General features: G+C 67.2%; 43 protein-coding genes and 1 pseudogene. 23 read left to right on the forward strand and 21 right to left on the reverse strand.

Annotation, left to right across the window (positions count from 1 at the left end; genetic code table 11):
* The 10 genes from ABZ319_RS26285 to ABZ319_RS26330 form a co-directional block, all read left to right on the forward strand.
* On the forward strand, positions 1-677 hold a 677-nt coding region (locus ABZ319_RS26285; protein WP_354989156.1), incomplete at its 5' end, for a beta-ketoacyl reductase.
* Entirely contained in the window at positions 674-1,693 is a 1,020-nt protein-coding gene (locus ABZ319_RS26290) for an Ldh family oxidoreductase (RefSeq protein WP_354989157.1), read from the forward strand. The genes ABZ319_RS26285 and ABZ319_RS26290, both read left to right, overlap by 4 nt.
* Positions 1,690-2,829 carry an LLM class flavin-dependent oxidoreductase gene (locus ABZ319_RS26295; RefSeq protein ID WP_354989158.1) on the forward strand — a complete coding sequence of 380 codons (1,140 nt, stop codon included), beginning with the start codon at positions 1,690-1,692 and terminating at the stop codon, positions 2,827-2,829. The genes ABZ319_RS26290 and ABZ319_RS26295 overlap by 4 nt, the downstream gene beginning before the upstream one ends.
* Before the next feature lie 25 nt (positions 2,830-2,854).
* Positions 2,855-4,474: a Rieske 2Fe-2S domain-containing protein gene (locus ABZ319_RS26300; RefSeq protein ID WP_354989159.1), complete on the forward strand. Its 1,620-nt coding sequence runs from the start codon at positions 2,855-2,857 to the stop codon at positions 4,472-4,474.
* Between the two features lie 15 nt (positions 4,475-4,489).
* Complete coding sequence (locus ABZ319_RS26305; protein WP_354989160.1) at positions 4,490-5,266, forward strand: class I SAM-dependent methyltransferase; 777 nt, start codon at positions 4,490-4,492, stop codon at positions 5,264-5,266.
* Between the two features lie 104 nt (positions 5,267-5,370).
* Positions 5,371-6,783, forward strand: coding sequence for a glycosyltransferase family 39 protein (locus ABZ319_RS26310; RefSeq protein ID WP_354989161.1), 1,413 nt, complete (start codon positions 5,371-5,373; stop codon positions 6,781-6,783).
* A gap of 14 nt (positions 6,784-6,797) precedes the next feature.
* Positions 6,798-7,826, forward strand: coding sequence for a glycosyltransferase family 2 protein (locus tag ABZ319_RS26315; RefSeq protein ID WP_354989162.1), 1,029 nt, complete (start codon positions 6,798-6,800; stop codon positions 7,824-7,826).
* A complete protein-coding gene (locus tag ABZ319_RS26320) occupies positions 7,813-9,141 on the forward strand; it encodes a UDP binding domain-containing protein (protein ID WP_354989163.1) in 1,329 nt (442 codons plus the stop codon). The genes ABZ319_RS26315 and ABZ319_RS26320 overlap by 14 nt, the downstream gene beginning before the upstream one ends.
* 56 nt (positions 9,142-9,197) lie before the next feature.
* Complete coding sequence (locus ABZ319_RS26325; RefSeq protein WP_354989164.1) at positions 9,198-10,214, forward strand: LLM class flavin-dependent oxidoreductase; 1,017 nt, start codon at positions 9,198-9,200, stop codon at positions 10,212-10,214.
* Between the two features lie 156 nt (positions 10,215-10,370).
* A complete protein-coding gene (locus tag ABZ319_RS26330; protein WP_354989165.1) occupies positions 10,371-12,470 on the forward strand; it encodes an MMPL family transporter in 2,100 nt (699 codons plus the stop codon).
* Here the strand turns inward: ABZ319_RS26330 and ABZ319_RS26335 are convergent.
* Complete coding sequence (locus ABZ319_RS26335) at positions 12,467-13,288, reverse strand: PIG-L family deacetylase (protein ID WP_354989166.1); 822 nt, start codon at positions 13,286-13,288, stop codon at positions 12,467-12,469. The genes ABZ319_RS26330 and ABZ319_RS26335 overlap by 4 nt on opposite strands.
* Before the next feature lie 102 nt (positions 13,289-13,390).
* Between ABZ319_RS26335 and ABZ319_RS26340 the strand changes: the two genes are divergently transcribed.
* The 3 genes from ABZ319_RS26340 to ABZ319_RS26350 all read left to right on the forward strand — a co-directional run bounded on the left by ABZ319_RS26340 (position 13,391) and on the right by ABZ319_RS26350 (position 15,465).
* Positions 13,391-14,302 carry a Ku protein gene (locus tag ABZ319_RS26340; protein ID WP_354989167.1) on the forward strand — a complete coding sequence of 304 codons (912 nt, stop codon included), beginning with the start codon at positions 13,391-13,393 and terminating at the stop codon, positions 14,300-14,302.
* Between the two features lie 47 nt (positions 14,303-14,349).
* Positions 14,350-14,925, forward strand: coding sequence for a GNAT family N-acetyltransferase (locus ABZ319_RS26345; RefSeq protein ID WP_354989168.1), 576 nt, complete (start codon positions 14,350-14,352; stop codon positions 14,923-14,925).
* 63 nt (positions 14,926-14,988) lie between these two features.
* Positions 14,989-15,465 carry a hypothetical protein gene (locus ABZ319_RS26350; protein WP_354989169.1) on the forward strand — a complete coding sequence of 159 codons (477 nt, stop codon included), beginning with the start codon at positions 14,989-14,991 and terminating at the stop codon, positions 15,463-15,465.
* Between the two features lie 105 nt (positions 15,466-15,570).
* Here ABZ319_RS26350 and ABZ319_RS26355 read toward each other — a convergent pair whose 3' ends face one another.
* The gene (locus ABZ319_RS26355; protein ID WP_354989170.1) at positions 15,571-16,026 is read right to left on the reverse strand and encodes a DUF4189 domain-containing protein; all 456 of its coding nucleotides are present in this window, start codon (positions 16,024-16,026) and stop codon (positions 15,571-15,573) included.
* Between the two features lie 157 nt (positions 16,027-16,183).
* Positions 16,184-16,846, reverse strand: coding sequence for a transcriptional repressor LexA (lexA, locus tag ABZ319_RS26360; protein WP_354989171.1), 663 nt, complete (start codon positions 16,844-16,846; stop codon positions 16,184-16,186).
* Between the two features lie 89 nt (positions 16,847-16,935).
* Between lexA and ABZ319_RS26365 the strand changes: the two genes are divergently transcribed.
* Positions 16,936-17,562, forward strand: coding sequence for a hypothetical protein (locus ABZ319_RS26365; protein WP_354989172.1), 627 nt, complete (start codon positions 16,936-16,938; stop codon positions 17,560-17,562).
* A gap of 27 nt (positions 17,563-17,589) precedes the next feature.
* Here ABZ319_RS26365 and ABZ319_RS26370 read toward each other — a convergent pair whose 3' ends face one another.
* From ABZ319_RS26370 to ABZ319_RS26380, 3 genes are all read right to left on the reverse strand, one after another.
* On the reverse strand, positions 17,590-18,165 hold the full coding sequence (locus ABZ319_RS26370) for a hypothetical protein (RefSeq protein WP_354989173.1): 576 nt from the start codon (positions 18,163-18,165) through the stop codon (positions 17,590-17,592).
* A 78-nt stretch (positions 18,166-18,243) separates the two neighbouring features.
* On the reverse strand, positions 18,244-20,001 hold the full coding sequence (locus ABZ319_RS26375) for an FAD-dependent oxidoreductase (protein ID WP_354989174.1): 1,758 nt from the start codon (positions 19,999-20,001) through the stop codon (positions 18,244-18,246).
* A gap of 349 nt (positions 20,002-20,350) precedes the next feature.
* Positions 20,351-21,721, reverse strand: coding sequence for an NAD(P)/FAD-dependent oxidoreductase (locus tag ABZ319_RS26380; RefSeq protein ID WP_354989175.1), 1,371 nt, complete (start codon positions 21,719-21,721; stop codon positions 20,351-20,353).
* A gap of 180 nt (positions 21,722-21,901) precedes the next feature.
* On the opposite strand from ABZ319_RS26380, the gene ABZ319_RS26385 reads away from it, so the two are divergent.
* Positions 21,902-22,540, forward strand: coding sequence for a TetR/AcrR family transcriptional regulator (locus ABZ319_RS26385; protein WP_354989176.1), 639 nt, complete (start codon positions 21,902-21,904; stop codon positions 22,538-22,540).
* A 195-nt stretch (positions 22,541-22,735) separates the two neighbouring features.
* The gene (locus ABZ319_RS26390) at positions 22,736-23,098 is read left to right on the forward strand and encodes a hypothetical protein (protein WP_354989177.1); all 363 of its coding nucleotides are present in this window, start codon (positions 22,736-22,738) and stop codon (positions 23,096-23,098) included.
* Positions 23,099-23,185: 87 nt separating this feature from the next.
* Here ABZ319_RS26390 and ABZ319_RS26395 read toward each other — a convergent pair whose 3' ends face one another.
* From ABZ319_RS26395 to ABZ319_RS26425, 7 genes are all read right to left on the reverse strand, one after another.
* Positions 23,186-23,620: a metal-sulfur cluster assembly factor gene (locus ABZ319_RS26395; RefSeq protein ID WP_354989178.1), complete on the reverse strand. Its 435-nt coding sequence runs from the start codon at positions 23,618-23,620 to the stop codon at positions 23,186-23,188.
* Positions 23,613-24,101 (reverse strand): Fe-S cluster assembly sulfur transfer protein SufU, encoded by a 489-nt coding sequence (sufU, locus tag ABZ319_RS26400; RefSeq protein ID WP_354989179.1) that lies wholly within the window; start codon positions 24,099-24,101, stop codon positions 23,613-23,615. The genes ABZ319_RS26395 and sufU overlap by 8 nt, the downstream gene beginning before the upstream one ends.
* 3 nt (positions 24,102-24,104) lie before the next feature.
* Entirely contained in the window at positions 24,105-25,358 is a 1,254-nt protein-coding gene (locus ABZ319_RS26405) for a cysteine desulfurase (protein ID WP_354989180.1), read from the reverse strand.
* 2 nt (positions 25,359-25,360) lie between these two features.
* Positions 25,361-26,134, reverse strand: a complete 774-nt coding sequence (gene sufC, locus ABZ319_RS26410) for a Fe-S cluster assembly ATPase SufC (RefSeq protein WP_354989181.1) — start codon at positions 26,132-26,134, stop codon at positions 25,361-25,363.
* Positions 26,135-26,185: 51 nt separating this feature from the next.
* Positions 26,186-27,364, reverse strand: coding sequence for a Fe-S cluster assembly protein SufD (gene sufD / locus ABZ319_RS26415; RefSeq protein WP_354989182.1), 1,179 nt, complete (start codon positions 27,362-27,364; stop codon positions 26,186-26,188).
* Positions 27,364-28,800: a Fe-S cluster assembly protein SufB gene (gene sufB, locus ABZ319_RS26420; RefSeq protein WP_354989183.1), complete on the reverse strand. Its 1,437-nt coding sequence runs from the start codon at positions 28,798-28,800 to the stop codon at positions 27,364-27,366. The genes sufD and sufB overlap by 1 nt, the downstream gene beginning before the upstream one ends.
* A gap of 79 nt (positions 28,801-28,879) precedes the next feature.
* Positions 28,880-29,653: a metalloregulator ArsR/SmtB family transcription factor gene (locus ABZ319_RS26425; protein WP_354989184.1), complete on the reverse strand. Its 774-nt coding sequence runs from the start codon at positions 29,651-29,653 to the stop codon at positions 28,880-28,882.
* 249 nt (positions 29,654-29,902) lie between these two features.
* Between ABZ319_RS26425 and ABZ319_RS26430 the strand changes: the two are divergent.
* From ABZ319_RS26430 to ABZ319_RS26440, 3 genes and pseudogenes are all read left to right on the forward strand, one after another.
* Positions 29,903-30,031: pseudogene (locus tag ABZ319_RS26430) on the forward strand (FAD-binding protein); the annotation flags it as partial.
* Positions 30,032-30,364: 333 nt separating this feature from the next.
* On the forward strand, positions 30,365-31,045 hold the full coding sequence (locus tag ABZ319_RS26435) for a GMC oxidoreductase (protein WP_354989198.1): 681 nt from the start codon (positions 30,365-30,367) through the stop codon (positions 31,043-31,045).
* Positions 31,046-31,093: 48 nt separating this feature from the next.
* Entirely contained in the window at positions 31,094-31,768 is a 675-nt protein-coding gene (locus tag ABZ319_RS26440) for a GAP family protein (RefSeq protein WP_354989185.1), read from the forward strand.
* Positions 31,769-31,855: 87 nt separating this feature from the next.
* On the opposite strand, the gene ABZ319_RS26445 is transcribed toward ABZ319_RS26440, so the two are convergent.
* The 3 genes from ABZ319_RS26445 to ABZ319_RS26455 form a co-directional block, all read right to left on the reverse strand.
* On the reverse strand, positions 31,856-33,598 hold the full coding sequence (locus ABZ319_RS26445; protein WP_354989186.1) for a pyruvate dehydrogenase: 1,743 nt from the start codon (positions 33,596-33,598) through the stop codon (positions 31,856-31,858).
* A gap of 142 nt (positions 33,599-33,740) precedes the next feature.
* On the reverse strand, positions 33,741-34,334 hold the full coding sequence (locus tag ABZ319_RS26450) for a TetR/AcrR family transcriptional regulator (protein WP_354989187.1): 594 nt from the start codon (positions 34,332-34,334) through the stop codon (positions 33,741-33,743).
* Positions 34,335-34,475: 141 nt separating this feature from the next.
* A complete protein-coding gene (locus ABZ319_RS26455) occupies positions 34,476-35,033 on the reverse strand; it encodes a Uma2 family endonuclease (protein ID WP_354989188.1) in 558 nt (185 codons plus the stop codon).
* A gap of 189 nt (positions 35,034-35,222) precedes the next feature.
* Here ABZ319_RS26455 and mptB point away from each other — a divergent pair, with 189 nt between their 5' ends.
* The 4 genes from mptB (at position 35,223) to ABZ319_RS26475 (ending at position 39,667) form a co-directional block, all read left to right on the forward strand.
* On the forward strand, positions 35,223-36,905 hold the full coding sequence (gene mptB / locus ABZ319_RS26460) for a polyprenol phosphomannose-dependent alpha 1,6 mannosyltransferase MptB (protein ID WP_354989189.1): 1,683 nt from the start codon (positions 35,223-35,225) through the stop codon (positions 36,903-36,905).
* Complete coding sequence (locus tag ABZ319_RS26465) at positions 36,902-37,834, forward strand: ABC transporter ATP-binding protein (RefSeq protein WP_354989190.1); 933 nt, start codon at positions 36,902-36,904, stop codon at positions 37,832-37,834. Before mptB ends, ABZ319_RS26465 begins: the two co-directional genes overlap by 4 nt.
* Positions 37,831-38,613: an ABC transporter permease gene (locus ABZ319_RS26470; protein WP_354989191.1), complete on the forward strand. Its 783-nt coding sequence runs from the start codon at positions 37,831-37,833 to the stop codon at positions 38,611-38,613. The genes ABZ319_RS26465 and ABZ319_RS26470 overlap by 4 nt, the downstream gene beginning before the upstream one ends.
* A gap of 76 nt (positions 38,614-38,689) precedes the next feature.
* Complete coding sequence (locus ABZ319_RS26475; RefSeq protein ID WP_354989192.1) at positions 38,690-39,667, forward strand: heme A synthase; 978 nt, start codon at positions 38,690-38,692, stop codon at positions 39,665-39,667.
* A 44-nt stretch (positions 39,668-39,711) separates the two neighbouring features.
* Here the strand turns inward: ABZ319_RS26475 and ABZ319_RS26480 are convergent, their stop codons facing one another.
* The 5 genes from ABZ319_RS26480 to ABZ319_RS26500 all read right to left on the reverse strand — a co-directional run.
* The gene (locus tag ABZ319_RS26480) at positions 39,712-40,623 is read right to left on the reverse strand and encodes a VOC family protein (RefSeq protein WP_354989193.1); all 912 of its coding nucleotides are present in this window, start codon (positions 40,621-40,623) and stop codon (positions 39,712-39,714) included.
* 114 nt (positions 40,624-40,737) lie between these two features.
* A complete protein-coding gene (locus tag ABZ319_RS26485) occupies positions 40,738-41,613 on the reverse strand; it encodes a class I SAM-dependent methyltransferase (protein ID WP_354989194.1) in 876 nt (291 codons plus the stop codon).
* A 46-nt stretch (positions 41,614-41,659) separates the two neighbouring features.
* Positions 41,660-42,442: a glucosamine-6-phosphate deaminase gene (nagB, locus tag ABZ319_RS26490; RefSeq protein WP_354989195.1), complete on the reverse strand. Its 783-nt coding sequence runs from the start codon at positions 42,440-42,442 to the stop codon at positions 41,660-41,662.
* Entirely contained in the window at positions 42,430-43,596 is a 1,167-nt protein-coding gene (locus ABZ319_RS26495) for an amidohydrolase family protein (RefSeq protein WP_354989196.1), read from the reverse strand. Before ABZ319_RS26495 ends, nagB begins: the two co-directional genes overlap by 13 nt.
* Positions 43,593-44,522: putative PEP-binding protein (locus tag ABZ319_RS26500; RefSeq protein ID WP_354989197.1), on the reverse strand; the 930-nt coding region annotated here is incomplete at its 5' end. The genes ABZ319_RS26500 and ABZ319_RS26495, both read right to left, overlap by 4 nt.

A 44,522-nucleotide genomic window follows, 5' to 3' on the forward strand; every position in this document is an offset into this window, starting at 1 on the left:
TCGCCACCCACCGCCGCACCCAAGGCCTCCCCGCACAATCCATGGCCTGGGGCCTCTGGAACCTCACCAGCGGCATGGCAACCCACCTCACCGACAACACTCGACGACGGCTCGCCTCGATAGGCGTCAGTGAACTCGGTCGCTCCGACGGCCTCACCGTCTTCGATCGCGCGATACAGACCCAGGCACCCACCCCGATACTCATGGCCTTCAGCGCACCGCCCCGCGACATCGCCGTGCCGCCGTTGCTTCGTGAGGTGTTCGCCGGGCGAAAACACCTCCCGCAACGCAAGGCGGCCAAGAGTACTCACGTACCGAACTCGCTGAACGAAATGAGCCCCGAAGAGTTGCAGGCCGCGGTGACGAAAATCGTCAGCACCCAAATGGCCGTGGCGTTAGGATACGCAAACGGGACCGAGATAGATCAAGACGCCGCATTCCAAGACCTCGGTTTCGATTCATTGGCAGCGATGGAATTCCGAAACGGACTCGCCGAAGCAGTAGGAATACGACTGTCACCTGCGCTGGCATTTCAGTATCCGACGGCCCGGCAGCTGGCGATCCATATCGCGGGGGAGATGTCACCGCCACGGCGCGGCCAGGCCGCCGAACCCCGCGAAGACCGGGGCAGACAGCACGGATCCTTCTCGTCACTCGATTTAGGAAATTCAAGATGATCCAGATCGAAATAACAACTCTCGAGCAGATGATGACGGAAGTATGCCGGAATTGCGCGCTTCCATCCGATGTCACCAAAGAGGTCGTCGCCCACTTCATCCGGGGCGAACTCCTCGGCAAGACGACACACGGCCTGGCGAAATTCTGCTTCGAGTCGCAGTTCTTCGAAGCGCGCGAGAACGCCCCGGAGGTGATTCGGGCCGACCAGGCCATCGCCATCGTCGACGCACATCGTGAAGTCGGCCCGGTGAGTGCGGCGTTCGCGTCCGACCTGTCCTGCGAACTCGCCGGCAAGTACGGCGTCGGCCTGGTCGGCATGATCAACACCCAGCGGTACGGTGTCCTGAGCGAATGGGCCGAGCGGGCAGCGGATCGCGGCTTCATCTCCCTGATCATGAACACCTCGAAGGCCGAGTGCACGGTCGACGGCGTTGCCGGCGGACTAACCGGAGTCAATACGATCGGTTTCGGTGCGCCCACACTCGGCGACTGCTTCTCCTTCGATATGGGCACCACGGTCAAGCCGCTCGGGCTGCTCTGGGAAGCGCGCAGGGGTGCCGACGACTTGCCCGGCGATGCTTTCGTCGACCGCAACGGAACGATGACCGATGATCCACATTCTGCTGAATCAGCGTTGATATTCGGCGGCTACAAGGGCTTCTGCATCTCACTGCTCGTTCAATATCTGATCGGCGCGCCGTTCGGATTCCCGATGGGCAGATCAGTGACCGGAACCTGGGATACGGGATACGTTTTCCTAACCATCGCACCGATCGCGGGATCACAAGCAGCTCGAACAGCGAATACCGAATTCATGAACGCAGTATCGGAAACTCTAGCTGCATCGGAGAGTTCCGTACGGGTGCCCGGCGAACACAGTCGAAGGAAATTGCGCGCTGCACTGGACAGCGGCTATACGGGCATCAACGACAATGTATGGAAGTCATTTGTGGAACTCCATACCGCGGCAATGGCCGAGCCCGATCCGACCAACGCTCCCGGGGGGAACGGATGAGATTTCACTGGTTTCTGCCCACCGCGGTCGACGGCCGGACCATCGCAACCGGCACGAAGGGAACACTGTTCGACGGGAACGGCGGAACCGAGGCCACGATCGGCACTCCACCGCGCAAGCCGTCGATCGGCTACATGTCGTCGATTGCCATGGCTGCCGAGCAAGCCGGCTTCGATGCCCTGCTCACACCGGTCGGAATACGATCGGAGGACGCGTGGGTGGTCAGTTCGGCGATCGCGCACACCACCGACCGCATCCGGTTTCTGGTCGCACTGCGACCCGGAATGATGTCTCCGACATTGTGCGCCGCCATGGCGGCCACGTTCGAGCGGGCCTTCCCCGGCAGACTTGGACTCAACATCGTTCTCGGCGGCGATCCCGCCGAGCAGCGTATGTACGGTGACTTTCTGCAGAAGTCCGAACGCCTGCGGCGAGCCGACGAGTTCCTGGCCGTCTACAACGGCCTGATGCGCGGGGAATCCGTCACGTACGGCGGTGAACACATCGCAGTCGAGCAGGCGTGCATCGGGCCGGGTGTGCGGAATCGGCCGGAAGTCTTCTTCGGCGGCAGCTCGGACGGATCGATCGATACCGCGGCCCGGCGCGCCGATGTCTATCTCTCCTGGGGAGATACCGAAGCCGATATCGCGGATCGAGCCCACCGATTCCGGCGCGCAGCAGCAGCTCACGGCCGTTGCGCGCGGGTCGGAACACGATTCCATGTCATTGCCCGCGACACCGAGGACGCGGCATGGGCCGAAGCCGCCCATCTGATGTCCGGCCTCGCGCGAGACGATCTCGACCGCACCATCGAGGTACTGAGCCGGAGCGAATCAGCCGGTCAGAGTCGAATGCTCAGCCTTCACGAGCGGTACCGCAGCACCGGTGATCCACAAGATCTCGAAGTCAGTCCTGGAATCTGGGCCGGTATCGGCCTGATGCGCGGTGGTGCCGGCGCGTCTCTGGTCGGCAGTTTCGCCACGGTGCGCGCCAAGATCGCCGAACTCGGGGCGATGGGCATCGACGATTTCATTCTTTCCGGATTCCCGCACCTCGAGGAGGCCTGGCGAGTGGGCGAAGAGATTGTCACCCCGTTGGCCGAGCTCGAGAGATTCGGCACCGTTCCGCACGTGTAGCGCTTACCACGTACTGGAGTTGCACATGAAAATCACCGTATTGGGTCACGCCGGATTGCTTGTGGAAACCTCGGCCGGTCGGATACTCTGCGATCCATGGTTCAACCCGGCATTCTACGGGTCATGGGTTCCATTTCCGGATAATACGAAAATCGATCAGAGCGCGCTTTGCGACGCCGAATATCTCTATATTTCGCATTTGCACCACGACCATTTCGACAGCACCTGGCTGCGGACACGGATGTCCAAGGACACGACCGTTCTGCTGCCGGACTATCCGATTCCGGATCTCCGCCACGCGCTGGAAGGGCTGGGGTTCCATCGGCTCATACAAACGCGCAACAACGAGATCACCGAACTGGATGCCGATGTACGAGTCTTGATCAACACCATCACCGAACCCGCACGCAGTCCGGTCGGCGACTCGGGATTAGTCGTTTCGGATCGCGGTGTGCAGATATACAACCAGAACGACTCCAGACCGGTGGAACGAATTCCTCTTGATACACTCGGACCGCTCCATGGCCATTTCGTTCAGTTCACCGGCGCGAATTGGTATCCCATGGTCTACGACTTTCCCGAACGAATGAAAGCGACACTAGGACGTCGCAAACGTAAGAACGGCATGGCGCGAGCCATGACCTATATCAATCAATACGCGGCGGATCACATATTTCCGTTCGCCGGCCCCGCCTGCTTTCTCGACGATGACGTCCTGTATCTGAATGACTTCGATGACGACGAGTCGAACGCTTTTCCGGATCAGTTCGCATTCCTGGAATTCCTCCGCACGAACGGTGTAGAAAACGGTCATCCCATACTGCCCGGCACCGTCATCGAACTCTCGGCGGACGGCGCGTTGTCGATACATGACCGGGATCCCGAGGAACTGGCCCGCGTAATGGGCGACAAGCGAAGTTACATTCTCGATTACAAGTCGCGGGTGCAGCCGAGGATCGATGAGATCAAGACCGCGTGGCCCACCGGCGGCTACGATCTGCTGCCGTCGATGAAGGCGTGGATCGAACCGATCATGGCGCGCGCCGACAATATTGCAGCCGGCATCAACGGAAGAATTCTACTGGAAGTTGAACGAGCGGGATCAACCGAACAGATCGTCCTCGACTTCCACGACCGTGCCGTCGTCGAATTCAATGGTCAGCATTGGCAGCACAGCTTTCGCATACCCTGGGAAATCATCGCCGATGCGGTGCGCCGCCGGGACGAGGACTGGGAGAACGGCCTATTTCTGTCCTGCCGATTCGAAGCGTCACGGAAGGGCCCGTTCAACGAGCACGTACCGGCGTTCTTCCAATGCCTGTCCCACCGCCGGATCGAGTTCATCGAGAGCGGCATCGAAGAAGCCGCCGATACGGACGACCTGATCCGGATCGATGACCGTGTCGTGCAACGCTATTGCCCCCATATGAAGGCCGACCTACTGAAGTTCGGCACCGTCGACGACGGCATTCTCACCTGCCAGATGCACGGGTGGGAGTTCGAGATAGACACCGGCAGATGCGTACTCGGTGGCGATGATCGGCGGATCGCGACGCGGCCCGCGGGGACGAGCGGAATCGAGCACGACCGGGATGCGACGTTGCCCAGGATCGTCGCGGCACACGAAGTCGACAGCACGAGTTAGCGTGAGGCACATACCGTGAACGAGTACGAACTCAAAGAGGTCGTCCGCCTCGAAGACGGACATTGGTGGTACGTCGAACGCCGCAAGTTGCTCTCGCAGATGCTGCGGGGGCTGCCGCCGGGAGTCGCGCTGGACGTGGGCGCCGCGGGCGGCGGCAACACACGGGTACTGGTACGGAACGGGTGGTCGGCGGTGTGCGTCGAGTACACCCTGTCCGCCGCCCGCATGGCCGCGGACAGAGGATTGGCCGTACTCCAGGCCGATGCGCGGTCACTTCCGGTCGCGGATACTTCCGTTGCTCTCGTCGTGGCCTTCGACGTGCTCGAGCACATCGTGGAGGACGGCTCGGCGGTCGACGAGATCTATCGCGCACTGCAGCCGGGCGGCAGTCTGCTGGTCACCGTGCCGGCCGATCCGACCCTGTGGTCGGACCACGACTGCGCTGTCGGGCACGTTCGCAGGTACCGCAGGGACGAGCTCCTGTCGCTGCTGACCGACGCGGGATTCGAAGTCCTGTACTGCAAATCGTGGATGGTATTGCTGAGCCCGCTCGTCCGAGTCAAGCGGAGACGATCCACCGGCAGCGACCTGGGCGAAGTGCACGCGGTGGTGAATCGGCTGCTGCGATGGGTTGTCGCGGTCGAGCGCCTGCTTCCCCTGGGCGGGCTGCCGGGTGTCAGCCTGCGCGCCCATGCCCGTCGGCCGCTCGACGCCGATACGAGCCCGCGGTATGCGAGCCCACCGGCGCCCGGGACCGTGACCGTGACCGCACGACTCGTAGGCGGCCGATAACGATGAGTTGGTCCGCACCGACGGTCGCAGGCACGAGCACTCGAAGCGACGACCCCCTGTTCTCCAGACTCGTTCATGTTCTGGTCGTCTCATATGTCGCCCTGATGTGCCTCACGCAGGGTGGCTACGACGTCACCGGTGACGAGTACTTCTATCTGGTGGCCGGTAGTTACCCCAGTTGGGGGTATGCCGACCAGCCATGGCTGGTCGCGACACTCGCCCACGCGGCCGACATCATCGATCCCGGCAACCTCGCACTTCTGCGGTTCCCCATGGTGATAGCCGTGGCGGTGGGGATTTACATGTGCGCCCTACTGAGCCGGGAGTTCGGCGGTGGCCCGCGGGTCCAACTGCTCGCGGCGTGCGCCTTCGCCATCAGCCCCTACGCACTCTCGCACTCCAGGGCCTTGACCACGGACGCCGTCGATATGGCGATGTGGAGCACCGTGATCTGGCTCCTCGTCCGCTGGGTCAAGGAGGACTCCGACCGGTTGTGGATTGCCATTGCGGGTGCGACAGTGCTTGCGCTGCAGGGCAAGTACCTGATTCCCACTTTCTGGGGACTCACCGTCATCGCGATCGCGGTCGCTGGACCGCGCCGGTTCTTCACCCGGCCGATCGTGTATGCCGCGGGTGCGATCTCGATCGTCTCCATGATTCCCAGCCTGCTGTGGCAGGCCCGCAACGGGTGGCCGCAACTGATCGAAGGCCCCGCGATCTGGTCCGACATTTCGGAATTCGGCGGCAGATTGATATTCGTACCGTCCGTCATCGGCTCGCTCGGCCTGGTCGGGACGGTGCTCTTCGGTGCGGGGCTGTGGTTCCTGCTTCGCAAGGCGTCCGGCTACCGCTTCCTGGGTGTGGTGGTGGTCCTGCTGCTCGCCCTGGTGTGGGTCGCCATGCTCCGCCGCAACTACCTCGGAGGCGTTTTTCCCCTCGCCCTCGCCGCCGGCGCGGTCGGACTCGGCGAGATCGGCTGGTGTCAGGGTCGCATCTGGCGGGTGCAGTGGGCAGCGATCATCGCATCCATCGTGGTCCTGATGCCGGCCTTCGTTCCGGTCGGCCCGCAGTGGATGGGGGGTGCCACCCGCTACCTGATCCCGAGTCATCGGCACGACTGGAATCTGCTGGCCGAGGCGGTCGGCAGGACCGTGAACGAGGTTCCCGACACCGAGCGGGAACGAACAATCGTGATCGCGGGCGACTACTGGCGATCCAGTGTGCTCGAGCGACTCGGACCGGCCTATTCCCTGCCCCCTGTTTACGGAACGATGCAGGGCGCATGGTATTTGCGACGACCTCCGGACGGCACGCGAACCATTGTGTACGTCGACACTCCCCCTCCGATACTGATCGCCAATTGCGGAAGCCTCCGACATGCCCGGACGGTGATAGATGACAATATCTCACCGCTGGCAAACGAACAGCGGGAGACGAGAATATCGATCTGTTCCGGCCTGAACATTCCCATCGACACTCTGTGGGACAACATGAAAAACACAACCCTACCCAATTAACCGGGGGTCTCCACGTGCCAGGAAATACCGAGACCGTTTCCGAAGCTGCTTCCCCGGATTTATCGGTCGTCGTTCCGATCTACAACGAAGAGCTCATTCTTCCGCAATTTCTGAAGCGGCTGCGAGCGGCGCTGGACGGACTCGCCCAGCGATACGAGGTCATCGCGGTCGATGACGGCTCCTCCGATTCGACGGCGGGCATCCTGCTGCTGTGCGCACGGTCCTGGGGAGAACTGCGAATCGTCCGGCTGCGGGCGAACGCGGGACATCAAGCCGCGCTGTCGGCCGGCCTGTCGTGCGCCGAGGGGCGATGGACGGTGTCCTTGGACGCCGACCTGCAAGACCCGCCGGAACTGATCCCCGAGATGCTGGCGATCGCACTCGACGAGGATGTCGAAGTCGTCTACGGGGTGCGTGGGGATCGATCCAGCGACACCTACTTCAAACGCCAGACAGCACGGATCTTCTACCGGCTGCTCCGCCGGTTGTCGCACATCGATCTGCCCCTGGACGCGGGCGACTATCGGTTGATGTCACGACTGACGGTGGACGCGGTGCTGTCGACATCCGAGCACGGCCGCGTGCTGCGGATCGTCGTCCCTGCGCTCGGATTTCCTTCCGCCGAAGTTAGTTACCGGCGCGGTGCGCGGGATGCGGGTGCATCGAAATACACACTGTCGCGGATGTGGCATCTCGCCATGGACTCGGCCATCGTGTATTCACTTGTTCCCCTTCGAGTGGCGACCTGGTGCGGCGCCCTGGGTTTCGCCGCGGCACTGCTGCTGTCCGTATTCGCGGCCATCAGTCATGCGGTCGGTAATACGGTCTCCGGCTGGGCCTCGACCATCGCGGTTATATGCGCCTTCGGGGGCGTTCAGTTGATGTGCATCGGAATACTCGGGGAGTATGTCGGCCGTCTGTTGAAAATCCAGCAATCGGTTCCGGCCTCGGTCATCGCCTACGACTCGGGGAAGTCGCACACCACAGGATGGCAGGTTCTGCCTATCGGCAGGGACGGGATGGTTAGTTATGAAGATCAGTGACACTCTGCTCGATGGTTCCAGTTTTCTCGGGGTCTGGGGGCTCGGCCACATCGGATTCTCCACCGCACGATATTTCGCCGAGGCGGGCGTGCCGGTGCGAGGGTACGACCCGAATTCGAACTGCGTAGCCGAGCGGCGCGCTGCCGATCTGCCGGGAACCAGATTCGCCACGAGTTCGGCGATACTGCTCCGCCCGGAGGTCCCCGTCCACATGATCGCCGTTCCGACCGAGCGGGACGGCGAGCCCTATCTCGGCGCGCTGGAGGACGTGACCAGGAAGATCGCCGGGGCCGCCGCCGCGGGATGCTGGCGGGGGGAGGCCCCGCTGATGATCATCGAGTCGACACTGACGCCGGGGACCATCGACACGTTCATCGTCCCGATCATCAGCAGTTACGGGCTTCGCGCCGGCAGCGACATCCTCATCGCGGTCGCACCGCGACGAGACTGGTTCCTGGGTCCGGGATTCCAATTCGCAACCCTGGACCGCATTTACGGCGGCTACGGCCCGCGATCGAGCGAACTGGCCGGAGCCGTCCTGTCGCTGGTGAACCGCACACTGCACCATGCGCCCTCGCATCGCGAGGCGGAACTCGTGAAGTGCGTGGAGAACGCCTACCGGCACCTGGACATCACCTTCGCCAACCAGCTGACACTCGCCTATCCCGGCATCGACATCGTGGAGGTGCTTCGGCTGGCCGGTACGAAATGGAACATTCACACCTTCCACCCCAGTTTCGGCACCGGCGGCTACTGCATCCCCCTGTCCAGCCGCTATCTCATTCAGGGCGCCGAGCGACCCGAGTCGCTGTCGTTGCTGAGCGCGACCATCGACACCGACGATCTGATGCGCACCCTGGTCGCGGACGCGGTCGCGGAGACCGGGCCCGTCGTCGTTCTCGGTCTGGCCTGCCGCGGGGCGGTGAAGGTGGACGTCCACAGCCCGACGAAGGGAATCGCGGACAGACTGCGCCGACTCGGCGTCCGGTTCACGGTTTTCGATCCGCTGTATTCCCCGTGGGAGGTCGAAAGGATTTTGGGCGAAGGAACATCCGAGCCGAACATTCTCGAAAGCCTTCGACGAGCACGCAGTGTCCTTGTCGTCACTGATCATCAGGAGTTCGTCGACCACCCGGCATACGTGCTCGCGATGAACGCGGATCGCACCGAACGGTTGACGATCATCGATAACCACGGGACGCTGGCCGCGGTCGACTGGGAATCGCACGTGTACTACCAGCGCGCCGGATCCGCGAACTGGCTCAACTCCGTTGTTCCCGAGGTTGATTCGGTCGATACCCCGGGATTCGTGTGATGGCGGGCGGGCGTCCGGCGGCGATCGGCGTCGGGGTCAATATCTGCGGCGCGACGGTGCGCGAGGCCCGGCGCTGCGCGGAGCTGGCCGATGCGGCCGGCGCCGTGCGCGTCTCGGTGTGGGACTCGCCGGCTGTGGCTCCCGACTGCTGGCTGACCCTGGGCCATATCGCCGCAGCGATCCGCGGTGCCGCGATCGGAGTCTCGGTGACCAATCCGCTTACCAGGCATCCGGTGGTGACGGCCAATGCGGCAGCGTCGCTGGCATCGCTGATACCGGGCCGCGCATTCCTCGGGATCGGTACCGGCGACAGCGGGGTCATCAATCTCGGCGCCCGGCCGGCGCGGCTGAGTGAGCTTCGGGAGTACGTGCTGTGCCTGCGAAGTCTATTGCGGGAAGGGACCGGCCGGTGGCGCGGCGCCACGGTGCGATTGCGATCGAAACCCGAAGCGCCGGTGCCGATCTACCTCGCCGCGCACGGCGTGAACTCGCTGCGATTGGCCGCCGAACTGGCCGACGGTGTGATACTCGGCCTGGGCCACAGCGAGGACGTCGTCGACGGTGTCCGCGAGGTGATCGCCACGACGCGGGACCGGACAGGCGGAGCCGATACGGGTTTCGATCTCTGGTGGAACTGCGGCGCCGTCAGGATCAGCGAGGATGCCGACGCCGCGGTGCGGGAAACGGGATGGCTCACGGCCTCTTTCGCGCATCACCTGGCACGCGGCGATATGGCATCGAAGTTCGTACCACCCGATCTGCACGACGGAATACGCCGGCTCGCTGCGAACTACGACCTGGGGCTGCACGGACGCCAGCCGGACGCCATGCGCGCCCGATATGTGGAATTGGCACAGGAATTCGGTGTCTGGGAGTATCTGCTCGATCGCTTCATCATCGCGGGTTCGAGGTCGGGGGTCCGCGATCAGCTCCGGCTTCTCGCCGATCGGGGGGTGACGAATCTGGAGACCGGGGTATCGGTCGGCGGGGTGGAGGCCGCCGCGGATCTTATTTCCACAGCCGATGAGACGAACTGGAACCGAGAGGACAGGTTTGCGGCCGACCGACGATGAATCGGAGCGGACAGGGCGCTGCCACCGAACCGACAAGCTGCCCGACCCTGCCGGGAGAAGAACATGCTCGACCGCGTCTTGATGTGCATAGCCAGGCGGCCGTGGTCGGCCATCGTATTGGTCGGTGCCGTCACGGCGATATGCGGATTCTTCGGGATGGGTGTACAGCAGCATTTGCAGCCCGGCGGATTCCTGTCGTCCGACCTCGAGTCCGTCAAAGCAGCCGAATACATCTATGAAAACCGGATGGGCACGAGTCCCAACCTCGTCATCATGGTGTCCGCCGACAGCGGGGTCGACAGCGCACCGGCCGTCGCGGCGGGCACGAGGCTCGCCGACTTCGTGAAGGCCACCTCGGGTACCACCGGCGTCGCGTCGTACTGGACGGCCGCATCACCATCGGAGGCACAGGCATTGCGCGGCAGGTCCGGGCACGATGCGGTAGTTCTCGCGAGCGTGCCGGACGATGCGTCGGCACGATCCATCAGGGCGGACATCGATGCCATGCGATTCGACGGCGTCACGATTCGAATCGGCGGTACCTACGGATTCCTCATCGACGCGAGCCGGGTGGCGGGGGAGGATATTTCCCGCGCGGACCGCATCGCCTTGCCCGCGACACTGGTGGTGCTGATATTCGTATTCGGCGGAGTGGTCGCGGCCTCCCTGCCGATCCTGGGTGGCCTGTGCTCGATCGTGATCACCCTGGGGATCTTGCGGCTTTCCTCCGAACTGTTCGAAGTGTCGATCTTTTCACTGAATGTGGCCTCCGTCCTCGGACTCGCGCTGGCCATCGACTACAGCCTGCTGATCGTCACCAGATACCGGGAGGAACGTGCACGGGGCCTGCCGACCGAACCGGCCGTTCTGGGCGCGATGCGGGTGGCGGGCCGCACCGTGCTGTTCTCGGCGTGCATTGTCGGCGCCGGCCTCGCTGGCCTGCTGGTCTTCACGCAGTTCTTCCTGAGATCGTTCGCCTACGTCGGTATCGCGGTCGTCGCCGCTTCGGCGCTCAGTTCGATCGTCCTGGTTCCGGCGATGCTGCTGGTCATCGGAGACCGGATCGATGCCCTCGATGTCCGCCGGCTCCTGCCGAGTCTTTCGCCACCGTTCCGGTCGAGATTGCGTACGCGGGCACGACTGATCGTGTTGACCGAGTTCGCGGTCCGGAGACCGACCCTGTCGGTCGTGCTGAGCATCGCGGCGCTGCTTACCCTGTGCGCGCCGTTCCTGGCGGTGAACTTCGGGTATCCCGATGATCGCGTACTCGCGGCATCCGTCCCGAGTAGACAGGTCGGCGACATCATTCGTGAACAGTTCACGGTCGACTCGCAATCGTCCATCCAGATCGTGCTGCCGAAAGCGCCGAGCCGGGACGAGGCGCTGACGTCATACTCGGCGGAGATTTCCCGGATCGACGGCGTCAAATTCGTGCGGGCGAACAACACTCTCTTCTCGAACGGCGTGCGGATCAGCGGACCCGCGGACCTTCGCGTCGAGTCGGGGGACGCCGTCCTGACGGTGGCGTCGGCCGCCGACCCGTACTCCGAGGAAGGAAAGAAGCAACTGGCCGATATCCGGTCGGTGGAATCACCGGGTCCGATTCTGGTGGGCGGATTCGCGGCCATGAACACCGACTCGGTCCGATCGGTAGGGAATCGGCTGCCCTACGCCATCTTGATCATGGTCTCGGTTACCCTCATACTACTTTTCCTGTTCACCGGCAGTATCGTGCTGCCGCTCAAAGCGATTGTGCTGAATACGCTCTCGTTGGCCGCGCCTTTCGGCGCACTGGTGTGGATCTTCCAGGAAGGGCATCTCGCGGGCCCTCTCGGCGTCACGGCCACCGGATACATCGATTCGATGACCCCGGTCCTGGTCTTCTGCATCGCCTTCGGGCTGTCCATGGACTACGAGGTGTTCCTCCTGGCGAGTTTTCGCCGCGAGTGGATGAAATCCGGGCGTTCGGTGGACGACTTGCCGACGGTAATCGTCTCGGGTGTTTCGGCGAGCGCCAGGATATTCGTCCCCGCCGCGCTGGTGATGTGCATCGTGTTCATGACCCTGGCCATGTCTCGCGTCGAGTTCCTGCAACTGTTCGGGGTCGGCATGACTCTGGCGGTGCTGAGTGATGTGACCCTGATCCGAATGGTCCTGGCGCCGGCGCTCATGACGATGATGGGGGCCCAGAACTGGTGGGCCCCCAGGTTTCTCTCAACCTGGTACGCCCGCCGGTATCCGGTCCTCGCCGACTAGCGAGAACCGTTTCCCGGACCCGAGCGCGGTGTGGTCCGCGCCGGTATGAAGATGTCGTCGAGCGGAACGGACACCCCCGGCCCGACCCCTTCCTCTGCGAACCATTCCCAGCGGAACAGCCTGGCCTGCACCGGCGCGGGTATTCGGCGCAGGCCACGAGCAACCCTGGCGAACCGGCCGCCACCGGCAAGAACTGAGCGGTGCTCCGCCAACGCCCCCAGCCGCAGCGCCGCGAACTCGGAAACGTCTATCCGGTGGGTGATTTCGGCGCGGGCGGTGAAGCCGCCGCGGACGGCAGACGTGTCGTACCCGAACAGCCGGGCCGGCGCGCTGAGCCGCATCAGCAACTCCCGCGGCAGCGTCGCGTCCAGAACCCGGGGCACACCCGCCAGCGCGGCCGCCAGCTGCCCCACCTCGTGGACACGAACGTGATCACGGTGACCGTAGCCGCCGTGGCGGTCATAGCTGAGCAACACCTCGGGTCGCTCCTGCGACAGGATCCTCGCCAGTCGTTCGGCGGCTTCGCCGGGATCGGCACGCATGAACAGCGTTCGACCCGGCGGATTCGGATACAGAATCGGCCCGTGCCCGCTATCTGCGAAGCCGAGATGTTCGACCCTGTCCACGCCGAGAATAACCGCACTGGCCTGCAATTCGCGCAAGCGCGGCGCGACCGGCTCGTCGAACTGCTCCATGTGCCCGTCACACGCGACCACGATGACCGTCCGGTGCCCGGCGGCCGCCAATTTCGCCAGGGTGCCGCCGGTCAGCAGCACCTCGTCATCGGGATGAGCGTGCAAAGCCACCACGGTTGCCACGACGTCATTATGCCCGCGGCCGCCAACAATGAGATCCGCACAAACCTACCGGTCGGAAGCGTGTTAACTGCCGAGCGAGCCCTTCCGAGCTACGATCGGGCAATGCGGTCCATTTGGAAGGGCTCCATCGCGTTCGGGTTGGTCAACGTCCCGGTGAAGGTTTATACCGCCACCGAGGACCACGACATCAAATTTCATCAGGTCCACGCCGCCGACGGGGGGCGTATTCGCTACGAGCGGTTGTGCACCGTCGACGGGCAGCCCGTGCAGTACGCCGATATCGACAAGGCGTACGAATCTCCGGACGGGGACCGGGTGATCCTGACCGACGAGGATTTCGCGAAACTGCCGGCCGCCGAGAAACACGAGATCCCGGTATTGCAGTTCGTACCGACCGAACAGATCGACCCCATTCTGTTCGACAAGAGCTACTACCTCGAACCCGATTCGACCACGCCCAAAGCCTATGTGCTGCTGGCGAAGACGCTCGAGCGAACCGACCGGATCGCGCTGGTGCACTTCACCTTGCGGCAGAAGACCCGGCTGGGGGCGCTGCGGGTGCGGGACGGGGTGCTGACGCTGCAGACGCTGCTGTGGCCGGACGAGGTGCGCTCGGTGGCGTTCGAGAAGCTGGACGGGGTGCCCGCGCCCAAGCCGCAGGAACTGAAAATGGCCGAAACCCTGGTCGATACGCTGTCCGACGATTTCGATCCGACCCTGTACGTCGACGAATATCAGATCGAATTGAAGAAGCTCCTGGACGAGGCGATCGCCAGCGGCAGCACCAAGGTCACCCGCGCGCCCGAGTCCGCCGCACCCGAAATGGATGCCGAGGTGGTGGATCTGGTGGCCGCATTGCAGCGCAGCCTGGAAGCCTCCGGCCGCGGCGGCGCGAAAGCCGCACCCGCCAAGGCCACGAAATCCACCGCGAAGGCCGCGGCGCCCGCCAAGAAAGCCGCCGCCAAGAAGACCGCGAAGAAAGCGCCCGCCAAACAGGCTCGCAAAGGCGCGTGAGCACGGCGGGCGATCCCCGGGGCCCGATTACTGGCAAACTGTCGGCTATGGAACCCGCCATAGCCATCGTGCCCATGGGGCTCGGCCATCTCCGCCAGGTCCTGGATCTGGGCTACGAGGTGTTCGACACCAATACCAAGCCCTACACGTCCTGGTCGCTCACCTCGGTGGCCGAACACCTGGACAGCCCCAGCCGCTCGTGCTGGGTCGCGGTGGACTCCGATCGCGTGGTGGGATTCGTGCTCGGCTCCATGGAGTTCGAACTCCGTGACGACTGGGCGTATCTGGAATGGATCGCCGTCGCGCCCGACATGCAGGGCCGCGGTATCGCCGGCCGGTTGATGAACGCCTGTTGCGAAACCCTGTTCAACAGCGGCGCGCGGCGCATCGTCACCGACGTCGAGAACCACAACACCGCCTCCGCCTCGCTCATGAAGCGCAACGGTTTCACCGAGGGCACCACCGTGACGCTGTTCGTGAAGCCCAATCCCGCACCGGGTTTCGAGGACTCCCCCGTCGAGGGCGACAGTGAGCAGATCACTTTGACCCCCGGCACGAAGCGCGAACTCATCCGCAAGGGCCGCATCGCCGGCGAGGGCGGGCGGGCGCGGATTCCGCGCTGAACGACCCGGGTGCGGACGCCGACGACACCGAACCTGTCGGACCCCGTCGCTACGGTGTCCGCCATGACCGACAGCACCATGGACGCCATCAACGCCGCCGTCACCCTGGGCCGGGAGGGCGACGCCGCGCGGGCGCGGGAACAGCTTGCCGCGCTCTGGGATTCGGTCGGGGCGAACGGCGACGCGCTGCATCGGGTGACCATCGGGCATTTCCTGGCCGATCTGCACGACCATCCGGCCGACGCGCTCACCTGGGACGTGCGCGCGCTGGACGCCGCGGACGCGCTCACCGACGCCCGGGCGCGCGAACATCATTCGACGCTGCAGGTCAGCGGGTTCTACCCGTCGTTGCACCTGAATCTCGCCGACAATTACCGGCGGCTGGGCGCGTTCGAGACCGCTCAGCGGCACCTGCTGGCCGCCCGCGACCGCCTGGACGTGCTCGACGACGACGGGTACGGCTCGGTGGTGCGAGCGGGGGTGGAGAATGTCGCGCGGGCGCTGGCGGAGCAGTCCACCGAGCGGCTGGCGACGCACTGAAACGATGATGCGCACAGGGGTTTTCGCGAGGCTTGTGCCCCGATGAGACAAATGTGCGCCGTACCGGACGAATCCGGTACGGCGCACATCAGGTTCGGACCGTGATCAGCGCGCGTTATCGGTGCACGCGGACAGGATCACCTTGGCCGCCCGCGGCGAGGACGAGCCCAGATCCGGGAACTGCGGCGCGCTGTTGCCCAGCACGTCGGTCGCACCCTTCTCCGCCTCGGCCTTGGTCGGCGCCCACGCCCAGCCGAAGCGGGTGTCCGCGCCCTGCGACACCGCACCGCAGGCATTGGCGAAACGAACGACCGACTCGCAGTCGTTCTGCCCGCACTTGGCGATAGCGGCGCTCTCCGCGGCGCCGTAGCTGCCGTAGTTGACCGCGTACGCCACGTTTCCGGTGCTCCGCGAGAGCGCGAGCGCCCCGAAGAGATCACCGGCAGCCGCGGTGAACACCGGCTCTTCTCCCGCCGCCGAGGCGGGCCCTGCGGCCATGGCACCCATCGCCGCCATCGACATGATCGCGAGGCCCATTCCGGCCTTGCGCAGCAACGACATTCGATACTCCCCGTCATGAATTTGTCAGAACGGGTCGAATTCTTGTCGAGCGCCGAACCAATGTCCAATTGGAACTGGACAGTCTCCAACATTAGGAAGTTTGCCGGTATGGGCATTGCCCGCCCGGCGAACTGCACATCGACCCGGGGAGATCGTCTCAGACGCGACGCATAACCGAGACGACTTTGCCGAGTATCGTGGCCTTGTCACCGTCGATGACGCTGTAGGCGGGGTTGCGCGGTTCCAGGTAGACGTGTCCGTTGCTGCGGCGATACACCTTCACCGTGGCCTCGCCGTCGATCATGGCCGCGACGATCTCACCGGAATGCGCTTCGCTCTCCTGCCGAATGACGACGATGTCACCGTCGCAGATTGCGGCCTCGATCATCGAGTCACCGCGCACCCGCAGACCGAATACGGTGCCGCGACCCACCAATTCCCGGGGCAGCGAGAGAATGTCGTCGGTGTGCTGTTCGGCGAGGATCGGGGCACCCGCGGCGATATCGCCGACGACCGGAACCGACACCGTATTCTCCGAGTCGGCCCGGGTGTGCGACGCCTTCAGGAACAACCGCACATCCATGGGCCGGGTGACGGATTCGCTGCGGGTCAGGAATCCGCGATCCTCCAGCGCCTTCAGATGCCTGGACACCGATGACCCCGACCGCAATCCCACCGCCTCGCCGAGCTCACGGGTGCTCGGCGAATACCCGTGCCGCTGCACCCAATCCCGGATCGCGGCCAGAATCTGCTGCTGGCGCGGGTGCAGGGTGGAGGTGTCGAGATGCTCGAATCCATCGAAGTCGTCGTATCCGGTCACCCGCGCATCCTACGGCGCGGGCGCCCGGTTACCCGATCCCGACGGGTTCGGTCCCCCGTGTGTCGGGCGAGTGGACTAGTTTGGTCCGCGTGAGTTGCGAATTCATCGTCCTACCGGCCGATTCCGTCGCCGCGCCGCACGAGGTCGCCGGCTACCTGGAATCCCGACTCGGAACCCCCGCCGCGGTCAGCCTAGGTCTGATCCTGGCCGACCTGTGGCGCTGGAACACCGAGATTCCGGTGTGGAACGGCCGCATCATCCTCGAACCCGCGGGCGACTGCATCCGCATCTCGGTGCCCGAGCACGCCGCCTGGCGGGCGCTGCTGTGGATCGAAGAACTCATCGCCGACACCGATTTCGCGCTCTACGATCCGACGGACGGCACCCTGGAGCGGGCCGAACCGCGCAAGCTGCGGGTCAATCTCGGCGGCGCGCGCTACTTCCGCACCCTCACCCCGCGGCAATTGCGTTCCTGGATACCGCAATTGCACGTGCTGACGAACAAGCCGTTCCTGATCGTGGACGAACCCGGCAACGAGGGCACCTTCATCCAGACGTATCGGGAAGCGCCGGACGAGTACATCCTGGAATACCGGGACGGGGACATGGTCACCACCAGCGTGCAGGATCCGCTACTGGTGGCGCGCCTGATGTGGGATTGGGTCAACGACCGGCACGAGGCCCTGAACGAATTGCACTGGGAACCGGTGTCCTGACCGGGCCGCGGTGCCCGGGCGGGTGTTCTAGTAGTAGAAGCACACCAGCCCGGTGCCGTTGTCCTGACAGACGCGCAGCCACTCGACCAGATCGGCGACCGATGCCCGCACGGTGTCGTCGGCCAGCCGATCGAGGTCGGCGTCCGCGAAAATCTCGGCCAGCGACTTGATCTCGCGATTGTCGAGGTAGCCGATGCTCGGGAAGTCCTCGATCTCGGGCAGATTCACCGGCGATCCGCTCAGCACCAACTCGGACGGATCGAAGTCCACGCCGATCTCGGCCAGCGCGTTCTGCACCAGGGCGAAATACCCGAATCGCATACCGGCCCAGTGCGCGTTGTTCAGCTGAGTGCCGCTGTGCCGGCACAGCGCCTCGAGCGCGTGCCCGTAGGACGGCCCGAAGTCCCGGTGCATGGGTTCCCCGCGCAGCAGCTGCCGAATGACGTCGCCGGGCGTGAGTCCCACGTCCTCGGCCTCGTCGAGCCGCTCGAGCACATTGGCAGGCGCCGATCGCACGATATCGTCGACGAATTCCTGGCCATAGGACCCGATCAACCGAAGGCCTTCCAGGTCAACGGCATACGGACTGACAACGTAGGACACGACTCCCCTTCCGGCACGGTCGGCACACCCTAACAGTCCCGCCGGGTCACGTGGGATCCGCTGTGGCCGGGGACGCCCTCAGCCCAGCACGTGCGGCAGGCCCGCCCGGTAGCGCTGGGCGTCGAGCTGTTTGAGCGGCTCGAAGATCGGCGGCGCGAACAGCGGATAGATGGGTGCGCGGGCGGCGTTGTCGGCGGCCGCGTCGAGAATGGCGTTGGCGGCGGTGCGGCCGGATTCGTTGGCGCCCTCCATGGTCGCCAGATCGATGTGGGTGCGGACGTGATCGCCCGCGAAGAAGAGATTCTCGATGCCGCAGTGCGAGGTGGGGCGATGGTCGTAGGAGCCCGCGGTGTTCACCAGCAACGGGGTGTCGTTGACGGCGGCGCCGCCGTCCCAGTGCACGCCGGGATCCAGGAACCAGGAGTGGATGTCCTCGTCGCGCAGCCAGCCGGTGCCGGTGTTGAGCCAGGCTTTGAGCTGGGCCCATACTTCCTGCGCCACTTCGTCTTTGGTGCACTGTTTGGCCGTCTTGCCGAACAGGATGCCCGGGGTGTCCCAGTCCGAGACGTCCACCGACAGGCATTCGCGGACGGTGCCGTCGCCGTAGCGGGCGGCGAAGTCGCCCACCCACATGGGAGCTTGGCGCAGCGCGGTCAGCGCCCAGGGTGAGCCGAGGGCCGCGACATGTCCTTCGGGGAGTTCGGTTGGGGTGGTCAGGTAGTACTGGATGCCGACCATCCAGTCGACCTCCAGGTTCCGCATGCCGTCCAGGCTCGGATCGGCGTTCAGGATCGAGTCGCTCAGCAGCGGCACGGTGCGCTCGACCGGCATGGCGCACACGTACCAGTCCGCTTCCACCCGGCCGACCCCGGACACGCTCGCCCCGCTGATCCGGCCGCCGTCGAACTGGAGCCCGGTCGCCTTGGCCCCCATGACGAATCGCACGCCGCGCCCGCGCAGGTGGTCCACCCACGGGTCGATCCACGCCTCGTTGGTGGGGCGGTTGAGAATGCGATCGACGCCGCCCTGATAGCCCGGCACCAGGCCGGTTCCGGCCAGCACCAGCGCCTCGCCGATCGTGCCGATGGTGCGCGCGGAGCTGCGATGCGGCTTGGCGGCCACGGTGATTCGGGTCAGGGCGTTCACCAGGTACTCGCGGTAGGCGGTCGACTTTCCGTTCGCCTGCATGACATCGGTCCAGGACCGGTACTCCCATTCCCCGAAGCGCCGTTCGGTGGAGCTGGTGAACCAACGCATCATCTGCTGGACGAAGAACGCCAGTTCGGCGGGCGGCAGCTGCGGAATGAAGCCCACCGCGCCGGAGATGGTCGACTGGATCACCTCGGGGGTCAGCTGGGCCAGGCCGCCGGCCTCCACCGGGAGAACGATCGGGGCCAGGTTCGGAAAGCCCGCCGTGGTCGCCTCGACCCGCACGAGATTGTCCGCGACGCCGTTGCCGTTGCCCGCGAACGGGATTCGGCTCATGGTCTCGGGCACGTGCTGATAGCAGCCGGGGAAGAACCGGAACCCGTGCTCCCCCGGCAGGTCCGCACGGCCGCCCGCCGCGGTGCCCGGCACCGGCATGCTGCGGGCCTTGCCGCCCAGCGCGAGCGGTTCGTAGACGGTGACCTCGTAGCCGCGGTCGATGAGTTCGTGCGCGGTCGTCAGCCCCGAGACGCCGCCGCCGAAGACGGCGACCGACCGGCCGGGCGCGGCGGCGCGGGCCCGCAGCGGCCCGGCCGCGGGGAGTGTGACCGCCGCCGCGGCCAAGGCGGTGCCGCGCAGCATGTTTCGTCGGGAGATGGCGGGGACGGGCGTATCGGGTCGGCGGTTCACGGAGCACTCCTGGGACGTGGGATAGATGGGCGCGGAGGGTGTGCGGAGACGGTGCGAACGGATGAGATGCGGAGCCGCCGCGGACAGCAGGAGCCTCGGGACGGTGCGGCGAAGCGTCCGCGGAGGCGATGACGGCGAAGAGGTGGACGGGCAGGGTGCGCGCCGCCGCCGGGTGGCGATGGCGGGCCGGAGGTGGCAGGGATAGCGGGGACCGGAGGTAGCGGAATAGCGGGATCGGCGGGTGGCGGAGTGAGTGGAAACGATGAGCCGGGGCGGGGCAGCGGCCGGGGCGAGCAGCTCGGACGCGCCGCCGCCGCAGGTGCGGCGAAGTGCCGGGAGAGCGGCCGAATCAGCTCGGCGAACCGATGGCGGTGTCCGTCCGCGCGGGCAGGGGCGGCAGGCCGTCCCAGCGGGCGCGCAGGCGCTGATGGTGTTCGGTGGCGGTGTCGAGCAGTTCGCGCACGAGCGTGTGCGCCACGGGGACCGGTGCGTGCCTGCGCACCGCGCGGGCGGCCAGTTGCGCCGAAACACGCAGCGGCAGCATCTGTTCCGGCGGGCGTACGCGGGTCATGACTTCGAGCACCCGGGCGGCCAGGCCCGGATCGGCGTCCGCGGCGCGATACAACTCCACCTCCAGCGGAGTCATGGCCGCGCCGCGGGCGAGCCGATTGGTCCACTGATAGATGGGCAGGCAGTCCAGTTCCCGCTGCCGCTCCCAGCCGAGCAGCGCGGCGTCCAGGGCGACCGGATCGTCCAGCACGGGTGCGGCGGCGCGCGCGAGCAGCCCGCCGTACCGCAGCGCGTCCCGAATGCCCTGCGCGGTGATGGGATCCTTGAAATGGCCGGCGTCGCCCGGCAGGGCCCAGCCGGGACCGGACGAGCGGCGAAAGTACGAGACCAGGTCGAAGGCGGTGCGCACGCGGCCGGCCGGCGTGCAATCCCGCAGGCGCGCGGCCAGTTCCGGGATCTCGGCGATGAAGTTGCGGTACAGCGGCTCGGCCGCGCCCACCCCACGCTCGGCGCGCTCGATCGGCGGCTGGATCAGGCACAGCACCAGATCGCCGTCGCAGGGGAACGCGGTGCCGAGCAGATCACCGCTGCGCCACTGCGCCGCGATCCCGCGCTGTCCGGGATGCGCGTCGTGCCAGTAGCCGAAGTAGCAGGCCCGGCCGCTGGGGGCGTCTCGGTAGGGCGTCTGGGCCCCCACCAGCCGGGCGACGGTGCTGCGCCGGCCGTCCGCGCCGATGACCAGCGGGGCGCGCACCTCGGTGAGCACGCCGCCGCGGTCGCGGTAGCGGACGCCCGCGACGCGGTCCCGCTCGTGGATCAATTCGGTGACCAGCGCGCCCTCGCGCAGATCCGCGCCGTGGTCGCGGGCCGTGCTCACCAGGGCCGCGTCCAGGCCCGAACGGCGCACGCACAGTGCGTAATTCACGCCGCCGACCGGTGCGAAGTCGGTGCGCACCGCGTAGCCCGCTCCACCGGCGAAGGCCGTGTGCAGCTTGGGCGCGCCCAGCGCCAGGACCCGCTCGAGCGCGCCGAGCGCCGCCAGCTCGGCGACGCCGGTGGGCCACAGCAGATGCGTGGACAGCGTGTCGGACGGGAAGCGCCCGCTGTCCAGGCCGATGACCCGTCTCCCCGCACGGGCGAATTCGATGGCGGCCGCGGTACCGGCGCACCGCGTTCCGACTATGACGACTTCGGCGTATTCAGTGCGCATCGAAACTCCCGCGACGGGACATAGTGTTCGGACACCATGTCTCACATGAGAGAGTGAGATGGAAAACGTCTCTTGTCAATACTTTTCGCTCCACCTCGGCGTGTCACCCGCGTTGCGGCACAATGGCCCCATGACTCCCCCGTCGCACCGTCACCGCAGTGCCACACCCGGGGAGCTCGCATGCCCTCACTGACCCGCGCCCCGGGCGCCGGGCGCGCCCAGCGCGACGAACGCCGCGAGGCCGTCGAACGGCGAGTGCTGTCGGCGGTCGACGAACTCCTCGGCGGCGGCGCGACCTTCACCGAACTCGCGGTCCAGCGCATCGCCGCCGAGGCCGACATCGCGCGCTCGACGTTCTACCGCTACTTCCCGGACAAGAGCCGGCTACTGATCCGCATGGCCGAACTCGCCACCGATGATCAGTTCAGCGCGGCCGAGCAGTGGTGGTCCGGCAGTCACGCCGACGGCGAGGACGGCGTCGTGCACGCCATGCGCCTGATGATCGAAGGCTCCCGCCCGCACGCCCAACTCCTGCGCGCCCTGTCCGAGGTCTCGACCTACGACCCCGACGTCGGGCAGTACTGGCGCGGCCGGATAGCCTCCTTCGTCGCCCTGGTCTGCGAACGCCTGCACACCGATCAGTCCGCGGGCCGCCTGCCCGCCCGCGTGGACATCACCGCCACCGCGATCGTCCTGACCTGCATGGTCGAACGCTCGATCGACTTCCTGCTCGGCACCGAGGCGGTGACCGACGAGCAAATGGCCCGCTCCCTCGGCCGCGCCATCTGGCTCACCACCTACGGCGACGCTCCGGCCTGAGCGGCGGGCCGGTACGGCGACCGGCGATGCGCTCGAAACTCGGTGCGATCACAGAACTTTCGACGCCCAGCGGCCACGGATACATCAACCCAGGGCACGCCCGCACGGCACAACGCCCCCGAATCCCGGTGCCGCTACTTTTCGGGGCACACCGAAATCTTCTGAATAGAAGGCGTTTCGAATAGCTTTCTCGCCATGAAGCACACTGCACTCCGCTGCACCGTGGCCGCGCTCGCCGTCGCGGGTGCGGCGGTCGCCGGCAGCGGTTCGGCCGCGGCCGATATCGCCCTCACGCCCGCCGACGCCGCGGCCGCGACGGTCGCGGACGATCCGTCGTACTCCGGCAGCACCAATGTCCCGCTGTTCAATTCGCTGTCCTCGGGCGTCTCGTCCCTGGTGCCACCGAAACTGCTGCCGGATCTGGTCAACAGCGGCAGCGGGCAGGTGCTGTACCCGCCGGTCCGGGACGCGGTGATCCTTCCGCTGTACTGTGCCGTTGTAACGCTCAGCGGTACTCCCAACTGCGGCATGGGAGCGGGTCCGCTGCCCGGCCGTTGATACCCGGCGGCGATCGCAGCCACCACGACGCGCGTGAAACAACAACCGCCCCCGCCGAATCGGCGGGGGCGGTCATGTATACCGAAGTCAGACGGTGAAGCCCAGGGCGCGCAGCTGCTCGCGGCCGTCCTCGGTGATCTTGTCCGGACCCCACGGCGGCATCCAGACCCAGTTGATCTGCAGGTCCTCGACCAGGCCGCTGCGGACCAGGGCGTTGCGGGACTGATCCTCGATCACGTCGGTCAGCGGGCAGGCCGGGGACGTCAGGGTCATGTCCAGCTTGCAGATGCCGTCGGTGACCTTCATCCCGTAGACCAGGCCCAGATCGACGACATTGATGCCGAGCTCGGGGTCGACCACGTCGCGCATGGCCTCTTCCAGATCCTCGAGGAACTTGATCTCTTCCTCGGTCAGCTCTTCCTCCGGCTCGACGGCCTCGACCGCGGCGGAATCCGCCTGTGCGGCCGTGACTTCGGCGGTTTCGGCGGCCACGTCGGCCGAGTCGGGCTTGATGTCACTCATCGTTCTTGTTCTCCCCGTTCGACATCGACGGTTTGGTCTCCTCGGCGGAGGCGATCTGCACGACCGCGTCCTTGAACGCCATCCAGCCCAGCAGCGCGCACTTCACGCGCGCCGGGTACTTGGCCACACCGGCGAAGGCGATGCCGTCGCCGATCACATCCTCGTCGCCCTCGAGGGTGCCGCGGCTGGTGATCATCTCGTTGAACGATTCGACCACCTTCAGCGCCTGCTGCACCGGCAGGCCGATGACCTGATCGGCCAGCACCGAGGTCGACGCCTGGCTGATCGAGCAGCCCTGGCCGTCGTAGGAGACGTCCTTGACGTCACTGTTCTCGTCCAGGTGCACACGCAGCGTGATCTCGTCACCGCAGGTCGGGTTGACGTGATGCACCTCGGCGCCGAAGGGCTCGCGCAGCCCCCGGTGGTGCGGGTGCTTGTAGTGATCCAGGATCACTTCCTGGTACATCTGCTCCATGCGCATGATCTATGCAACTCCGAAGAAGCTCTGAGCCTTCCGCACCGCCGCGAGCAGCGCGTCCACCTCGTCGAGGGTGTTGTAGACGGCGAACGACGCGCGGGCCGTGGCGGCGACGCCGAACTTGCGGTGCAGCGGCCAGGCGCAGTGGTGGCCGACGCGGATCGCCACACCCTCGTCGTCGAGGATCTGGCCCACGTCGTGGGCATGGATGCCGTCCACCACGAAAGCCACGGCGCCGCCGCGATTCTCGGTGTCGGCGGGACCGACGATGCGCACGCCGGGAATCTTGCTCAGCCCGTCGAGCGCATGCGCGGTCAGCGAATGCTCATGGGCGGCAACGGCGTCCATACCGAGCGCTTCCAGATACCGCACGGCCGCGCCCAATCCGACGACCTGCGAGGTCATCGGCACGCCGGCCTCGAAACGCTGCGGCGGAGCGGCGTAGGTGCTGTGGTCCATGAAGACGGTCTCGATCATGGAACCGCCGGTGATGAACGGCGGGGTCTGCTCGAGCAGCGAGTAGCGCCCGTACAGCACGCCGACGCCGGACGGCCCGAGCATCTTGTGCCCGGAGAAGGCCGCGAAGTCCACGTCCAGCTCACGGAAGTCCACGGCCATGTGCGGCACCGACTGGCAGGCGTCGAGCACGACCAGCGCGCCGACTTCCCGTGCGCGGCGGACCAATTCGTCCACCGGCGCGACCGCACCGGTCACGTTCGACTGATGCGTGAACGCGACCACCTTCGTGGCGGGCGAGAGCTCGAGCGAATCGAGATCGATCCGGCCGTCGTCGGTGACCCCGTACCACTTGAGCGTCGCACCGGTCCGGCGCGCGAGTTCCTGCCACGGCACCAGATTCGCGTGGTGCTCGAGCTCGGTGACGACGATCTCGTCGCCCGGGCCCACGTGGTACGGGAACCGCGCGTCACCGAACGCGTTGGCCACCAGGTTGAGCGATTCGGTCGCGTTCTTGGTGAACACGATCTCGTTCACGCCCGCGCCCACGAACCGGGCGATGTCGGCGCGTGCGCCCTCGTACGCATCGGTGGCCTCTTCGGCCAGCTGATGAGCACCACGGTGCACCGCCGCGTTGTGCTGGGTCAGGAATTCGCGTTCCGCGTCCAGCACCTCCGTCGGCCGCTGCGAGGTGGCGCCCGAGTCCAGGTAGACCAGGGGTTTGCCATCGCGCACAGTGCGGCTCAGGATCGGGAAGTCGGCCCGGATGCGGGCGACGTCCAGGGCGGGCACCGTGGTCGTCATAACTAGGCTCCTACAGCAGCAGAGGTGAAGCGCACGTAGCCGTTCGAGTCGAGTTCTTCGGCGAGTTCCGCGCCGCCCTCGGCGACGATGCGACCGCCGACGAACACGTGCACGAAGTCCGGCTTGATGTAGCGCAGGATGCGGGTGTAGTGGGTGATCAGCAGGACGCCGCCCTCTTCGCGCTCCTTGTAGCGGTTCACGCCCTCGGAGACGATGCGCAGCGCGTCCACGTCCAGGCCCGAGTCGGTCTCGTCCAGGATCGCGATCTTCGGCTTGAGCAGGCTCAGCTGCAGGATCTCCTGGCGCTTCTTCTCACCGCCGGAGAAGCCCTCGTTGACCGAGCGGTCGACGAACGCCGGATCGATCTCCAGCTCGGACATCGACTCCTTGACTTCCTTGACCCAGGTGCGCAGCTTGGGGGCCTCGCCGCGGACGGCGGTGGCGGCGGTGCGCAGGAAGTTGGAGACCGAGACGCCGGGGACCTCGACCGGGTACTGCATGGCCAGGAACAGGCCGGCGCGAGCACGCTCGTCGACCGACATCTCCAGCACGTCCTCACCGTCGAGGGTGATGGTGCCCGAGGTGACCGTGTACTTGGGGTGACCGGCGATGGCGTAGGACAGGGTCGACTTGCCCGAGCCGTTGGGGCCCATGATCGCGTGCGTCTCACCGGAGCGCACGGTCAGGTTGACGCCCTTGAGGATCTTGATCGGCTCGCCGGACTCGTCGGGGTTCGCGACCTCAACGTGCAGGTCCTTGATTTCCAGGGTGGTCATCGAATTCGAATTCCTTTATGGGGAGGGAAGATGGGGGTTCAGGTGTGAGCGTCAGACGCCCACGGCGGCGAGTTCGGCCTCGATGGCCGCCTCGAGCCGCTCCCGAACCTCGGGGACGGCGATCTTCTGGATGATCTCGTGGAAGAAGCCGCGCACGACCAGACGCCGCGCCGCCTCCTCGGTGATACCGCGCGAGCGCAGGTAGAACAGCTGCTCGTCGTCGAATCGCCCGGTGGCGGACGCGTGCCCGGCCCCGACGATCTCACCGGTCTCGATCTCCAGGTTCGGCACCGAATCGGCGCGCGCGCCGTCGGTGAGCACCAGGTTCCGGTTGACCTCGTAGGTGTCGGTGCCCTCGGCGGCCGCGCGAATGAGCACATCGCCCACCCACACGGTGTGCGCGTCCGGCTTCGAGGAGCTCGGATCACCCTGCAGCGCACCCTTGTACTGCACGTTGGACTTGCAGTTGGGCTGCGAGTGATCGACCAGCAGGCGCTGTTCGAAGTGCTGGCCGTCGTCGGCGAAGTACAGGCCGAGAAGTTCGGCGTCGCCGCCCGGGCCCGCGTAGCGCACGTTCGCGGCCAGGCGCACCAGGTCGCCACCGAGGGTGACGTTGGTGTGCCGCAGCGTGGCGTCGCGGCCGACGCGCGGGTGGTGCATGGTCACGTGCACGGCGTCGTCGGCCCAGTCCTGGACGATGACGGCCGACAGCTTGGCGCTGTCCCCGAGCACGAATTCCACGTTGTCCGCGAAGGTTCCGCTGCCCCGGTAGTCGATGACCACGGTGGCGACGGCGAAGTTGGCCAGGCGGATCTGAGTGTGGCCGAAGGCCACCTTGCCCGCGCCCGGGCCGGTAATGGTCACGAAAACCGGCTCGGCCACTTCGGTTTCGGTGCCGACCGAGATGACGGTCGCCTGCTCGAAGCCCGAGTAGGCCTGCGCGGCAACGCGATCGGTGGGCACCCCGCCCTGACCGAGGCGCTCGTCGGTGCGCTCGACCGTTTCCACGGTGACGCCCTCGACCGAGTTGACCTCGACCGTCGCCTGCCCGTCCCGCACGGCGGTGCCGTCGTGCAGGCCGTTCAGGCGGCGGACCGGGGTGAAACGCCACGCCTCGTCGCGACCCGAGGGGATCTCGAAGGCGTTGACGTCGAACGAGGCGAAGACCTCGCCCTTGTTCACTGCCGGGGTACGAGCCTCAGCGGCAACGGCTACGTTCTCGACCGTCATCAGCCGACGGCTCCTTCCATCTGCAGTTCGATCAGGCGGTTGAGCTCGAGGGCGTACTCCATGGGGAGTTCCTTGGCGATGGGCTCGACGAAGCCGCGCACCACCATCGCCATGGCCTCGTCCTCGGTCAGACCGCGGCTCATGAGGTAGAACAGCTGGTCCTCGGACACCTTGGAGACGGTCGCCTCGTGGCCCATGGTCACGTCGTCCTCGCGGATGTCCACGTACGGGTACGTGTCCGAGCGAGAGATGTTGTCCACCAGCAGCGCATCGCACTTGACCGACGAGCTCGAGCCGTACGCGCCCTTGTTCACCTGCACCAGGCCGCGGTACGAAGCACGACCGCCGCCGCGCGCCACCGACTTGGAGATGATGTTCGAGGACGTGTGCGGCGCCAGGTGCAGCATCTTCGCACCGGTGTCCTGGTGCTGACCCGCACCCGCGAACGCGATGGACAGAACCTCGCCCTTGGCGTGCTCACCGGTCATCCACACGGCCGGGTACTTCATGGTGACCTTGGAGCCGATGTTGCCGTCGACCCATTCCATGGTCGCGCCCGCCTCGGCCTTGGCCCGCTTGGTGACCAGGTTGTAGACGTTGTTCGACCAGTTCTGAATCGTGGTGTACCGGCAGCGGCCACCCTTCTTCACGATGATCTCCACGACCGCGGAGTGCAGCGAGTCCGAGGAGTAGATCGGCGCGGTGCAGCCCTCGACGTAATGCACGTAGGCGTCTTCGTCGACGATGATCAGCGTCCGCTCGAACTGACCCATGTTCTCGGTGTTGATGCGGAAGTACGCCTGCAGCGGGATGTCCACGTGCACGCCCTTCGGCACGTAGATGAACGAGCCGCCGGACCAGGTGGCCGAGTTCAGCGCCGAGAACTTGTTGTCACCGGACGGGATGACCGAGCCGAAGTACTGCTGGAACAGCTCCGGGTGCTCCTTGAGCGCGGTATCGGTGTCCAGGAAGATGACGCCCTGCTTCTCGAGATCCTCGCGGATCGAGTGGTAGACGACCTCGGACTCGTACTGCGCCGCGACACCGGAGACGAGGCGCTGCTTCTCCGCCTCGGGGATGCCGAGCTTGTCGTAGGTGTTCTTGATGTCCTCGGGCAGGTCGTCCCAGGTCGCAGCCTGCTTCTCGGACGAGCGCACGAAGTACTTGATGTTGTCGAAGTCGATGCCGTCGAGGTCCGAACCCCAGTTCGGCATGGGCTTCTTCTCGAAGATGCGCAGCGCCTTCAGCCGGAAGTCGAGCATCCACTCGGGTTCGCTCTTCTTCGCCGAGATATCGCGCACGACCTCCTCGGACAGGCCGCGCTTGGCACTGGCACCGGCCACATCCTTGTCGGCCCAGCCATACCCGTAAGTCCCGATCGAGGCGATGGTCTCCTCTTGGGACAGCGGCTGCACCTGGTCGGTCGTCGTCGTCATTCGGCACTCCTTCCGGAGTCGTTGTGTAGATGCCGTTGCGGGCTGTGCAACGGAACTTGCTGCGGGGTCTTGCGGTGGTTCAAGCGGTACTCGTTCTAGGCGGCACGGCCAGCGGCAGCACCGGGACATGCGTGGTGCACGCGCAATCGCCGTTGGCGATGGTCGCCAGGCGCTGCACGTGCGTGCCGAGTAATTCCCGGAAGGCCTCCAGCTCGGCGGCGCACAGCTCCGGAAACTCCTCGGCCACATGCGACACCGGGCAGTGATGCTGGCAGATCTGCACGCCCGCACCAACTTTCCGGGTGGAGGCGGCGAAGCCGGCTTCGGTGAACGCTTCCGCGATCTCCTCGGCCTTCTCGGTGGTCGCCTCCGGGGTGTTCCCGCCGAGCCGCTCGATTCCGGCGACTATGGCGGCGACCCGCTTGCGCGCGAACTCGGTGATGGCCTTGTCGCCGCCGATCTCGCGCAGCTGGCGCATGGCCGCGCCGGCGAGGTCATCGTAGGCATGACCCAAACGGCCCCGGCCGGTGGCTGTCAGCTGGAACTGCTTGGCCGGGCGCCCGCGGCCCTTCTGCTGCCACGCCGCCGACCGGGCGGCGCGTGCCTCGCCCGATTCGATGAGCGCGTCCAGGTGGCGTCGCACGCCCGCCGGGGTCAGGGCCAGCCGCTTGCCGATATCGGTGGCGGTGATGGGCCCCTCTTCCAGCAGGAGCTTGATGACGGCCTCGCGGGTGTGGCCTTCACCGGCGGGTCCGGACGCGACAACGGCCCGGGCGCCCTTCCGGCGCCCGGTCTCCGTCCCCACATTCCGCAAACCCACGGTTTTCACAACATCAGTGTGACGGAATTCCATCCCGCGTTCCAGTAAGGGTCACCTGACTTCGGGGGGCTGGGGCGTGTGACTCTCTGCACACCGTCCAACCTGCGCCGGATTGGCCCCGCGAGCGGGCCGGATTCGCGGGAAATTTGCGGCTGAGCGAGAGCTCGACCGAACCGACCGACCAGCGTCCACCGAAATGGGTGAAATACCGGCAGATCCCCGACGATCGGCAAATCGATAGCTACGCTCGAGCCACCACCTTCCCTATCGAGAGGCGACCGTGTGGCGGCGGACAACGATTTCGATGTGGTCATCGTCGGGTCCGGCTGCGGCGGGAGCGTCACCGCGCTGCGGCTGATCGAGAAGGGCTACCGGGTGGCGGTGATCGCCGCGGGACGCGGATTCGCCGAACCGGGCGGCGAGGCGCGGGCGCAGTTGCCGGGGGACACGTTCTTCGGCGACGAGCGGTGGGCCGGGATCACCGATTGGCGAGCCGAGCTCGAGCCGTATTACGAACGGGCGCTGACCATTCCACCTCGGCGCTACCTGACCTGCGCCGAGCGCGGCGGGGCGCGGATCGTGCCGATGACGATGGTGATGACCGTGCGGCCGTTGCGCGCCGGCGGCTGGAAGGTGTCGGCTCAGCGCACCGGGCGGCCCTGGTGGGTCGGGCGGCGGACGTTCACCGCCGGGCAGGTGGTGCTCGCGGCCGGGGCGCACGGAACCCGGCGATTGCTGGCCGATATGCGTGATCGCGGGGTGCTGAATCATCTGTCGGCGCGATTGGGCGAACCCACGCCTACCGGCGGTGGCCGTGACGCATGGGGGACGCACGCCGGGCACGCCGGACCGGATGGCCGCGAAACCGAGTCCGCCGGCCACACGGCTCTGCGTCACCTCGTGGCGACCGTGCGGTCACGGACGGGCGCAGGCACGATCGGCCTGCCGGGTACCGACCGGGAGCTGGGTGGATGCTGTATCGGCGGGAATCCGCGCGACGGGGTGATCGATGCCTATCACCGGGTGTTCGGCTACCCCTCGCTCAGTGTGGTAGGCGCGGCCGCGGTTACCGCGGATCCCGGGGTGAATCCGGCGTTGACCGTGTGCGCGCAGGCCGAACGCGCGGCCGCCTTCTGGCCGAACGTCGATGAGCCCGATCCCAGGCCGGGTCAGGGTGGGGTGTATCGACGGATCGACGCGGTGCGACCCGACCATCCCCTCGACGCGGCAGCGGCGGTGCAGGGGAAATCGGACGGTGCACCACGCGGCACGCAGCCCGTGCAGCCGCGCGAGACTCCTGACCGCAGGCCCCGCGGCGGCGCGCAGACCGACGAGTCGGGCCGCCACAGGCACGGCGACGAACCGAGCCGGAACAAGCAGGGCGACGAACCTGGTGCAGGTGGGCAGGACCCCTCGAACAGCTGATTCCCGCGGCGATCACGACTCGAATTCACCTCGACGGCAGGAGTCTTCATGGGGAACGCGATCGGGCAGTTTCTCACTCACGCGGTCGGTGTGGCGATCAGTCCGCTCGCGCTGATCGCGGTCATCCTGCTGGTGGCGGTGCCGCGGGGTGGACGGCGAAACGCCGTGGCCTTCGCGCTGGGGTGGGTCCTGGCGGTGGCGGGAATCTTCGCGGGACTGCTGCTGCTCGCGGAGGCGGCCGGCGCGCATCGGCACGGGCATCCGGGAACCTGGGTCGCCTGGTTCCGGCTCACCCTCGGCGTGCTGCTGGCGCTGATGACGCTGCGGCAGTTGCGGCTGGCCCGCGCGGCCGAGGTCGGCACGCTGCCGCGCCGGCTGCGCAATCTCGAGCAGTTCACCACCGCGAAGTGCGTTGTCCTGGGTGTGGTGCTGGTCGTCGCGAATCCGAAGAACGTCATGCAGATCGCGTCCGGGGCGGTGACGACCGCCGAATCCGCGTTGCGGGTTCCGGGACAGCTCGTCGCGGGAGTAATCTTCGTGGCCATTTCCTCACTGGGCGTGCTGGTTCCGCTCGCGATGCACCTGGTGGCCCGCCGAACCTCCTCGGCCACCCTGGAGCGCTGGAAAGACTGGACCAACCTCAATCACTACGTGATCACGGCCGTGCTGTTCGCACTGTTGAGCGTGAAATCTCTGGGCGACGGGATCAGCGGGCTGTTCTGATCCGAGACACCGGTCCCCGCGGGCGCCCCGAGCCGCTGGAAGCCGCTGCGGCGGTGCGGCTTCCACACAGGACTTCGGTTTCGGCCCTCAGGGCCGCGGAATGTTGCGCAGATTGCTGCGGGCCAGATCGACCATGCGCCCCACCCCGCCACCCAGCACGATCTTGCCCGCGGCCAGCGCGAAGCCCTTGACCTGGGCGGCATCGATCTTGGGCGGCAGGGACAGCGCGTTGGGATCGGTGACCACGTCCACCAGGACGGGGCCGGGCTCGGCGCACGCCTGTTCCAGTGCCGCACGCACATTCGCCGGATCGGTGACCCGAATCGACTTCAGCCCGACGGCCGCGGCGATGGCGGCGTAGTCGACCGGCTCGTGGTCGGTGCCGTAGTCGGGCAGCCCGTCCACCAGCATCTCCAGCTTGACCATGCCGAGCGAGGAGTTGTTGAACACCACGATCTTCACCGGCAGCCGGTGCCGCCAAACCGTGAGCAACTCCCCCATCAGCATGGCCAGGCCGCCGTCTCCGGACAGCGAGATCACCTGGCGGCTCGGAAATGCCGACTGCGCGCCGATGGCGTGCGGCAGCGCGTTGGCCATGGTCCCGTGCCGCCACGAACCGATGATGCGGCGGCGGCCGTTCGGGCTCAGGTAGCGCGCGGCCCAGACATTGCACATGCCGGTGTCCACGGTGAAAACCGCGTCGTCGTCGGCGATGTCGTCGAGCAGTGCGGCGACGTACTCGGGATGGATCGGGGTGTGGTGCTCGATGTCGTGGGTGTAGGCGTCCACCACGTGTTCGAGCGAGGCGGCGTTCCTGCGCAGCATGTCGTCCAGGAACGCGCGGCTCGGTTTGCGCTGCACCACCGGCAGCAGCGCGTCGATGGTGGCGGCCACGTCGCCGTGCACCGCGATGTCGATGGCCGCGCGGCGGCCGATGCGGGACGGATCGCGATCGACCTGGGCGATCCGGCCGTCCTGCGGCAGGAAGTTGTCGTAGGGGAAATCGGTGCCGAGCATGAGCAGCAGATCGGCCTCGTGCATCGCCTCGTACGCCGCGCCGTAGCCGAGCAGACCGGTCATGCCGACGTCGTACGGGTTGTCGAACTGAATCCACTCCTTGCCGCCCAGGGCGTGCCCGATCGGGGAATTGATGCGCTCGGCCAGGGCCATGACCTGCGCGTGCGCCCCGCGCACGCCCGAACCGGCGAACAGGGTCACGGTGTCGGCGTCGTTGATGGCCTCCGCGAGCCGGTCCACCTGGGCCGCGGGCGGCACCGCGACCGCGGCCTCGGCGACCAGGTCCGACCGCCAGCCGCGATGCTCGGCCTCGCCCTGCAGGACATCGCCGGGAACGACCAGTACCGAGACGCCACGCCTACCGAGCGCGGTCTGCATGGCGATGTAGGAGAGCCTGGGCATCTGGTCGGCGATGCTCACCATCTCGCAGAAGTGGCTGCATTCCACGAACAGTCGCTCCGGATGGGTCTCCTGGAAGAAGCCGGTGCCGATCTCGCGGCTGGGGATGTGCGACGCGATGGCCAGCACGGGCGCGCCGTTGCGATGGGCGTCGTACAGCCCCTGGATCAGGTGCGTGTTGCCCGGCCCGCAGCTGGCGGCACAGACCGCGAGGCGACCGGTCAGCAACGCTTCGGCCCCGGCGGCGAAGGCGGCGCTCTCCTCGTTGTGACAGTGCACCCATTCGATGCCGGATGTTCGCCGGATGGCATCGACGAAGGGATTGAGGCTGTCGCCGACCAATCCGAACACCCGCTGCACCCCGGCGGCGACGAGCACGTCCACCAGCTGGGTAGCGACCGAATTGCGAGCCATGATCTCCCCGTTCCCTCGTAGGGCAGTACGGAATCGATCGGCGATCGCCGCACCGGCCGGGCGGCGATCCCCCCTCGCACTCTAATTGATTGCCAATAATTCGCCAGCTCGTTGCGGATACGGCATTCGGCTCGGAATCGCCCTAGGTCGGGCTCCGATCGACGACCGGCATCTCGGCCAGACTCTGCCGGATCAGCCGGGCCATGGCCGCGGCCACCGTCAAGAGTGGTTCATCGGACCGGCGGACGCGCGCGAGCAGCGTCGCGCCCTCGTAGGCCGCCACGACCGTGGTGGCCAGCTCGCGCGATTGCGGTTCGGGCATGCCCATTTCGGTGAGCAGTTCGGCGAAGCCGCTCGCCATGGCATCGAATGCCGATACGCAGGCGGTGCGCACCGCGGCCACATCACTGCCCCCGTCCAGGGCCGGGGTGCCCACCGGACAGCCGTCGGTCCACTGGGAGGCAGTCAGTTTCGTGACCATGACCTCGAACAGCGTTGCCGTCCTGTCGAACACGTCCTCGGGCGCCTCGCGCAGCATCTGCCCGAGCACCACCCCGGTGCTGGTGACAGCGGAGACCGCGATCTCCTCCTTCCCGCCCGGAAAGTGGTGGTAGATGGACCCGTACGGCAGTCCGGCCGCTTCACTCAGCTTCTTCAGGCCGAACCCGTGATAGCCGTGCCGGGCCAACAACCCCGCCGCCGCCATCTCGATTCGCCGCTTCGACTCCGACACCATCCCCCCAGCGTATGAGCGGGGTCCGACACGGAAAGCCGGAATGCGCGCGGAAGACCCGCGAACTCCCTCAATCAGATTGCACCGAAGGCGTTTTCACACAGCCCGCGCCGAACTCCCCACCCCCGGAACGAATCCGCGCGATCACTCGCCGTAGCGCGGCAGACACCCGCTGTCCAGCACGAAGCCGAACGGATCCGGCAGTGGTATCGGATCGCCGTATTCGCCGTCCAACAGCCCGTGGTAGGCGCCATCTTTCGGATGCGTGTGCAGGATCCAGCGGCCGTACCGGGGATCGACGACCAGCAACACAGCCACACCGGCCACGGCATACCAGCCGTTCTTGTCCGCGATCTCCCGTGTCTTCTCGCTCTTGGAGATCACCTCGACCGCGAGTTCCACATCCGCGGGATCGGCCAGCCACTCGTCGTCCTCGTCCCAGCTCTCGGGCAGCACGATCAAATCCGGTGTGCAGTAATCATCGTCGTCGCCCGGCATGGGAATCGAGGTGACCTCGTAGGTCGCCGACCCCGGACGCATCTGGGCTTCGAGTTGCTGACGGATGCGGCGAATCGAGCCGGCGTGCTTGCCGCGCGGTGTCGGCGACATCACCAGGCTGCCCCCCAGGATCTCTACGCGTAGTCCCGTGGCCTGCTGGATCTGCTCGGCAACCGCACGCAGATTCCCCGGGCGTGGACGCATGGCAGGGACAGTCACGGTCGACCACTCCAATCCGCACGGATGGTTGTCACAAACATAGCTCGAGGCCCGGCTCTGTTCGACCGCCCGCACCGCGCGTGCGGAGGTCTTCACCAGTGCGGACCGACGCACCGACGGGTCGAGACGGGCGATCGGAGTCGGGGGCGGTTCGGCCGACTAGGCTTCGGGACCGTGGCGGTAGTGGACGGCGCGCGGCGCAGAGTGATCGAACTGGGACGCCGGGCGCTCGGCCTGGACGTCTCGCCCGCTGATCACACCATCGCGGTGCTGCATACCGCCGAAGCGGACGTGCCGGGGCTCGACCGGCGAGAAACGCTGCAACTGATGCGGATCCGCCTGCTCGGGGCGACCGGCGCGGTGATCATGGCGATCGCCGCGCTGGGCGTGGGCGCGCAGCCCGTGCATCAGAACCCGACCTCCGGGGTCCGGGTGCTGGGCTTCTTCGCGCGGGCGCACACCTCGACCCTCGCGCTGTGCATGATCGGCGCGGTACTGGTGGTCATGGCGTGGCTGCTGCTGGGGCGGTTCGCGGTCGGCGGGTGGGGCGGCAACCCGCGCCATCGCCTGACCCGCTCGCAGCTGGATCGGACGCTGCTGCTGTGGATCATCCCGCTCAGCGTCGCACCGCCCATGTTCAGCAACGACGTGTATTCGTATCTGGCACAGAGCGAGATCGCCGCGCGCGGCCTGGACCCGTACCAGGTCGGGCCCGCGGGCGGGCTGGGCATCAACAACGTGCTGACCAACAACGTGCCCAACATCTGGCGTGAGACGCCCGCGCCCTACGGCCCGCTGTTCCTGTGGATGGGTCGCGGGATCGCGGAACTGACCGGCGACAACATCATCGCCGGGGTGTGGCTGCACCGGCTGCTGGTCCTCGCCGGCGTCGCGCTGATGGTGTGGGCGCTGCCGCGACTGGCGCGGCGCTGCGGTGTCGCGGCGGTCAGCGCGCTGTGGCTGGGCGCGGCCAATCCGCTGGTGCTGTTCCACCTGGTCGGCGGCGTGCACAACGACGCGATCATGCTGGGGCTCATGCTGGCCGGGCTGGAGTTCTGCCTGCGGGCCGTGGAGGACACCCACCCCTTCGACCGGCGCGCGTGGGCCCTGCTGATCTTCGGGACCGTGGTCATCACGCTGTCCTCCTCCATCAAGATCACCTCGATCATCGCGCTCGGCTTCGTGACCATGGCCCTGGCCAAACGCTGGGGCGGCGGACTCAAGGTCATCGTCGGCACCGGCGCGCTGCTCGGCGTCATCGCCGTGGCCACCACGCTGTCCGTCAGCGGGCTCAGCGGGCTCGGCTTCGGCTGGGTGCACACCCTGAATGTGGCCAGCGCCGTGCGCAGTTGGATGTCATTGCCGACGGCTATCGGGGTCATCACCGGATTCGGCGGCGTCCTGCTCGGGCTCGGCGACCACACCACCGCCCTGCTCGCCATCACCCGGCCCATCGCCGGCAGCGTCGCCGCGTTCATCACCGTCCGCATGCTGGTGGCGACCTGGACCGGGCGCCTGCACCCGGTCGGCGCGATGGGCGTCTCGCTCGGTGCGATCGTGCTGCTGTTCCCGGTGGTCCAGCCCTGGTACCTGCTGTGGGCCATCGTCCCGCTGGCGGCATGGGCCAACCGGCCCGCCTTCCGCGTCCCCGCCGTCTGCTTCTCCGCGGTGGTCAGTGTGATCGTCATGCCGCGCGGTGCGGACTTCTACGTCTTCCAGATCGTGGAGTCCGCCATCGCGACCGTGCTCGTGGGCGTCGCGTTCATCTTCCTGACCCGAAATGTGCTGCCGTGGCGCAATCAGCCGGGGGTGTCGGCTCCGTCACAGCAGCCCACGGCCTACGGTGTCTCATCGTGACCGCAGCCTCCGCACCCGCCGTCAAAGTCGACGGCATTGTGAAACGCTTCGGCGAGACCACCGCGGTGGACGGCATCAGCTTCGAGATCGAACGCGCGCAGGTGCTGGCGCTGCTCGGCCCCAACGGCGCGGGCAAGACGACCACCACCGAAATGTGCGAGGGCTTCGTCGTCCCGGACGCGGGCAGCGTGCGGGTGCTGGGCCTGGATCCGATCGCGGATTCGGATCGCCTGCGCCCGCGCATCGGCGTCATGCTGCAGGGCGGCGGCGCGTACCCGGGCTCGCGAGCGGGCGAGATGCTCGATCTGGTCGCGTCCTACTCCGCGCACCCGCTGGACCCGGAGTGGCTGCTCAAGACGCTCGGCCTGCAGGACGCCCGCCGCACCCCGTACCGGCGGCTCTCCGGCGGCCAGCAGCAGCGCCTGGCGCTGGCGTGCGCGCTGGTCGGGCGCCCCGAGATCGTCTTCCTCGACGAGCCCACCGCCGGCCTGGACGCCCAGGCCCGGCATCTGGTGTGGGAGCTCATCGACGCGCTGCGCCGCGACGGGGTGAGCGTGCTGCTCACCACTCATCTCATGGACGAGGCCGAGCAGCTCGCCGATCAGCTGATCATCATCGATCACGGGCGCATCGTGGCCCAGGGCACCCCGAGCGAGGTGACCTCGCACAACGCCGAGGGCCGCCTGGCGTTCTCCGCCCCGCCCAATCTCGATCTCACCCTGCTCGAAGCCGCACTGCCCGAAGGGTTCCTGCCCAAGGAGGCCACGCCCGGCTCCTACCATCTGCAGGGCGAGATCACCCCGCAGGTGCTGGCCACCGTCACCGCGTGGTGCGCGCGAATCGACGTGCTGCCCACCGATATTCGCATCGACCAGCGCCGCCTGGAAGATGTCTTCCTCGAACTCACCGGACGGGAACTGCGCGGATGACCGAGACGCTGAACCGCTTCGCGCCGGGCACCTTCGCCCCGAATCCGCAGCCGACCACGCGGGCGCGGATGATGGCCGCCCAGACGCGGCTGGAACTGATTCTGCTGCTGCGCAACGGCGAACAGCTGCTGCTGACCATGTTCATTCCGATCACGCTGCTGATCGGTTTGACCCTGCTGCCCCTGACCGGGCTCGGCGGGCACCGGGTCGACCGGATCGTGCCCGCGGTCATGATGGTGGCGGTCATGTCGACCGCGTTCACCGGGCAGGCCATCGCGGTCGGCTTCGACCGGCGGTACGGGGCGCTCAAGCGCCTCGGGGCCACTCCCCTGCCGCGCTGGGGCATCGTCGCGGGCAAGTGCGCGGCGGTGCTGATCGTGGTGGTGCTCCAGTCGATTCTGCTGGGGGCCATAGGTTTCGCACTGGGCTGGCGACCCTCGATCGCCGGGCTCGCGCTCGGGGCGATCGTGATCGCGCTGGGCACCGCGACCTTCGCGGCGCTGGGCCTGCTGCTGGGCGGGACGCTCAAGGCCGAGATCGTGCTGGCGCTGGCGAACGTGCTCTGGTTCGTCATGCTGGGAATCGCGAGCCTGGTGCTGATGTCCGACGACATTCCGCGGGCGGTGAATCTGCTGGCGCGCGCGGTGCCCTCCGGCGCGCTGACCTCGACCCTGGAACGGGCGTTGCAGGGCGGCGTGGACTGGTACGGCTTCGCGGTGCTGGCCGGCTGGGGCGGGCTCGCCGGCTGGCTGGCGACCAAGTACTTCCGCTTCGACTAGGTCGCGGAACACAATCCACGACGCGCCGTAGTAGGCCGAGTGCCGGGTGCGGATACGCTCCCGCTACCATCGACGCGTGCTATCTCGCGCCTTCCAGCGATTCGCCGACCGGTTCCCGTTGCCCTCGCGGCGGACGCAGCTGCTCATCGCCTTCGCGGTGATCCTGACGCAGGCCGGAATCTCGGTGACCGGAGCCATCGTCCGCGTGACCGCCTCGGGATTGGGTTGCCCCACCTGGCCGCAGTGCTTCCCGGGCAGTTTCGTCCCGGTCCCCGTGGCCGAGGTGCCGGTGTTCCACCAGTTGGTCGAATTCGGCAATCGCATGCTGACTTTCGTGGTGGTCCTGGGCGCGGCCGCGATCGTGATCGCGGTGACGCGGGCCCGGCGCCGGCGCGAGGTGCTGATCTACGCCTGGCTGATGCCCGGCGGCACCGTCCTGCAGTCGATCATCGGCGGCATCACGGTGCGCACGGGCCTGCTGTGGTGGACCGTGGCGGTGCACCTGCTGGCGTCGATGCTCATGGTGTGGCTCGCGGTGCTGATGTACGCCAAGATCGCCGAGCCGGACGACGGCGTGGAGACGGTCCTGGTCCCCAAGCCCCTGCGTTTGCTCACCGGTCTGAGCGGAATCGCGCTCAGCGCAACCCTTGTCGCGGGCACCCTGGTGACCGGCGCGGGACCGCACGCCGGTGACAAGAGCATCGACCGGCAGGTCGAGCGCCTGGAGGTGGAGATCAGCACCCTGGTCCATCTGCACGCGGAACTGCTGGTCGCCTATCTGAGCCTGGTGGTCGGCCTCGGCTTCGGCCTGGCCGCGATCGGCATGACCCCCGCGATCCGCAAGCGCCTGGTGGTCCTGATCGCCCTGATCAGCAGTCAAGCCCTGGTCGGGATCGTCCAGTACTTCACCGACGTTCCGGCCGCCCTGGTCGCCATCCACGTCGGCGGCGCCGCGGCCTGCGTGGCCGCGACGGCCGCCCTGTGGGCGGCCATGCGCACCCGCGAACCGGTCGCGGCCGTCGAGCACGCGGCCGAACCGGAACCGGTGCGGTAGGGCGGGACGAATCGTCCTGCCGCTGAAGAGGACTCGGGACGCTGTCAGGCGCCGTCGTAGGCGCGGCGCAGGGTGTCGATGTCCATCTTCTTCATCGGCATGAAGGCGGCGGTGACGCGGTCGACCTGGTCGGGGGTGCCGTTCTGCAGCATCTCGTCGGCGACGGCGGGGGAAATCTGCCAGGAGACCCCGTAGCCGTCCTTGCACCAACCGCATTGTTCCGCGGCCGGATCGGCGGACAGCAGTTTCCAATAGCGGTCGATCTCGTCCTGGCTGTCGCACGGGACCAGCAGCGAGACGGCCTCGTTGAAGGTGAAGCCGTGGTCCGGGCTCGAATTGTCCATCGCGGTGAGCCAGGTTTCGGACAGGCGGAAATCGGTGAACATGACCGACCCCTCGGGCTCCGGGGCATCGGGCGGGTAGGGGGCCAGGGTGCCGCGCTGGGAGTCGGGGAAGACCGACAGGTAGAAGTCGGTGGCCTCGCGGGCCTTGCCGGCGACATCGCCGACGAACAGCAGGGACGGAATGATGAACGGGCGGGGCTCACCGGCCGGGTCGGTGAGCATGAGCTGCCAGGTGAAGCCGTACTTGTCGGCGACCCAGCCGTAGCGTTCGCTGAACGGATAGGCATCCAGCGGCATGAGCGCTGCGCCGCCCTCGGACAGTGCCGCCCAGGCCGCGTCAAGGTGTTCGCGTGCCTGCGGGTCACGGGACGGATCGAAATTGACGATGAAGGAAATCGACGGATTCGGCGTGAATACCGGGCCCGCGCTGATCGCCATGAACGGCTGACCGGCCAGCGTGAAATAGACGATGTCGCTCTCGCCCGTCGGACTCGGCACGTTGCGAATGGTCGTCACGTTCGTGACGGTGGAGTCCGGGAAAACGCTCGTGTAGAACTCCGCGGCTTCACGTGCCTGATCGTCGAACCAGAGGTGGGGGACGATTTTGGTCATGCCCCGATGCTAGACCCGCCCGGCCGGAGCACGGCCGGGAAACCCGATGGCCGCGATTCCGGCGAGCGGGTCATCGGCACCGGGCGAACGCGGCCGTGGACTGCTCGAACGCGGTCAGGGCCGGTCCGCGATGGCTATGCGACCGGTGCTCAGAAATCGGGGGCGGCCGGGAGTGATGTCGAGATCCCGGGCGATCGTCAGTAGATCGATGTCGGTAGTGACCTCGAAACCGTGTGCGGCGAGCAGGGATTCGAGCACGGGTGGGGTCCAGGAGGAGCGGAAGGGCTCGTTCGCGAGGGGATTGGGGTGGCGCGCCCCGCGCAGCAGGAGGCCGAGGGCCTTGCGACCGAGGGCGTTCCGCGGCGAAGGCACGGGGTAGGTGATGATGAAGCGGCTGCCCGGTGTGCTGGCGGCCGCGACCAGGGCTGTGGTCGCCGCGACCTGGTCCGGCGTCAGGTAGGGCACGACGCCCTCCCAGATCCAGGTGGTGGGAACCCCGGGGTCATGGCCGGATTCGGCCAGACGGGCGGCCAGGGAATCCTCGGCGAAGTCGACGGGGACGAAGGTCAGGGATTTCGCCAGGGGTGTGCGATCTCCCAGCCGGGCGCGCTTGTCCTGCTGCGAGGCCGGCTGATCGACCTCGAAGACGGCCGTCGCGGCGAGTTCGGGCATCCGCCAGGCGCGGGCGTCCAGGCCCGCACCGAGCAGCACCAGTTGCGCGGTGGCGCTGTCGCGCACGCCGTCGTCGATGGCGACGGTGCGGGCGGCCATGAGTTCGGCTGTGCCGGAGAGCAGTTCGAACTCCATGCGCGGCCCGAAGCCCGCGGGGCGCTCCCCCGCCCGCACGCGTTCCACGGGTTCGCGCTCGTCGGCGTGCAGCAGGTCGGCGGCGAGCGGATCCGCGAAGCGCCCCACCGCCAATCGGCCGTCCGCCACCGCCCGGCCCTGGCACACCAGGACCGCTGTTCGACTCGCCTTGCGCTCGATCATCGTTGAATTATCCGCACCCCGGGGCACGCGCGAGGGGAGGACAGGCTCAGAAGTTCTGCCAGGCCGGCTTGTTCTCGAAGGCGAAGCGGTAGTAGTCCACGGATTTGAGGTACGAGGCCGCGCTCGGGTCCACGATCACCGTCACGTGCGGGTGCATCTGCAGGATCGAGGCCGGGCAGTACGCGGACACGGGGCCTTCGACGGCGGCGGCTACCGCCTCGGCCTTGCCCATGCCGATCGCGATCATGACCAGATGTTCGGCGTCGCTGATGGTTCCGAGCCCCTGGGTGAGCACGTGGGTCGGCACCTTGGACAGGTCGTTGTCGAAGAAGCGCGCGTTGTCCTCGCGGGTCTGCGGGGTCAGCGTCTTGACGCGGGTGCGCGAGCGCAGCGACGAGCCGGGTTCGTTGAAGCCGAGGTGGCCGTTCGCCCCGATGCCGAGGATCTGCACGGCGACCGGACCGTTCTCGGCGATCGTGCGCTCGTAATCGGCCGCGGCGGCAGGGATGTCGGCCGCGGACCCGTCGGGGGTGTGTACCAGCGCGTCGTCGAAGTTCACGTAGGAGACGAACTCGTCGCGAATGAACTGCCGATAGGACTGCGGGTGCCCGGCGGGCAGGCCGATGTACTCGTCGAGCAGGAACGCCTGCACCCCTTCGAAACTGAGTTCGTCGTCGTTGTACTGGCGAATCATCTCGCGGTAGGCGCCCAGCGGGGAGGAGCCGGTGGCCAGGCCGATCGAGCGGGCGCCGGCGCGCACGTGGTCGGCCATGATCTGCCCCGCCAGCACTCCGGCGTCGACCAGGTTTTCGGCAATCACGAGTTCCATGGAATTCCGTCCTTGTACACGGTCAATGGGTTCAGGTGGTGGTCGGTCACGAGCAGATCCGCCCGCAGGCCCGCGCGCAGCGAGCCCACCCGGTGCGCGATCCCGAGCAGCCGGGCGGGGGTGGCGGCCGCCGCGACGGCAGCGTCCCAGAGTTCGACGCCCGCGTGGAAAACCGTGCGGCGCAGCACATCCGATGCCGAGGAGGTACCGCCCGCGATCGCGCCCGCGCCGTGCGGGTCGTACAGGCGCGATACGCCGTCCCGCACCACGACGTCCAGGCTGCCGAGCTGATACCGGCCGTCGGGCTCCCCGGCGGCGGCCATGGCGTCGGTGATGAGCGCGAGGTTGTGCGGGCCGAGGGTGTCGAAGACCATGCGCACGGTGCCGTCGGCCAGGTGCACGCCGTCGGCGATGACCTCGGCGACCACGTCACCGCGACCGGCCGCGGCCATGGCGGCGGTGAGGAAGTTCGCGTCGCGGTGCGCGAGGCCGGGCATGGCGTTGAACAGGTGGGTGATGGACACCCGCCGCCCCCGGTACATGGCGTGCACCGAGCGCTCGTAGTCGGCGACGGTATGCCCCAGGGACAGCACCACATTCGCGTCGGCGAGCACATCGGCCAGGGCGTCGAACTCGCTCACCTCGGGGGCGATGGTGACCGAGACGATCCGCCCGCCCGCGTGCTCGACGAGCCGGCGCAGCATGGCCGGATCACCGCCGTGAATGCGTTCGGGATCGTGTGCGCCGCAGCGGTGTGCACTGATGAACGGGCCTTCGAGATGGATGCCCTCGAGCAGGCCGGAATCGACGGCCGCGCCCAGAACGTCCATGCGGGCACACAGTTCGGCTTCGGTCGCCGAGACCAGCGAGGCCACCAGCGTGGTGGTCCCCCGGCCACGGTGGAAGCCCGCCGCCGCCGCGACGCCCGCGGCGTCGGCCTCGGGGAAGCCGAACCCGCCACCGCCGTGGCAGTGCACGTCGATGAGTCCGGGCAGGATCACCGGCGGCAGCTCGGTCGGCGACGGCAGTGCGCCCGGGAAATCCCCGGCCGGTCCCACGAACTCCAAGTCCGGTCCGTCGAAGGACACCACCCCGTCCGGGATGTCGCCCGCTTCGGTGAGGGTGAGGATCCGGCCGCGCAGGGTCGTCCTCACCGACCTCGCCCCAGGGCTGCGCGGGCCGCGTTCGCCGCATCCTCGGCGGTCCTTGCGGCCACGACCGCGGACGCGGCGGCCCGGCACTGATCCAGCGTCACCTCGGCCAGCGCGGCCCGCACGCCGGCCAGCGAGCGCGGCGCCATGGACAGCGTCTCGACCCCCAAACCGACGAGCACGCAGGCGAACTCGGGATTGGAGGCGGATTCGCCGCACACCCCGACCTTGACGTCGTTCTTGTTCGCGCCCGCGACCACCGCGGCGATGGTCGCGGCCAGCGCGGGCTGCCACGGGTTGTGCAGCGCGGCCAGCGCGGAGGACATGCGGTCCGCGCCGAACAGATACTGCGACAGGTCGTTGGTGCCGATGGAGAAGAAGTCCACTTCCGCGCCCACGTGTTCCGAACGCAGTGCGGCGGCGGGGATCTCGATCATGACCCCGGCCGAGGCGAGCCCGGCCGCCCGGGCGCGGGTGACGAAGTAGTTCGCCTCCTCCACCGTGGCGACCATGGGCGCCATGACCTTGACCGCCGCGCCGGTGTCCCGGCGGGCGGCCTCGATCGCGGTGAGCTGATCGAGCAGTGTCCCCTCATCGACACTGCTCAACCGCAATCCACGTATTCCGAGCGCGGGATTCTCCTCGTCCGGCAGGCCGAGGAACGGCAACGGCTTGTCCGAGCCCGCGTCCAGGGTGCGCACGGTGATGGGCCGCTCCCCCAGCGCGGCGAACACCTCGGCGTATTTGGCGGTCTGCTCGGCCACCGTCGGGGCCGTGTGCGCGCCCAGGAACAGGAATTCGGTGCGGAAGAGCCCGACGCCCTCCGCGCCGAGTTCCACCGCGAGCCGGGCATCGGCGGCACCGCCCACGTTGGCCAGCAGCGGGACCGCGTGCCCGTCCGCCGTGCGGCCGGGGCCGGTGGGCGCGTC

The organism is Nocardia sp. NPDC005978 (assembly GCF_040614455.1).
Taxonomy (GTDB): Bacteria; Actinomycetota; Actinomycetes; order Mycobacteriales; family Mycobacteriaceae; genus Nocardia.

Coding starts and splice junctions, on each gene's coding strand:
- sufB (WP_354989183.1), bottom strand. CDS start 28,800: ATGACGACGACGACCGACCAGGTGCAGCCGCTGTCCCAAGAGGAGACC.
- ABZ319_RS26485 (WP_354989194.1), bottom strand. CDS start 41,613: ATGATCGAGCGCAAGGCGAGTCGAACAGCGGTCCTGGTGTGCCAGGGC.
- ABZ319_RS26310 (WP_354989161.1), top strand. CDS start 5,371: ATGTGCCTCACGCAGGGTGGCTACGACGTCACCGGTGACGAGTACTTC.
- ABZ319_RS26435 (WP_354989198.1), top strand. CDS start 30,365: ATGCGTGATCGCGGGGTGCTGAATCATCTGTCGGCGCGATTGGGCGAA.
- ABZ319_RS26300 (WP_354989159.1), top strand. CDS start 2,855: ATGAAAATCACCGTATTGGGTCACGCCGGATTGCTTGTGGAAACCTCG.
- ABZ319_RS26425 (WP_354989184.1), bottom strand. CDS start 29,653: ATGGAATTCCGTCACACTGATGTTGTGAAAACCGTGGGTTTGCGGAAT.
- ABZ319_RS26290 (WP_354989157.1), top strand. CDS start 674: ATGATCCAGATCGAAATAACAACTCTCGAGCAGATGATGACGGAAGTA.
- ABZ319_RS26295 (WP_354989158.1), top strand. CDS start 1,690: ATGAGATTTCACTGGTTTCTGCCCACCGCGGTCGACGGCCGGACCATC.
- ABZ319_RS26340 (WP_354989167.1), top strand. CDS start 13,391: ATGCGGTCCATTTGGAAGGGCTCCATCGCGTTCGGGTTGGTCAACGTC.
- ABZ319_RS26355 (WP_354989170.1), bottom strand. CDS start 16,026: ATGTCGTTGCTGCGCAAGGCCGGAATGGGCCTCGCGATCATGTCGATG.
- ABZ319_RS26450 (WP_354989187.1), bottom strand. CDS start 34,334: ATGGTGTCGGAGTCGAAGCGGCGAATCGAGATGGCGGCGGCGGGGTTG.
- ABZ319_RS26380 (WP_354989175.1), bottom strand. CDS start 21,721: ATGCGCACTGAATACGCCGAAGTCGTCATAGTCGGAACGCGGTGCGCC.
- ABZ319_RS26395 (WP_354989178.1), bottom strand. CDS start 23,620: ATGAGTGACATCAAGCCCGACTCGGCCGACGTGGCCGCCGAAACCGCC.
- ABZ319_RS26350 (WP_354989169.1), top strand. CDS start 14,989: ATGACCGACAGCACCATGGACGCCATCAACGCCGCCGTCACCCTGGGC.
- sufU (WP_354989179.1), bottom strand. CDS start 24,101: ATGCGCATGGAGCAGATGTACCAGGAAGTGATCCTGGATCACTACAAG.
- ABZ319_RS26405 (WP_354989180.1), bottom strand. CDS start 25,358: ATGACGACCACGGTGCCCGCCCTGGACGTCGCCCGCATCCGGGCCGAC.
- ABZ319_RS26330 (WP_354989165.1), top strand. CDS start 10,371: ATGGGTGTACAGCAGCATTTGCAGCCCGGCGGATTCCTGTCGTCCGAC.
- ABZ319_RS26440 (WP_354989185.1), top strand. CDS start 31,094: ATGGGGAACGCGATCGGGCAGTTTCTCACTCACGCGGTCGGTGTGGCG.
- sufD (WP_354989182.1), bottom strand. CDS start 27,364: ATGACGGTCGAGAACGTAGCCGTTGCCGCTGAGGCTCGTACCCCGGCA.
- ABZ319_RS26455 (WP_354989188.1), bottom strand. CDS start 35,033: ATGCGTCCACGCCCGGGGAATCTGCGTGCGGTTGCCGAGCAGATCCAG.
- ABZ319_RS26480 (WP_354989193.1), bottom strand. CDS start 40,623: ATGACCAAAATCGTCCCCCACCTCTGGTTCGACGATCAGGCACGTGAA.
- ABZ319_RS26385 (WP_354989176.1), top strand. CDS start 21,902: ATGCCCTCACTGACCCGCGCCCCGGGCGCCGGGCGCGCCCAGCGCGAC.
- nagB (WP_354989195.1), bottom strand. CDS start 42,442: ATGGAACTCGTGATTGCCGAAAACCTGGTCGACGCCGGAGTGCTGGCG.
- ABZ319_RS26345 (WP_354989168.1), top strand. CDS start 14,350: ATGGAACCCGCCATAGCCATCGTGCCCATGGGGCTCGGCCATCTCCGC.
- ABZ319_RS26320 (WP_354989163.1), top strand. CDS start 7,813: ATGAAGATCAGTGACACTCTGCTCGATGGTTCCAGTTTTCTCGGGGTC.
- ABZ319_RS26390 (WP_354989177.1), top strand. CDS start 22,736: ATGAAGCACACTGCACTCCGCTGCACCGTGGCCGCGCTCGCCGTCGCG.
- ABZ319_RS26445 (WP_354989186.1), bottom strand. CDS start 33,598: ATGGCTCGCAATTCGGTCGCTACCCAGCTGGTGGACGTGCTCGTCGCC.
- ABZ319_RS26470 (WP_354989191.1), top strand. CDS start 37,831: ATGACCGAGACGCTGAACCGCTTCGCGCCGGGCACCTTCGCCCCGAAT.
- sufC (WP_354989181.1), bottom strand. CDS start 26,134: ATGACCACCCTGGAAATCAAGGACCTGCACGTTGAGGTCGCGAACCCC.